Origin of the sequence: Kitasatospora sp. NPDC056327 (assembly GCF_042261735.1) — a bacterium.
In the GTDB taxonomy this organism is placed as follows: Bacteria; Actinomycetota; Actinomycetes; order Streptomycetales; family Streptomycetaceae; genus Kitasatospora.
Window position 1 is genome coordinate 1 of sequence record NZ_JBHJRC010000023.1, and the last position, 50,325, is coordinate 50,325.

The window sequence follows — 50,325 nt, forward strand, 5'->3', positions numbered from 1 at the left end:
GTGCCGGAGCCCGGCACCGGCCCGTCGGCGGACACCACCGGGACGGCACCGGGGCGCAGCGGGCTGGGTCCGGCGCCGCGGCCGTCCCCCGAGGAGGCCCCGCGGCCGGCCCGGGAGACGGGCCGGAAGGCGGGCCGGGAGACGGGCGGGGAGACGGGCCGGAAGGCGGGCGGACGGGTCGCCGAGCAGGCCCCCGGGGGGCCGGCCGGACCGAACCCCGCCGCGGAGGAGGTCCCGTCGGTCCGGCGGCAGGACCCGCCGGCGGTGCCTCCCCCGCGGCTCTGGCCGCAGCTGGAGGAGCTGGCGGCGTTCGTGGGCTCGGCGCCGCTGCCGCCCTCGGCGAAGGTCCCGGGACTGCTGGAACGGCTGCGCAGCGCCGGGCCGGGGCCCACCACCGAGCCGATCGTCCACCGCCGGCTGCCGCTGGCGGTGGACGGCTACCTGCGGGCGCTGACCTGGCAGCCGTGGGTGGCGGACGGCGTGGATCCGGTGGCCGAGCTGGCCCGGGTGGTGGACGAGATGGCCGCCATGGTGCCGGTGGCCCGCTGACCGTGCGGACGCCCGCCCCGGCCGGCCGCACGGCGGGTCCGGCCCACGGCGGGGCCACCGCACACCCGAAGCAGTCGGCCCCCCCGGGGGGAGTGGGTCGGCCCCGGTGCGTCCGCCGCCGGCGACCCGGTCAGGCCTCCAGCACGTTGGACAGTTCGAGGCGCCGGCGCACGCCCAGTTTGCGGAAGCTGTTGGTCAGGTGGGTCTCCACGGTCCGCACCGCCAGGTGCAGCATCGCGGCGATCTCGGCGTTGGAGTGCCCGGCCGCGGCGAGCCGACAGATCCGCAGTTCGCTGTCGGTGAGCGCCTCCGCGCCGGCGTGGTCGCCGCGGCCGATCCGCGCGCCGGAGGTGCGCAGCGATTCCAGGGCGGCGGCGCGCTGACGGACGGCGCCGAGCCGTTCGGCGCGCCCGGCGGCCTCGCGCAGGGTGCGGCGGGCGGCGCCGCGCCGGCCGCCGTCGCCGAGCAGCCGGCCGTAGGTGATGAGGGCGGGGATGAGTTCGGTGTCGATCTCGGCGGTGCGCAGCAGGTGCACGGCCTCGGAGGCGAGGTCGAGGCCGTGGCGTCCGCCGGTGGCGGCGGCGAGGACGCGCAGGGCGCGGCCGACGGTGCGGGGGGTGCCCCAGACGCGGGCGAGGCGGAGTTCCTCCTCGGCGAGGGCGACGGCGGGGCCGGGTGCGCCGAGCTGGAGGTGGCATTCGGCGGCGGCGGAGCGCCAGGGGGTGACGATGGGGCTGCGGACCTGGCGTTCGGCCTGGCGGCGGCCGCACTCCAGGAGGTCGGCGAGGGCTTCGGCGGGTTCGCCGGAGGCGAGCCGGAGCAGGCCCCGGGCGTAGAGGTACTCGTTCCACTCCCAGGAGCCCTGGGCGCGGTCGGCGGCGACGGCGCGGGCGAGGCCGTGGGCCTGCCAGAGCCGGCCGGTCTCGACGAGGGCGATGACGGCCTGGGCGACGAGGTGGGCGTTCTGCTGGCCGAGGAGTTCGGCGTAGCGGCCGGGGGAGGTGTCGTCGGCGGCGGGGCGGGGGGCGACGGGGGCCCCGCCGGTCCGCAGGGTGCGGCCGGGGACGGTCGCGGGGAGGTTCGGGACGGTGGCGCGGCCGCCCAGGCCGCGCAACCCGGGCAGTCCGGGCGGTCCCCAGGGGGTGGACTGAAGGAGGGCGGGGGGCGGCGGCGGCAGCGGCGGCGGTACGGCGGGGGCGGCGTCGGGGCCGGGGGCGGTGAGGCCGTAGTCGTCGAGCAGGGCCTGGTACTCGCCGCGCATGATCCTGGTCTCGGCGCGCACGCTGAGCAGGCACTGGTAGCCGGGGTCGAGGGGGCCGCCGCGGTAGTTGGCGAAGCCGCGGGCGGTGATCTCGTCGGCCTGGTCGAGGAGGTCGGCCCACTGGGAGAGGGTGGCGAGGGAGACCAGGAGGTAGGAGCGGCAGAGCGGGTCGACGGGGAAGGCGTCGAGTTCGCGGACGCGTTCGGCGACCTCGGTGGCGGAGAGCAGGCCGCTGGTGGCGTCGAACTCGGTGAGCAGGGCGAAGGCGGGGGGCGCGAGGCGCTGGGGGGTGCGGGCGGCGAGGCGCTGGACGCCCTCGACGACCTGCAGCCAGCTGCGGCCGTCGTGGGCGGCGATCTGGGCGGTGGCGGCCTGGACGGCGTGCAGGACGTCCTCCTGGTCGTCGAAGCGGTGCGCGAGCTCGTCCATGAGTTCGAGGGCGGCGGCGGTGTCGCCGCGGGTGGCGAGGACGGCACCGAGGGTGTTGGCGGCGCGGAAGACGCCTTCGTCGGTCTGCTGGAGGTGGACGGCCTCGGCCAGGTGGCGCAGGCCGACGGTGCGTTCGGCGGGGCCGAGGGTGACTTCGAGGCCACCGAGTTCGGTGAGCAGCGGGCCGCGCAGGCGGTCGCTGAGGGGTTCGGCGAGGACGCGGCGCAGCAGGGCGGTGGCGGCGGTGGGGTGGTCTGCCTCGGCGGCCTGGCGGGCGGCGCGGCGCAGGGCGTCGGCGGCCCAGCGGGGCGTGGGGGCGGGGGTGAGGAGGAGGTGGCCGGCCACGAGCTCGTCGGGGGCGCCGGTGCGGTGGAGGTGTTCGGCGGCCGCGAGGTGGACGTCGGCGCGGTGGCCGGGGGCGTGGCCGGTGAGGACGGCGGCGCCGAGGAGGGGGTGGGCGAGGCGGGGCCAGCGGCCGGGGCCCGGGGTTTCGAGGTGGCGGTGGACGGCGAGGTCGGCGAGCCAGCCGGAGAGCCGGCCGGGGTCGGCGCCGGTGAGGTCGGCGAGCAGCGGGACGAGGTCGAGGGGCGGGGTGCCGGGGGCGGGGACGGTGATGCCGGTGTGGTGTTCGCGCATCCGGGCGAGGACGCGGGCGGCGGTGACGGCGTGGTCGCCGGCGCCGTGCAGCCAGGCGTCGACGGCTTCGGCGAAGGCGCTGCCGGGCAGGGCTCCGCAGTCCTCGGGGAGGGCGTCGGGCAGGCCGCCGGGGTGGCGGCAGGGCCCGTCCGGGTCGGGCCGCCGGGCCGGGAGCGCCTCGGCGACAGGGGCGGGAAGCGCGGCGGGGAACCGGTCCGGGCCGGTGCCGGGGCCGGCTCCGCCGGTCGGCGGACCGGAGGCGGCCCTGGTCGCGGCGTCGAAGGCGGCGAGGTCGGCGAGCAGCGCGGTGAGCAGCAGCGGGTTGCCGCCGCTGGCGCGGGCGCAGTCGGCGGCGAGTCCGGCCGGGAGGCCGGGCCCGAGGTGTTCGCGGGCGAGCCGCACGGCGGCGGGGGTGCTGAGGGGGGCGAGCCGCAGGGTGGTGGCGAGGTCCGGCGGCACGGAGCGGGTGAAGCGGTCCGGTGGGGTGTCCAGGGTGGCCTGCCGGCGTTCGGTGGCGATCAGCAGGGCGGGCAGCCGGTCGATGCGGCGGGCGACCTGGCGCAGCCAGCGGCGGGAGGGCTCGTCGGCGAGGTGGACGTCGTCGACGGCGAGCAGCAGCGGGTGGTGGGTGCCGTGCAGGCGGAGCAGGGACCACAGGGTGGCCTCGGCGGCGTCGGGGTCGGTGCCGGCGGGTGTGCCGGGTGCGCCGCCCCAGGGGGTGTGGCCGTGGGGGCCGACGGGCGCGGGGCCGGTGTCGAAGAGCTGGCGGGCGGCCGCGTAGGGGGTGGCGGTCTCCTCGGCGGAGCAGCGGGCGCGCAGCACGGTGGTGCCGTCGGCGGCGGCGCGGCGGGCGGCCTCGGTGAGCAGCGCGGTGCGGCCGGTGCCGGTGGCGCCGGTGAGCAGCAGGACGTGGCCGGTGCCCAGGCGTGCCGCGGCGGCCCGGTCGGCGATCGTTCTCAGCGGCTCTTCGCGTTCCGCGAGGTGGGTGGACGTCCTGGTGCTCATCCCCGGTTTCCCCTCTCTACCCTTCTGCCCGTCCCGGCCTCCCGTCGGTGTCCGAACGGGCAGTATCCGCCGTTGTACCGGGAAATCGGCTTGACGTGCTAACCACGCGTTACCGGCGAGTCCGGTTCTCGCCGCCGAGGTGCGGTCCCGTGCGGGGTGGCGCGATCGCCCGGTCGGGCGCCGCCCCGGCGCCGTACGGGCAGGCCCGCCGACTTCTCGACCACCTGCGGGCCCGAAAGGGTTGCCCCCGTCTTTCGGCGGGGTCTGCCCGGCGGGTCCGATCTCGTGGTGGACCACGATGGCCGGGGGGCTGCCCCGGCGGGAAACATGGAGGCAGTTTCCGGGGCACGGGCAGCGCTCCCGGATCGCCGTCGTAACGGTCGGCCGTCCCGGGTGGGGCGCAAAGCCCTGAGGTTCGGGGTCCACCGGGTGGCCGGGCCGGCTTTCCCAGAGGGGGCCAGATTTGACTGTTCTGCACACCGAGTACGACCGCCGTGGTACGGCGGTACGGGCCTCGGCGTCCGTCGCGCGGACGGTGCCGCCGCAGCGCCCGGTGGCGTCCCGTGCGGTCGCCGTGGCCGGTCAGGCGTCCGGTGCCGTCGCCGGGGTGGCTGCCCACCCCCAGGCGTCGGCCGCCGGGGCGGTCCGCGGTGCCGCGGGTACGGGCCGGGCGGTCTCCGCCGCGGCCCGCACCTCGACGGTGCCGGTGGCCGTCCAGGCCGCCGACCCGCTCTCCCGGGCGGGGGCGGAGGCGCAGCTGCGCCGCTTCCCCGGGGTCGCCGTGGTGGACCCGACGGGGGCCGCCGCGCCGGGCATGGTCACCGTGCTCGTCGCCGAGTGCGCCGACGCCGCCGCGACCGCGGTGCTGCGCCGGCTGGTGCGCGGCGCCGGGCAGCGGGTGGTGCTGGTGGTCGAGCGCCTGCGCGAGACCGAACTGATGGAGGCCGTCGAGTGCGGGGTGGCCGCGATCCTGTGGCGCCGGGAGGCGACGCCGGAGCGGCTGGGACGGGCCGTGCTGGCCGCGGCCCGGGGCGACGGCGACCTGCCGGCCGACCTCCAGGGCCGGCTGATCGCCCAGGTGGGCCGTTTGCAGCGGTCCGTCCAGGGCATGCCGGGCCAGGCTCCGGCGGGTCTTTCGGAGCGTGAGTCGGACGTGCTGCGACTGGTCGCGGAGGGGTGGGACACCGGGGAGATCGCCGCCCGGCTGTCGTACTCCGAGCGAACGGTCAAGAACGTGCTGCACGGTCTGACCACGCGTCTGCAGTTGCGCAACCGGGCGCACGCGGTGGCCCACGCCGTTCGCGAGGGCTACATCTAGAGGACGTCCGGGCAAGGGGTTCGTTCGTGACACGGGCGGGTGGCGACGGGTGCGGTCGCCACCCGTCCGTGTCACGAACGGGTCGCCAAGATCTCACCTGCCGGAAAGGTCCGGGGGCTATCCATCGGTACGGCTGCGCGGCACACTTCCACTCGCGTACTTCTACGCGCGTCACCATGCCCGTGCGCGCCGTCCCGCCGACGATCTCCGGCGCGGTGACGGCCGTTCCGCAGTCCCCACCCGGGAGAGTCGTCCATGTCCCTGAACCGCCGTGACTTCGTCACCCGGTCCGCCGTCACCGCCGCCGGTGCCGCCCTCGCGAGCGGCGCCCTCGCCGCCACCCCCGCCGCGGCGGCCGGACCGGACGAGGCCCGCGCGAAGGGCCGGAGCAAGCGCCAGGCCTTCACCGTGATGGGCACCACCGACCTGCACGGCCGGGTGCTCAACTGGGACTACTTCACCGACGCCGTCTACGCCGACAAGGCGCACAACGAGGTCGGCCTGGCCAAGATCTCCACCCTCGCCAAGCAGGTCCGCGAGGAGAAGGGCTGGGACCGCTGCCTGCTCATCGACGCCGGTGACACCATCCAGGGCACCCAGCTGACGTACTACTACGCCCGGGTCGAGCCGATCGCCACCGAGGCCGACACCGCGCCCGAGCACCCGATGGCGCTCGCCATGAACACCATGGAGTACACCGCCGCCGCGCTCGGCAACCACGAGTTCAACTACGGCATCGACACCCTGCGCGCCTACGAGGAGCAGCTCGACTTCCCGCTGCTGGGCGCCAACGCGCTGAACGCCCGCAACGAGAAGCCGGCCTTCCCGCCGTACGTGATCCGCAAGCTGAAGCTGGGCAACGGCCCGGCCCTCAAGGTCGGCATCGTCGGCCTGACCAACCCCGGCATCGCGATCTGGGACAAGGCCGTCGTCGCCGGGAGGATGACCTTCCCGGGCATCGTCGAGACGGCGCGGATCTGGGTGCCGAAGGTGCGGGCCGCCGGCGCGGACGTCGTCGTGGTCGCCTGCCACTCCGGCACGGACGAGGCCACCTCCTACGGCGACCAGGTCCCGTGGCCGGAGAACGCCTCGGTCGCGCTGGCCGAGCAGGTCCCCGGCATCGACGCCGTCCTGGTGGGCCACGCGCACAAGGAGATCGCGCAGCGCCTGGTCGTCAACAAGGAGACCGGGAAGACGGTCGTGCTCTCCGAGCCGCTGTGCTGGGGCCAGCGCCTGACCTGCTTCGACTTCGAGGCCGAGTTCGACAAGGGCGCGTGGAAGGTCGTCTCGCTCTACTCCCGGGTGCTGAACTCCAACACCGTCCCGGAGGACCCGGAGATCGTCGGCCTGATGACCGAGCAGCACAGGAAGGTCGTCAGCTACGTCAACCAGGTCATCGGCACCGCGAAGATCGAGCTGTCGATCGCCGAGGCGCCGTTCCGCGACACCCCGATCATCGACCTCATCGGCCGGGTCCAGGCCGACGTGGTCCGCGCCGCGCTGGCCGGCGGCGAGTACGCCCAACTGCCGGTGCTCGCGCAGGCCGCGCCGTTCAACCGCACCGCCCGGATCCCGGCGGGCGAGGTCAAGCTGCGCGACGCGGCCGGCCTGTACATCTACGAGAACACCATGGAGGCCCGGATCCTGACCGGTGCCCAGCTCAAGGACTACCTGGAGTTCTCGGCGAAGTACTACGCACGGCTGGAGCCGGACGCGCCGGTCGACAAGGCCACCCTGACCAACGCGCAGAACACCCCGGACTACAACTACGACGCGCTGTACGGCGTCTCGTACGACATCGACATCGCCCAGCCGGTCGGCTCGCGGATCGTCGGCCTCTCCTTCGAGGGCCGGCCGATCGACCCGGCCGCCCGGTTCGTCCTCGCGGTCAACAACTACCGGGCCAACGGCGGCGGCAACTTCCCGCACGTCGCCGCGGCCCAGAAGGTGTGGGCCAACTCGGACGAGATCCGCAACGCGATGATCTCCTGGGTGAAGGAGAAGGGCGTCATCGACCCGGCCGACTTCCACACCGAGTCGTGGCGCCTGGTCCGGGCGGGCCGCCCGGTCTTCTGACCCGCCGCCCCCACCCGCACCGTGCGCGGGAACGGCCCCGGGGCCCGCGCCCCGGGGCCGTTCGCCTTCCCACCACCGCGCCGGCCGCCGTAGCCTGACGGCATGGCACCCCGCCGCCGGACCGCCCGCGACCGGGACCGGTCCGACCGCGCACCCCTCGACGGGCTGTCGCGCCCGGTGGCGTCCTGGGCCCTGGACGGCCGCCCGCCGCGCGGGGTGCCGGCCGGGTTCGCGGAACCCTGCGCCCGCACCGGGCGGGACCTGCTGCGGGCGGCGGCCACCGGGTCACTGCCACCGGGCCTGCGCTGGCACCTCTCGGTCGACACCGCCGCCGGCCTCCTGCTCGGGCTCGCCTCGGACGCCGGCGGGTTCGCCCGGGACGCGGACCCCGCGCTGCCCGCCGAGCGGCTCACCGCCCGGGTGGCCGGAACCGTGCAGGACCACCTGGCCGGCTACGAGTTCGTGCAGTGGCCGGCCTGTCCGGGGCACACCCACCTGCTGACGCCCGTCCTCTCCGCGGCCGGACAGGCCCGCTGGCGCTGCCGGGCCGACGGGCGCGAGCCGGCCCGGATCGGCGACCTGACCGGCGGCTGAGGCCGGGGTCACCCCAGCCGGACCAGCTCCCCCATCGCCGCGCGCTCCAGGCCCGCCAGCTCGCGCAGCAGGGTGCCCGCCCCGGCCAGCGGTGCCGGGTCCGCCGCCTCCCCCGCCGCCGCGACCAGCCGGGCCACCTCGGTCCAGCCGGCCGCCGCCTCGGCGTAGCGGTCGTGGGCGGTCCGGACGCGGGCGTCGTCCAGCAGCCCGGCGCACTCGGCGAGGAAGTCCCGGTACAGGTTGCGGAACAGCGCGCCGCCGGTGCCGGCCAGCTCCATCATCAGCGCGGCCTGTGGCAGCCGGACGGCCGGGTCGTCGGCCCGGGTCAGCCAGCCCGGCACCAGGCCGGCCGCCCGGTCGATGCCGCGGTGCCCGAGGTTGGCGATCGGCGGGTTCAGGAACGCCGCCGCGCACTCGGCCAGCGCCGGGGCGAGCAGCTCCCGGAGCTCCGGGAGCCGGCCGGCCCGGGTGAGCGTGAAGGAGCGGTTGCGGGCGTTCATCGGGCCGCGTTCGGAGCGCGCCGCCGCGAGCGAGACCAGGCTCGTGGTGACCTCCCCGCCCTGCTGCGCGGTGTCCACCAGGCGGGCGTCGTGCGCGTCGTAGCCGCGCATCGCGACCACGTGCCCGCCGAAGTGCACCTTCGAGGAGAAGTACTCCAGGTGGTAGCTGTCCAGCTGGAGGCCGACGGGGCGCCCGGCGTCGAGTTCGGCCGCCACGTTCTCCCAGGCCCGGCGGGCGGAGCCGGTCTCCCGGACGGTGAGCTCCAGCCCGAGCCGGGCGGCCAGGGTGCGGGTCAGCTCGAACGGCTTGACCCGGCCGCCGAGGAAGGGGAAGTCCATCCCCTTGCCGTCCCAGTAGACGAACGACAGCCCCGCCCCCAGCCCGAAGACCATCGGCTCGGACAGCTCGACGCCCTCGTGGCGCAGCAGCACCCCCAGCGCCGTCGTCTCGCAGTGCCGCCCGCCGGCCCGCTGCCCGCTCATGCCCCGTCCTCCGCCTTCTTCTCGACCCGGACGACCAGTCTGGTCACCCATTCCTCCGCCGGGGCCTCCCCCGGCCCCACCAGGTACGCCTCCCGCGCCGGGGCCAGCAGCACCAGCCCGCGTTCGTGCACGGCCGCCAGCAACGCGTGGTACGCGAGCGGCAGTTGGGTGTACGGCCCGTGGTGCACCGTCTCCAGCACCGGCCCGCCGGGCAGTACCAGCCGCTCCGGGCCGGGCGCACCGGGCGACGGGGCCGACCCCCGCTCCTCGTCCGTCCCGTCCGGCCCGTCCGTCTCGGCGCCGACCGCGATCGGTATGCCCTCGCCCAGGTCCAGCGGGAACAGCCCCCACAGCGGCGGCCGCCAGGCCACGCCCTCCAGCCCCGCGAGCAGCCGGCCGACGCACGCGCCGAGCCGCTCCGCCACCTCGCCCGGCCCGGCCCGGTCCCGGACGAGCGCGAGTCGCCGCTGCGGCTCCAGGCCCTCGGTGATCTCGTAGCCGGGCGGTCCGCCGCCCTCGGCGAGGCGTTCCAGCAGCTGGAGGCGGTCCCGGTCGCGGTCGATCCGCTCGGTGACCCGGTCGCACTCGGCCCGCAGCAGCCGGGCCCGCTCCGGCCCGGCGGCGGCCAGGGTCGCGGCGATCACGGCGAGCGGCACGTCCAGGTCCCGCAGCAGGGCGACGGTGAGCGCGTCGCGGGCCTGGGCCGCGGTGTAGTAGCGGTAGCCGGTGCCGGGGTCGACCCGGGCCGGCGGCAGCAGGCCGGTGTCGTCGTAGTGCCGGAGCTGTTTGACGCTCAGCCGGCAGAGGCGGGCGAAGCGCCCGATGGTGAGGAAGTCGTCCTGGTCTCGCACGGGGCCCATGGTGGACCCTCCCGTTGTGGGAGGGTCCACCCGGTCCGCGTCCGCGGTGCCCCGCCGGGGGCGGCCGGACCGCTCCCCCACCGGGGCGGACGGCGGGCGAGACGCTGGGACATCCTCACGAGACAGCAGGATATTCAGCCGCGCGTGCGGACTCCCTACCGTTGATCACGTCACCGAGAGTCCCCCTTCCGAGAAGGAGCAGTCCCATGCGTGCAGTCGTCCAGAAGTCCTTCGGCGGCCCCGAGGTCCTGGAGCTCGTCGAGACCGAGCGGCCCGTCCCGCGCGGCGGCGAGGTCCTCGTCCGCGTCCACGCCAGCGGCGTCAACCCGGTGGACGCGGCGGTCCGTTCGGGTGCGTACCCGCTGCTCGGCGAGCCGCCGTTCGGGGTCGGCTGGGACATCTCCGGCGTGGTCGAGGAGGCCGGGCCCGGCGCCCGGTTCAGGGCCGGCGACGAGGTGTTCGGGATGCCCTTCTTCCCGCGCGCCGCCACCGGCTACGCCGAGTACGTCGCGGTGCCGTCCCGGCAGGTGGCCCGCAAGCCCGCCGCGCTGGACCACGTCGGGGCCGCCGCCCTGCCGCTGGCCGCGCTGACCGCCTGGCAGGGCCTGGTGGACGCGGCGCGGCTGACCGAGGGGCAGCGGGTGCTGATCCACCGGGCGGCCGGCGGCGTCGGCCACTTCGCCGTCCAGATCGCCAAGGCCCGCGGCGCGCACGTGATCGCGCTGGCGAGCGGGCCCAAGCACGCCTTCCTGCGCGGGCTGGGCGCCGACGAGGTGCTCGACCACCGGACCGAGGGCTTCCTGAAGGCGGCCGGCGAGGTGGACGTGGTGTTCGACTCCTCCTCGCAGGGCACCGCCTCGCTGGAGGTGCTGCCCGAGGGCGGCGTGCTGGTGTCGATCATGGAGCACTGGAACACCGCGCTGGCCGCCGAGGTCGAGGCCGCGGGGCGGCGCTTCGCGGGCGTCTCGGTCGAACCCGACTACGCCTCGCTGGAGGCGATCGCCGCCCTGGTCGACGAGGGCCGGATCCGCCCGCACGTCGCCCGGACCTTCCCGCTGGCCGAGGCCGCCGCGGCGCACGAGCTGATCGCCGGCGGCCGCACCCAGGGGAAGATCGTCCTGACCGTCGCCGAATAGGCTGGTGACGGACGCACCGACCGGGGGGATCCATGGACATCCTGACCGAGGCACTGAGCTCGATGCGGACGGGGCAGCCCGCCTCCGTCCGCACCGAGGGCCGGGCCCCGTGGGGGCTGCGGCTTCCCCCGGTCGCCGGCGCCGGGTTCCACGTGGTGCTCTACGGCACGTGCTGGCTGGTCCCGCTCGAAGAGGGCGCCGCGCCGATCGCGCTCAGCCCGGGGGACGTGGTCTTCCTGCGGGACGGCCGCGGCCACGCCCTCGCCGACCGGCCGGACACCCCGGCCGTTCCCGAGCGGCCCGACCAGTTCCGGCCGAGCCTGCCGATCGGCACGGTCAGCATCGGCGGCGACGGCCCGCGCACGAGCCTGCTGTGCGGCAACTACCACCTCGACCAGGCACGCCCGCACCCGCTGGTGCGCCAGCTGCCGGAGATCGTCCACCTGCAGACCCGGCACGGCCGGCACCCCGAGCTGAGCGCGGCCGTCCAGCTGCTCGGCGCCGAACTGGAGAACCCGCGGCTCGGCTCGACCGGCATCGTCCCGGCCCTGATCGACTCGCTGCTGCTGTACATCCTGCGGGCCTGGCTGGAGGAGCAGTCGCCCGCCGGCGCGGCCGGCTGGGCGGCGGCGCTCGGCGACGCGGCGGTGGCCCCGGCGCTCACCGCGATCCACGAGGCGCCGTCGACGGCGTGGACGGTGGAGTCCCTGGCCGGCCGGGCCGGCCTCTCCCGGGCGGCCTTCGCCCGCCGCTTCACCAGCCTGGTGGGCGAGCCGCCGATGGCCTATCTGACCCGCTGGCGGATGACCACCGCGGCACGGCTGCTGCGCGAGTCGGAGGCGCCGCTGACCACCGTCGCCGCGAGGACCGGCTACGGCTCGGAGTACGCCTTCGCCAAGGCCTTCAAGCGCGAGTTCGGCCTGGCCCCGGGCGGCTACCGCCGCGAGGCCCGGGCGGCGGCGGCCTGACCGGCCCCGCCGCACCGCCCCGCCGGGACCGCCGGCCAGGGCGACCGGGGAAGCCTTGGGAAGCCGGGGCGACCGGCCCCCCGCGCTACGGCTTGCCGGCGACGGCGGCCCAGATGCCGACCTGGGAGTCGGCGGGCTGCCGGGGAGCGTCGGGCCGCCACAGCGGAGCGGTGACCAGACCCGGGTCGAGGAGGTCGAGGCCCTCGAAGAAGCGCAGCACCTGGGCCCGGGTGCGCATGGTCAGCTGGGCGGAGGCGTTGCGGTAGACCGCGGGGCCGCGGCCCGCGTCGGCGGTCGCGGTGAAGTCGAGGGTGCCGTGGGAGAGCACCAGGCGGCTGCCGGACGGCAGGGCGTCCACCAGGGTGCGCACGATGCCGTACGGGTCGTCCTGCTCGTCGATGAAGTGCAGGACGGCGACCAGCAGCAGGGCGACCGGCTCGCCGGAGTCCAGCGCCCGGCGGACCTCGGGGGTGCGCAGGACCGCCGCCGGGTCGCGCAGGTCGGCCTGGACGACCGAGGTGCTCTCCGGGGTGGTGCCGCTCAGCAGGGCGCGGCCGTGCACCAGCACGATCGGGTCGTTGTCCAGGTAGACGACGCGGGCGTCCGGCCGCACCCGCTGGGCGACCTCGTGGGTGTTCCCGGCGCTGGGGATGCCGGTGCCGATGTCGACGAAGTGCCGGATGCCCTCACCCGCCAGGTGGCGGACCGCACGGCCCAGGAAGGCCCGGTTGGCCAGGGCGCTGATCCGCACCATCGGGCTGATCGACAGCACCCGCTCCGCGGCCTCGCGGTCGGCCGGGAAGTTGTCCTTGCCGCCGATGTAGTAGTCGTACATCCGGGCGGGGTGCGGTATCTCGGGCCGCAGATCGGCGGGCGGCCGGATCTCCTCCCCCTCACCGGTGATGAGCCACTCCCGTCCGATGTCCTGAAAATCGGTCACCCCAGCCACCCCTTCGGTCAGTTCCGATCGAACACAGCCCCCACTCGATCCGACACGCGCAGCATAGGGCAGCCTCACCCGGCAAGTGGAACCCGGCCGTCCTCTCCTGGGCGGAGGGGCGGCCGGGTCGGCACCGGCCGGGCACCACGGGCCCGGCGGACGGTCAGAACGGGAAGCGGCTGCGCCCGTGCTGGATCGAGATCCACTTCACCGTGGTGAACGCGTCCACCGTGGCCTCGCCGTTCAGGCGGCCGACGCCCGAGTTCTTCTCGCCGCCGAAGGGCACCACGGGCTCGTCCGCGATGGTCCCGTCGTTGACGTGGATCATGCCGGTCTCGATCCGCCGGGCGACCCGCACCCCGCGCTCCACGTCGCCGGTGTGCACCGCGCCGCTGAGCCCGAACGGCGTGTCGTTGGCGATCCGCACCGCCTCGTCCTCGCCGTCGAACTCCACCACCAGCACCACCGGGCCGAACAGCTCGCGCTGCAGGATCGGCGCGTCGGCCGGCAGACCGCCGAGCACCACCGGCTCCATCAGGCTGCCGACCGTGGTGCCGCGCAGCAGCGCGGTCGCGCCGCCGGCGATCGCCTGGTCGACCTGCGCGGTGAGCGCGTCGGCCTGGACGGGGTTGATCAGCGGGCCGATGTGGGTGGCCGGGTCCCGCGGGTCCCCGGCCTTGAGGGTGGCGACCTTGGCGACGAACCTGCGGGTGAACTCCTCGGCCACGCTGCGGTCGACCAGCACCCGGTTCGCCGACATGCAGACCTGGCCCTGGTGCACGAAACGGCTGAACACCGCGGCGTCCACCGCGTAGTCGAGGTCGGCGTCCTCCAGCACGATCAGCGCGCTGTTGCCGCCCAGCTCCAGCACGGTCCGCTTGAAGTGCGAGGCCGCGACGGTGGCGACGTGCCGGCCCACCTTGTCGGAGCCGGTGAAGGAGATCACCTTGGGGACGGGGTGCTCGATGAACGCGTCGCCGATCTCGGCGATGTCGGTGACCACCACGTTCAGCAGGCCGGCCGGCAGGCCGGCCTCCTCGAAGATCTTGGCTATCAGGGTGCCGCCGACCACCGGGGTCTCCTGGTGCGGCTTGAGCACCACGCCGTTGCCGAGCGCCAGCGCCGGGGCGACCGCCTTCATCGACAGGAACAGCGGGAAGTTGAACGGGCTGATCACCCCGACGACGCCGACCGGCAGCCGGTAGAGCCGGTTCTCCTTGCCGTCCACCGGCGAGGGCAGCAGCCGCCCCTCCGCGCGCAGCGACAGCTGCATCGCCTCGCGCAGCATGTCCTTGGTGAGCGAGAGCTCGAACCAGGCCTTGACGGCGGTGCCGCCGAGCTCGGCCATGATGTCCCTGGTGATCTCCTGCTCGCGGTCCTCCAGGATCCGCAGCGCGCGCTCGAAGACCAGCCGGCGGGTGTAGGGGTTGGTGGCCGCCCACTCCTTCTGCGCCCGCTCCGCGGCCCGGTAGGCCTGGTCGACCTCGCCGACCGTGGCGACGGTGATGCTGGCGAGCTTGTCCCCGGTGAAGGGGTCGACGTCGACGATGTCCCAGGAGCCGCTGCCCTCGCGCCACTCGCCGTCGATGTACTGCAGCGCCAACTCGGAAAGGTAGGACATCGGATCCCTCTCATGCCTTCGGGAACGGACACGCGTCAGCCGCGGTCGTTCGCGATCAGATCTGATCGGGGCTCATCGTACTTATCCGTCAGAGCTCTTGGCGTACGGAGCGAAGAAGTTCTCGTGTCCGCTCGGGGGTCAGGCTGTCCGCCACCAGTCCGTCCATCGCGCCCGCGTACTCGGCGACCTCCGCCGCCTTGTCGAGGTACAGGGCGGTGGTGAACTGCTCCAGGTAGACGATGTCCGGCAGTTCCTGCTCGTCGAAGGCCAGCACCGAGAACGCCCCGCCCTCCGCGCGCAGCCCGCCGAAGCCCAGCGGCATCACCTGGAGCACCACGTTCGGCAGCTCGGTCAGCTCCAGCAGCCGGTCGATCTGCGCCCGCATGAGGTCGGAGCCGCCCCAGGGCCGGCGCAGCACCGCCTCGTCCAGCACCGCGACCAGCCGCGGCGCCCGGTCGGCGGTCAGCACCTCCTGCCGCTTGAGCCGCACCTCCACCCGCCGCTCGATCTCGGCCGGTTCGGTGACGTGCCCGCCGTGGGTGATCACGGACCGCGCGTAGGCGGCGGTCTGCAGCAGCCCGTGGACGAACTGCACCTCGTAGCTGCGGATCTCGGTGGCGGCCTCCTCCAGGCCCAGGTAGTTCTGGAACCAGCCCGGCAGGACGTCGCCGTAACCGTGCCACCAGGAGGTGGCGTTGGCCGCCCGGACCAGGCCCAGCACCGAGGCCCGCTCCGGCTCCGCGTCCACGCCGTAGAGCGTCAGCAGGTCGGCGACGTCGCGCTCCTTGAAGCCGACCCGGCCGAGTTCCATCCGGCTGATCTTCGACTCGGAGGCGCGGATCGAGTAACCGGCCTCCTCCCGGCTGACCCCGCGGGCCTCCCGGAGCCTTCGCAGTTGCGACCCCAGCAGCAGACGCCGCACCGTGGCACCACCACCCGCCTGAGTCGCACCCATCGCCTCAACCCTCCGCACCTCGCGCAGCCCCCCGGCCGTCGGCCGCAGTCTTCCATCAGGGACCGACAAACAACAGTCCTCGGAACGCCCTCGGCGGAGTCGTCCGACCCTCGCCGGGGCCGCCCGGACGACCAACGTCCGGATACGCGCGGTAGCCACCCCGTAGCTCCCCGGAACGCACTCTAGTCCCCCGGCGTCGCCGTGGACATCCCCGGCCCCGGGGCGGCGCCCCGGAGCGAAGCAACTCGGCCAACAACTCGGCCGATCTCCGGGACAGTTGACGCGCCCCTCAGCGCCCCTCCACGCTCCTGCGCGCCCGGGGGGCGCTCTCCCCGGCCGTCCCGGCGGCGCTCTCCCCCGCGCCCTCCCGGCCGCCCGGCCTGCCCGGGCACCGGCCGCCCGGATCCGGAAAACGCGAAAGGCGCCTGCCCCCAAACTGGTCGGGGATGTGGGCAGGCGCCATGGACCGCGGTGGCCCGGCGACGCTGACGGGGTGCGGCTCGGTACGACCCGGCGATGCGGCGCCGGGCTACCTGGACCGGATCAGACCACCAGCGGGCGGTCCGTCGGCCGGATCGGAGCGGGCAGCGGGGTCTTGCCGCCCAGGTACGTGTCGACCGCCGCGGCGGCCGAGCGGCCCTCCGCGATGGCCCAGACGATCAGGGACTGGCCGCGGCCCGCGTCACCGCAGACGTAGACGCCATCGACGTTGGTGGCGAAGCGACCGTCACGGGCCACATTACCGCGTGCGTCGAGGTCCACGCCCAGCTGCTCCACCAGACCGTTGCGCACGTCCGTGCCGGTGAAGCCCATCGCCAGGGTGACCAGCTGCGCCGGGACGACCCGCTCGCTGCCGGGCACCTGCTCGAACCGGCCGTCCTTGAACTCCACCTCGACCAGGTGCAGCTCCTGGACGTTGCCGTCCTCGTCGCCGCTGAAGTGGGTGGTGGAGACGGAGTAGATCCGCTCGCCGCCCTCCTCGTGCGCGGAGGTGACCTTGTAGGTCATCGCCATGGTCGGCCACGGCTGGTTGGCCGGCCGGTCCTCGCCCGGGCGCGGCATGATCTCCAGCTGGGTGACCGAGGCCGCGCCCTGCCGGTGCGCGGTGCCGACGCAGTCCGCGCCGGTGTCGCCGCCGCCGATGACCACGACGTGCTTGCCCTTGGCGCTGATCGGCGACTCCACGAAGTCGCCCTCCTGCACCTTGTTGGCCAGCGGCAGGTACTCCATCGCCTGGTGGACGCCCTTGAGCTCGCGCCCGGGCACCGGCAGGTCGCGGGCGGTGGTGGCACCGGCCGCGACGACCACCGCGTCGAAGCGCTCGCGCAGCTGCTGCCCGGTGATGTCCTCGCCCACGTGCACACCGGTGCGGAACCGGGTGCCCTCCGCGCGCATCTGCTCGATGCGGCGGTTGATGTGGCGCTTCTCCATCTTGAACTCGGGGATGCCGTAGCGCAGCAGGCCGCCGATCCGGTCGGCCCGCTCGTAGACCACCACGGTGTGCCCGGCCCGGGTGAGCTGCTGGGCCGCGGCCAGGCCGGCCGGGCCGGAGCCGACCACGGCGACCGTCTTGCCGGACAGCCGCTCCGGGACCTGCGGGGTGACCCCGCCCCGGTCCCAGGCCTTGTCGATGATGGTGACCTCGACGTTCTTGATGGTCACCGCGTCCTGGTTGATGCCCAGCACGCAGGCCGACTCGCAGGGCGCCGGGCACAGCCGCCCGGTGAACTCCGGGAAGTTGTTGGTGGCGTGCAGCCGCTCGATCGCGCCGGTCCAGTCGTCCCGGTAGGCGAGGTCGTTCCACTCGGGGATGAGGTTCCCGAGCGGGCAGCCGTTGTGGCAGAACGGGATGCCGCAGTCCATGCAACGGCCGGCCTGCTTGGTGATGATCGGCAGCAGGCTGCGCTCGACGTAGACCTCGTTCCAGTCCCGCAGACGGACGTCCACGGGACGGCGCTCCGCCAGCTGCTTGGGCGTGGTCAGGAAGCCCTTGGGGTCAGCCATGTGCCGCCTCCATCATCTTGCGAGTGGTCTCGGCCTCGGAGAGGCCATCACGCTCGGCGGCGTCCTTGGCGGCGAGCACTGCCTTGTAGTCGGTCGGCATGATCGTGGAGAAGCGGGAGACCCCGCTGCCCCAGTCCGCCAGGAGCTCGGCGGCGACGGTGGAACCGGTCTCCTCGTAGTGCTGCTGCACGGTCTCCCGCAGCCACTCGCGGTCGGCCGCGCTCGGGGCCTCGATGCCCACCATGCCGCTGTTGACGTTCGCCGGGCGCAGGTCCAGCACGTAGGCGACACCGCCGGACATGCCGGCCGCGAGGTTGCGGCCGGTCTCGCCGAGGATGACGACCCGGCCGCCGGTCATGTACTCCAGGCCGTGGTCGCCCACGCCCTCGACGACCAGGGTGGCCCCGGAGTTGCGGACGGCGAACCGCTCGCCGGCCTTGCCCCGCAGGTGGACCCGGCCGCCGGTCGCGCCGTAGCCGATGGTGTTGCCGGCGATGACGTGGTTCTGCGCGTCGTTGCCGATCGCGGCCGCGTCACGGGCCGGGCGGACCACGATCACGCCGCCGGACAGGCCCTTGCCGACGTAGTCGTTGGCATCGCCCTCCAGGCGCAGCGTCACGCCGCGCGGGACGAAGGCGCCGAAGGACTGGCCGGCCGAGCCGGTGAAGGTGACGTCGATGGTCCCCTCCGGCAGGCCCTCGCCGCGGTACCGCTTGGTCACGTGGTGGCCGAGCATGGTGCCGACGGTCCGGTTGACGTTGCGGATCGGCAGCTGGATGCGGACGGCGTCGCCGTTCTCCAGGGCGTCCTGGGCCAGGTCGATCAGCTGGTTGTCCAGCGCCTTGTCCAGCGCGTGGTCCTGCGTGGTGGTGCGGTGCAGGGCCGCGCCCTCGGGCAGCTCGGGCACGTGGAACAGCGGGGCGAGGTCGAGCCCGGCGGCCTTCCAGTGGCCGACCGCGGCCTCGGCGTCGATGTGCTCGGCGTGGCCGACGGCCTCCTCGATCGAGCGGAAGCCCAGCGAGGCCAGGATCTCCCGGACCTCCTCGGCGATGAACTCGAAGAAGTTGACGACGAACTCCGGCTTGCCGGAGAAGCGCTCGCGCAACACCGGGTTCTGGGTGGCGACGCCGACCGGGCAGGTGTCCAGGTGGCAGACGCGCATCATGATGCAGCCGGAGACCACCAGCGGGGCGGTCGCGAAGCCGAACTCCTCGGCACCCAGCAGGGCGGCGATGACGACGTCGCGGCCGGTCTTGAGCTGGCCGTCGGTCTGCACCACGATCCGGTCGCGCAGGCCGTTGAGCAGCAGGGTCTGCTGGGTCTCGGCGAGGCCGAGCTCCCAGGGGCCGCCCGCGTGCTTGAGCGAGGTGAGCGGCGAGGCGCCGGTGCCGCCGTCGTGACCGGAGACCAGCACGACGTCCGCGTGCGCCTTGGAGACGCCGGCCGCGACCGTCCCGACGCCGACCTCGGAGACCAGCTTCACGTGGATGCGGGCCTCGGGGTTGGCGTTCTTGAGGTCGTGGATCAGCTGCGCCAGGTCCTCGATGGAGTAGATGTCGTGGTGCGGCGGCGGCGAGATCAGACCGACGCCCGGGGTGGAGTGCCGGGTCTTGGCGACCCACGGGTAGACCTTGTGGCCGGGCAGCTGGCCGCCCTCGCCGGGCTTGGCGCCCTGGGCCATCTTGATCTGGATGTCGTCGGCGTTGACCAGGTACTCGGAGGTGACGCCGAAGCGGCCGGAGGCGACCTGCTTGATCGCCGAGCGGCGCTCCGGGTCGTACAGACGGTCCGGGTCCTCGCCGCCCTCACCGGTGTTGGACTTGCCGCCGAGGCGGTTCATCGCGATCGCCAGGGTCTCGTGCGCCTCGCGGGAGATCGAGCCGTAGGACATGGCGCCGGTGGAGAAGCGCTTGACGATCTCGGAGACCGGCTCGACCTCCTCGACCGGCACCGGGGTGCGGCCCAGCGCGTCGAGCCGGAACAGGCCGCGCAGCGTCATCAGCCGCTCGGACTGCTCGTTCACCCGGTCCGTGTACTGCTTGAAGATGTCGTACCGGCGGTTGCGGGTGGAGTGCTGCAGCCGGAAGACGGTGTCCGGGTCGAACAGGTGCGGCTCGCCCTCGCGGCGCCACTGGTACTCGCCGCCGATCTCCAGCGCGCGGTGCGCGGCGGGGATGCCGGAGGCCGGGTAGGCCTTGGCGTGCCGGGCGGCGGTCTCCCGGGCGATCTCGTCCAGGCCGATGCCGCCGAGCTTGGTGGTGGTGCCGGCGAAGTAGGTGTCCACCAGCGCCTGGGAGAGGCCGATCGCCTCGAAGACCTGCGCGCCGCGGTAGGAGGCGACGGTGGAGATGCCCATCTTGGACATCACCTTCAGGACGCCCTTGCCGAGCGCCTTGATCAGGTTCTTGATGGCCTTCTCGGCCTCCACGCCCTCGATGAAGACGCCCTGGGCGACGAGGTCCTCGACCGACTCCATGGCCAGGTACGGGTTGACCGCGCCGGCACCGAAGCCGATCAGAAGCGCGACGTGGTGCACCTCGCGGACGTCACCGGCCTCGACCACCAGCGACACCCGGGTGCGCTGCTTGGTGCGGATGAGGTGGTGGTGGACGGCCGAGGTGAGCAGCAGCGAGGGGATCGGGGCGTGCTCGGCGTCCGAGTGCCGGTCCGAGAGCACGACGATCCGGGCACCGTCGGCGATCGCCGCGTCGGCCTCGGCCGCGATCGCCGCGAGCCGGGCCGCCAGGCCCTCGCCGCCGGCGGCGACCTTGTAGAGGCCGGACAGCGTGACGGCCTTGAGGCCGGGCTGGTCGCCGTCCGCGTTGATGTGGACCAGCTTGGCCAGCTCGTCGTTGTCGATCACCGGGAAGGTGATGCCGACCGAGCGGCAGGCCGCGGCCTCGGCGGCCAGCAGGTTGCCCTCGGGGCCGAGGTTGGACAGCAGGGAGGTGACCAGTTCCTCGCGGATGGCGTCCAGCGGCGGGTTGGTGACCTGCGCGAAGAGCTGCACGAAGTAGTCGAACAGCAGGCGCGGCTTCTCGCTCAGCGCGGCGATCGGCGAGTCGGTGCCCATCGAGCCGAGCGCCTCGCCACCGGTCCTGGCCATCGGCGCCAGGATGACCCGCAGCTCCTCCTCGGTGTAGCCGAAGGTCTGCTGGCGACGGGTGACCGAGGCGTGGGTGTGCGCGATGTGCTCGCGCTCGGGGAGCTTGGCGAGCTGGATCTGGCCGGCCTCGACCCACTCCTCGTAGGGGTGCTCGGCGGCCAGCGCCGACTTGATCTCCTCGTCCTCGACGATGCGGTGCTCGGCGGTGTCGACGAGGAACATCCGGCCGGGCTGCAGCCGGCCCTTCCGGACCACCCGGGTCTGCTCGATGTCGAGCACGCCGACCTCGGAGGAGAGGACGACCAGGCCGTCCTCGGTGATCCAGTAGCGGGCGGGGCGCAGGCCGTTGCGGTCCAGCACGGCACCGATCCGGGTGCCGTCGGTGAAGGTGACGCAGGCCGGGCCGTCCCAGGGCTCCATCAGGTTGGAGTGGTACCGGTAGAACGCGCGGCGGGCCGGATCCATGGTGGCGTGGTTCTCCCACGCCTCCGGGATCATCATCAGCACCGAGTGCGGCAGCGAGCGGCCGCCGAGGTGGAGCAGCTCCAGGACCTCGTCGAAGGAGGCCGAGTCGGAGTGGTCCGGGGTGCAGATCGGGAAGATCCGCTCCAGCCCCTGCCCCTTGCCGTTGGCGGGGATGAGGTCGGTGGCGAGCTGGGACTCCCGGGCGGTCATCCAGTTCCGGTTGCCCTTGACCGTGTTGATCTCGCCGTTGTGCGCGACGAACCGGTACGGGTGGGCGAGCGGCCAGCTCGGGAAGGTGTTGGTGGAGAACCGCGAGTGCACCAGGCCGAGCGCGGAGGCGTAGAGCCGGTCCGACAGGTCGGGGAAGAAGGGCTCCAGCTGGCCGGTGGTCAGCATGCCCTTGTAGACGATGGTGCGGGCGGACAGCGACGGGAAGTAGACGCCGGCCTCGCGCTCGGAGCGCTTGCGGACCACGAAGGCGATCCGGTCCAGGGCGATGCCCTCGGCGCCGTCCTTGGCCAGGAAGACCTGGCGGAACCGCGGCATGACCCCGCGGGCGGTGGCGCCCAGCAGGTCCGGGGTGACCGGGACGTCGCGCCACCCGAGGACGGTCAGGCCCTCCTCGGCCGCGATGGCCTCGATCCGGGCGACGGCGGCGGCGTCCGCGTCGTCGGCGTCGGGCAGGAAGGCGATGCCGACCGCGTAGGCACCGGCCGCCGGAAGCTCGAAGGAGACCTTGGCGCGCAGGAAGGCGTCCGGGATCTGGGTGAGGATGCCCGCGCCGTCACCGGAGTCCGGCTCGGCGCCGGTGGCGCCGCGGTGCTCCAGGTTGCGCAGGACGGTCAGCGCCTGCTCGACGACGGTGTGGTCGGCGATGCCGGTCAGCGTGGCGACGAATCCGACGCCACAGGCGTCGTGCTCGTTTCGCGGGTCGTACAGGCCCTGAGCAGCAGGTCGCGCATCCGGAACGAGCGCGTACGGCGGGCGGGCGGCGCCGGCCTGGGGCTCGTTGGCGGAGTGCATGGATGCAGACAGCATCGGCTCTCCCGTCGTCGTCTTTCGAAGCTGGTGCAGTAGGGACGACGTTGGCCCTGATGCGATTTCGTGCAAGTTACATGATGCCGAAGATCCCGGGAACCGGAATATCGCGTCCACATCGCGGACTGAGCCGCAGGTCACGGTGGCGATGAGCGGACGTGCCACACCGCACGTCCCGACGATTGTGCCCGGCCCCCGGGCGCCCGAAACAGGGGCGAAACGCCCCGGTCATGGAATCCGATCATGACCGCCTGGGATTCCATGAGCGACTTCGTCGCCGGGTTGCGAATCCGAGGCCCGAGGGGACCGAATGGTGAGACAGCCCAGGCGGCACCGCCCCGCCATGTGCGGAATGTCACGCGGTCGGATGCATAATCATGCACTCCTCCGGGTCGTCCCCGCCACCCCTTCGGCCCGGCCCCGGCCCCCTCGGGCCGCCCCCGGGCCGCTCCGGACGGCGCCGGTGGACCGGCCGCGGGTCAGCCCACCTGCCCGCCGATCAGCATCCCCAGCAGGTACGTCACCCCGGCCGCCGCCCCGCCCAGCGCCAGCTGCCGCACCCCGCTGAACCACCAGCTGCGCGCCGTCACCCGGGCCACCACGGCCCCGCAGAGGAACAGCCCCGCCGCCGACAGCAGCAGCGCCGGCAGCAGCGAGGCCGCGCCCAGCAGGTAGGGCAGCAGCGGCAGCAGCGCGCCGGCCGCGAAGCAGACGAACGAGGATCCGGCCGCCACCCACGGCGAGGGCAGGTCGTTGGGGTCGACGCCCAGCTCCTCCCGGGCGTGGACCTCCAGCGTCCGGTCCGGGTCCGCGGACAGCTGCCGCGCCACCGCGTGGGCCAGCTCCGGGTCCACCCCCCGCTCGACGTACAGCTGGGCCAGTTCGGCCAGCTCACCGTGCGGGTTGCGGCGCAGCTCCAGACGCTCGACCTCGATCTCGGCCTGCACCAGCTCCCGCTGGGAGGCCACCGAGGTGTACTCGCCCGCCGCCATCGAGCAGGCACCCGCCGCCAGCCCGGCGAGTCCGGTGAGCACCACCGTGCTGTGGGACACCGCGCCGCCGACCACACCGGTCATCAGCGCGAAGTTGGAGACCAGGCCGTCCATCGCGCCGAACACCGCCGGCCGCAGCCAGCCGCCGTTGACGTCCCGGTGGTGCCCGGCGGCGGGTATCCGGGGCTGCTGCCCGGTGTCGGTGTCCAGGGTGGTCGCAGTCACGGCCGTTCCCCTCCGTCCTGTTGGTCCGATCGGCTCAGTGACCGACCGTAGCCCGCTTGAGCTGGTCATTTCCAGCAAAGCAAGGCTGTCCGAACATGGCTCCGGCCGCCCTTCGCACGGGGTGCTCGGGGCGGCCGGGAGCCGGGTCGGTGCTGGTCAGGCGGGGTTCTTGGCGCCCTTCTCCAGCTTGTCGAGCTTCTCGGCGAGCGCGTCCGCGGGCTTGCCCTCGCGCTGCGCCCCCGGCAGGTCGCCGGCCGCGTTCACGGACTCGGACCGCTCCGCCGGGGTGTCGGCGTCCGCCGGCGCGGCCTCCTCGGCGTTCGCCGTCGGGTCGATGCCCGCCGGGTCCTCGCGGCCGGGCCGCTTCCTGCCGACGATCACGAAGTACGCCACGGCGGCGAGGAAGACGACGATCGCCACCCAGTCGTTCAGCCGCAGCCCGCCGATCACGTGGGCGTCGTCGATCCGCAGCCACTCGGTCCAGAACCGGCCCACCGTGTACCCGGCCACGTACAGCGCGAAGACCCGGCCGTGGCCCAGGGTGAACCGCCGGTCCGCCCAGATCACCAGCAGCGCGACGGCCACGCACCAGAGCGACTCGTAGAGGAAGGTCGGGTGGTAGATCCCGGTGACCTTCTCGCCGCTGGGCAGCGTCTTGTCGATCTCCAGGCCCCAGGGCAGGGTGGTCTCGCGGCCGTACAGCTCCTGGTTGAACCAGTTGCCCCAGCGGCCGAGCGCCTGCGCGAGCGCGATGCCCGGGGCGATCGCGTCGGCGTAGGCGGGCAGCGGGACACCGCGCCGGCGGGCACCGATCCAGGCGCCGACCGCGCCCAGCGCGATCGCGCCCCAGATGCCGAGGCCGCCCTCCCAGATCTTGAAGGCGTTCCAGGGGTTGCGGCCCTCGCCGAAGTACAGCTGGTGGTCGGTGATCACGTGGTAGAGACGGCCGCCGACCAGGCCGAACGGCACGGCCCAGACCGCGATGTCACCGACGGTGTGCCGACCGCCGCCGCGGGCGACCCAGCGCTTGCTGCCGAGCCAGACGGCGACGACGACACCGAGGATGATGCAGAAGGCGTAGGCGCGCAGCGGGATCGGTCCGAGTTGGAGGACCCCCCGCGACGGGCTGGGAATGTAGGCGATATCCATGGCAGCTCCGACGCTACAGGGTCGACGGCCCGTCCAGGACACCCCGGCGGGTCACAAACGGGAACGGATCGGCGCGGGCCCGGAGCACGGCCCGCCGCCACCCCCTCCGGACGGGGAGGGGACGGCGGCCACCCCGCAGCGTACGCGCCGGACTCAGCCGGCCTTCGGTGAGGGGTTGTTGCTCTCCGAGGCGGTGCTGGTGGGCGCCGGGGACTGGCCGTGGCTGCCCGGGGTGCCGAGTTGCTTGCCCTGGTTGGCGGCGTCCACCCACTTCACCAGGTTCGCCGGGGTGATCTCCTCGTTGTTGTACTTCGGGTAGACCGGCTGCCCGTTGAGCAGCACGGTCGGGGTGGACTTGAAGCTGGACTTGTCGAAGTCCTGCTGCACCGCCGACACCCATCCGCCGTACTTCACGTCGTTGACGCAGGCCTCGAAGGCCGGGGTGACCAGGCCGTCGACCTGCCGGGCGAGGTTGATCAGGACCGCCTTGTCGCCGAACGCGTCGTTGGTCTCGTCCGGCTGGTTGCGGTAGAGCACGTCGTGGTAGTCCCGGAAGTGCCCGGCGTCCTGGGCGCAGGCGAGCGCGTTGGCGCCGTACTTGGAGCCCTTGCCCGGCACGGCCCGGTCGATGAACGAGACGATGTGGTAGTTGGTGTAGATCTTGCCCGCGTCCTCCAGCTGGCTGATGGTGGGCGAGAACTCGCGCTCGAAGATGCCGCAGGCCGGGCAGCGCGGGTCCTCGTAGACGGTGAGCACGGACGGCGCGTTGTCCGAGCCGACCGGGATGATCAGGTTCTTGTCCCCGATCGCGCCGGTCGGTGCGGCGGTGGGGGTCTCCGGTGTGGAGCGCTGGTCCTGCACCACCACGCCGGTGACCACGGCGGCCGCGATCACCGCGAGGGCCACCCCGCCGACGATCAGCTTCTTCTTCCGCCGGCCGCGGGCCTCCTCCTCGGCCCGTTCCGCCAGCATCCGCTCACGGGCGTTGCGCTTGCCTTCTCGGTTCTTGTCGCTCATCAGCCTTTGGACATTCCAGGTTCGTGGGTGGGGGGGTCGGTGCGGCGGCGGACCGGGCGCTCAGCGCGCCAGCAGGCCGTCCACCGAGAACTTCGTGCGGGGACGCAGGACCAGCCAGCCGGCCGCCAGCAGGAACCCGGTGTCGCGCAGGATCTCCTGCAGGTACTCGGTCCGGGAGGCGTCGACCGTCCCGCCGCCGCCGAAGCAGCCGCAGTCGATCGAGATGCCGCGGGCCCAGGCGGAGGCGATGCCGCCGATGAAGGCGAGCAGCAGCACCGCCGAGACCGCCGCGGAGAGCCGCACGGCCAGGCCGACCACCAGCAGCAGCGCGAGCGCCAGCTCCAGGAAGGGCAGGCCGTGACCCACCGGTTTGACCAGGGACTCGGGCAGGATCTCGTACGCGCGCACGGCCTGGGCGGCCTCCGCCGGGTCGGCGATCTTCGCCAGCCCGGCCCAGCCCCAGACCAGCGCCAGGCCCAGCCGGGCGGCCGTACCGATCCACTCCGTCGCCGGTCCGGCCATCCGGACCACCCCCTCGGGAAACACCGTCACGCCCTGTGAACCGTTTCCGGTGACGCCTGGTTTCCCCGCATTCCGGAGTCAATCCGAAAGAGTGAGGGGCATGCCGCCCCGAAGCGCCGTCACCCCTGGGGGTGAGGGACCGGGGCCCGGCGGTGGTCCGCGGGACACGGGCCCTAACAGCCCGGCGCCCGGCCCAGGTCGTACGGCCCGTCCCCGGAGCGGTCCGGCCGCCCCTGCGGCTCCGCGCGGGCGGCCCGCGCCACCGCCTCCGTCCGGGCCGCCTCCGCGCACACGTACGCGTCCCGCTCGGCCTTCTCCACACCGCGCCTGGCCAGCGCGGGACCGACCGCGGACTGGGCCCCGAGCGCGGCGCCGAGCGCCAGCGCGGCGGCCGCCGCCCGCAGCAGCACGGCTCGATGCAGACCGGGCACCGGCCGACTCCCTCCGCTCGCTCCGCCCCCGGGCACGTGGTGCCCGCACTCGTCCCTCCACTCAACGCCGGTCAACCCCCGCTGATGCGTGTGCCCGGCACTGTTCACCCGTTCGGGTCGGCTCCCCGGAGAACGACGGCGGCCCGCCACCCCCGAGGGGTGACGGGCCGCCGCACGGACCTGGCGGAGGCGCCAGGGCGTGTCCTGTGGATCTGCGCGGACCCGGCAGTGATCCACAGGACACGCCCTAGCTCCGGCGCACGCCCTGCGCCAGTTCCCCGGCCAGCTCGCGCACCGCCGCCAGCGCGGCGGACTCGTCGCCGTCCGCGTCCAGGATCCGCTGCACGAACGCCGAGCCGACGATCACGCCGTCGGCGAACCGGGCCACCTGCGCGGCCTGCTCGGGGGTGGACACCCCGAGGCCGACGCAGACCGGCAGCTCGGTGGTGGCCCTGGTCCGGGCGACCAGGTCCTCGGCCAGCTCGCCGACCTGCGCCCGGCTGCCGGTCACGCCCATCACCGCGGCCGCGTACACGAAGCCGCTGCCGGCCGCCGTGACCTCGGCCAGCCGTGCGTCCTTGCTGCTCGGCGCGACCACGAACACGGTGTCCAGACCGTGCTCCCCGGCCGCCTTGCGCCACTCCTCGGACTCCTCCACCGGCAGGTCCGGCAGGATGCAGCCCGCCCCGCCGGCCGCCGCGAGGTCGGCGGCGAACCGCGCGGCCCCGTACCGGTCCACCGGGTTCCAGTACGTCATCACCAGCACCGCCGCGGCGGGGTGCGCCGCGGCGACCTCCTGGACGGTGCGCAGCACGTCCTTGATCCGCACCCCGCCCCGGAGCGCGATGTCGTCGGCGGTCTGGATGGTCGGGCCGTCCAGCACCGGGTCCGAGTGCGGCAGGCCGACCTCGACGATGTCGCAGCCGCCCTCGATCAGCGCGTTGACGGCGCGGACGCCGCCGTCCACCGAGGGGAAGCCGGCCGGCAGGTAGCCGATCAGCGCGGCGCGGTCCTGCGCCGCGGCGGCGGCCAGGATGCCACTGAGCTTCGAAGCCATGGTCAGTTACCCCCGTGGGCGGAGCCGGCGCCCGGCTCGTCGTAGAGGCCGAAGTACTCGGCGGCGGTGTGCATGTCCTTGTCCCCTCGCCCGGAGAGCGAGACCAGGACGGTGGCCCCGGGACCGAGCTCGCGGCCCAGCTCCAGGGCACCGGCCAGCGCGTGGGCGCTCTCGATGGCCGGGATGATGCCCTCGGTGCGGGACAGCAGCCGCAGTGCCTGCATGGCGGCGTCGTCGGTGACCGGGCGGTACTCGGCCCGGCCGGTGTCCTTCAGCCAGGCGTGCTCCGGGCCGACGCCCGGGTAGTCGAGGCCGGCCGAGATCGAGTGCGACTCGATGGTCTGGCCGTCCTCGTCCTGGAGGACGTAGGTGCGCGAGCCGTGCAGCACGCCCGGGTCGCCCTTGGTGAGGGTGGCCGCGTGCCGCGGGGTCTCGGCGCCCTCGCCGGCCGCCTCGCAGCCGATCAGGCGCACCCCGGCGTCCGGGATGAACTCGTGGAAGATGCCCATCGCGTTGGAGCCGCCGCCGACGCAGGCGACGACGGCGTCGGGCAGCCGCCCGGTGCGCTCCAGCACCTGCTCGCGCGCCTCCACGCCGATCACCCGGTGGAAGTCCCGGACCATCATCGGGAAGGGGTGCGGGCCGGCCACGGTGCCGAACAGGTAGTGGGTGGAGTCGACGTTGGCGACCCAGTCGCGGAACGCCTCGTTGATGGCGTCCTTGAGGGTGCGGCTGCCGGAGGTCACGGCGACCACCTCGGCGCCGAGCATCCGCATCCGGGCGACGTTCAGCGCCTGCCGCCGGGTGTCGACCTCGCCCATGTAGATGGTGCAGTCGAAGCCGAACAGGGCGCACGCGGTCGCGGTGGCCACGCCGTGCTGGCCGGCCCCGGTCTCGGCGATGATCCGGGTCTTGCCCATCCGCCGGGTGAGCAGCGCCTGGCCCAGCACGTTGTTGATCTTGTGCGAGCCGGTGTGGTTGAGGTCCTCGCGCTTGAGGAGGATCCGCGCGCCGCCGGCCTCGGCGGAGAACCGCCGCACGTCGGTCAGCGGGCTGGGGCGGCCGGTGTAGTCCTTGAGCAGCGCGTCGAGCTCGGCGGCGAAGGCCGGGTCGGCCTTGGCCTTCTCGTACTCCTCGGCGACCTGCTCCACGGCGGCGACGAGCGCCTCCGGGATGAAGCGGCCGCCGTACGCGCCGAAGTAGCCGCGCGCGTCCGGCACCTCGGCACCGGGCAGGTAGTCCTGGTCGGACCTTTCGGACATGGTGAAGTCCCTCGGGAAGATGACGACGGATGACGGTGACGTCTGCCGGCTGCGGTCAGCCGGGCGTACCGCGCCATCGCCGGCCGGGGACCTGTCCGGGCTCGCAGCCGATGACGTACCGCACCCGCCGCCCCAGCACCCGGCGTGCGGGCGCGCGGCAGCCGCGCGGGCGGCAGCCGGGGGCGAGTCGGGTGGCGATCTTCATGGCGGCGGGATCAGTCCTTGTGCCGGATCGCCGGGTGGGCACCGGCCGCGACCAGGTCGGCCACGGCGGCCCGCGGGTCCTTGCCGGTCACCAGGGACTCGCCGACCAGCACCGCGTCCGCGCCCAGGTTGGCGTAGGAGATCACGTCCAGCGGGCCGCGGACCCCGGACTCGGCGACCTTGACGACGTCGTCCGGGATGGCGTGGACGACGTTGGCGAAGGTGTTCCGGTCCACCTCAAGGGTCTTGAGGTTGCGGGCGTTGACGCCGATGATCCGCGCGCCGGCGTCCACCGCGCGCTTGATCTCCTCCTCGTCGTGCACCTCGACCAGCGGGGTGAGCCCGATCGACCCGGCCCGCTCGATCAGCGACACCAGGGCCGGCTGGTCGAGCGCCGCGACGATCAGCAGCGCCAGGTCCGCGCCGTGCGCGCGGGCCTCCCACAGCTGGTAGGCGGTGACGATGAAGTCCTTGCGGAGCAGCGGGGTGTCGACGGCGGCCCGGACGGCGTCCAGGTCGGCCAGCGACCCGCCGAAACGGCGCTGCTCGGTCAGCACGCTGATCGCGGCGGCACCGCCGGCCGCGTAGTCGGTCGCCAGGGCCGCCGGGTCCGCGATCGTGGCCAGCGCGCCCTTGGAGGGGCTGGAACGCTTGACCTCGCAGATGACCCGGATGCCGTCGCCGCGCAGCGCGGCCACGCCGTCCTTGGCGTCCGGCGCCTTGGCGGCGAGCTCCTTGAGCTCGTCCAGCGAGACCCGGGACTGCCGCTCGGCGAGGTCCTCGCGGACCCCTTCGACGATCGAGTCGAGCACACTCACTCGGGCGCCCCCATCATGTTTGCCAGTACGACCTGGCGAGGAGCCGGACGGTCGGTGGACCTCCGGCCCTTCGATGGTATCGGCACGGGGGAGCGCAGGGCGCATCCACCCGGCGCGCGTCTCACCGGGTGAACCCCCGAGCCGGGCCCGCGAGCTGCGGCTTCACACCTCCGTCACCGGCCGGGGGCGGCCGGGCGACCGGTGAAGACCGGCGGAAAACCGTTCCCGCCGCGTACGGATCAGACCGGCGGCGGCGCCAGGCCCGCGCCGACCGGGAGGTTGCGGACCACCGTGAAGACCAGCACCAGCAACCCCACCAGCACCCAGCGCCGGGCCCCGAGCACGAGCCGCGGGCCCGGCAGGCCGCGCAGCGCCGCCCAGAGCCAGCGCGCCCAGAGCACCGCCAGCACGGCGAACAGCAGCACCGCGACGGCGTTGTCGTGCAGCGCGGCGCTGAGGTCCCCGTGGGTCAGCGCGTGCACGCAGCGCAGACCGCCGCAGCCGGGGCACCACCAGCCGGTGGCCGCCAGGAAGGGACAGTCCGGGTAGTGCCCGGGGGCGTTCGGGTCCACCGCGGCGACGTACCCGGCGGGGGCGGCCACCGCGGCCACGGCGGCCAGCGGCGGCACCAGCCGGCGCGGCGCGGAGGGCCGGGCGGAGGCGGTGGGGGCGGGGGCGGCGTTCACGCCCATGATTGTGCCCGTCCCGGGGCCCGCGCGGGAGAATCGAAACGGCGGCCCGGAGGCCGCCGTTCACGGGAGGTCCCGGAGGATCAGGCGGAGGCGGCGGCCAGCGCGGCCTGCTCCTCGTGGGTGTACACGTTGGTGCTGGGCTGCCGACCCATGCCCGCCATCGACATGGCCTTGCCGACCACGCCGCCGAGCAGGACGACCGCCAGGCCGGCCCAGGTGAGCAGCACCGACGGCAGGATCATCGCGACGCCCGCGATGGCGAAGCCGATGAACGAGATGGTCACGCCGGTCCAGGCGGCGGGGGTGTGGCCGTGTGCTGCTGCTGCCATCGGATGGTGCTCCTTCTCGGGCCCGGCCGGCCTGGGCGGCCCTGCCGGGTTGACGTGTCCCACTGACACGTCCATTGTGCCGGGCCACACACCCGCGTCCCAAAGGGGGTGCCGGGTCTATCGCGTCACAGTGCGCGCCGGCCCGGCCCGGTCGCACCGGTCGCTCAGCCCGCCGTCGGGTCCTCGCCCCGGTCCAGCGCCTTCCACAGGTCGGCCGGGGTCTCCGCGGCGGGCGCCCGCCGCCGGGGCTCCCGGCCGGTCGGTGCCTCGTAGCGGCTGCCCATGGCCGGCCAGCCGCGCCCGTACCGGACGGTCAGCAGTCCGGCCAGCGCCAGCAGCAGCCCGCCCAGCAGTGCCACCCACGGCCAGGCGGTGTGCCCGACCCCGGTGGCGGCCGTGCCGGTCAGCGCGAGCCCGGCGGCCGCCTCGGCGTCCAGTGCGGCGGTGTCCCCGGCGCCCGCCGCGGCGGAGGCCGCGGCGCCCAGCCCGGCCAGCACCGTCAGCACCCCGACCGCGATCCGGCCGGCGCCGCGCACCGCGAACACCGCCACCGCCGCCGCCAGCGCCACCAGCGCCAGCCCGGTGGGCAGTTCGGAGATCCTCCCGCCGGTGACGGAGACCTCCAGGGTGCCCGCCAGCCCGTCCGCCCAGACCCGGCCGGCCGCGGTCAGCACCAGCACCGCGCCCAGCACGGTGAGCAGCAGCATCACCGCGAGCGTGCGCCGTCCGGCCCGCGCGGCGGGCGCGGGAGGGGAGGCGGGGTCTGCGGACACGGTGTCGGTAGGGGCTTCAGCGCTCACCGCTCCAGTGTCCCCCGGCCTCACCCCGCCGCCGCACCCGGGGTGGGCGGCCCGGCCGGGAAGTCGCCCGTCTCCAGCACCAGGGTGCCCTCCTCCAGCGGCAGGAAGAGATCGTTCCCGAACGGCACCCGCTCCGCCTCCCGGTACCCGGCGCCGGGCAGCGGACGGCTGTGCACCGTGCAGACCCGCTCCCCCGGGTCCACCACGACGTACAGCGGCACCCCCGCGTCCGCGTGGGCCCGGTGCCGCCCGGCCGGCTCCGGCCCGGCCTCCAGCACCACCACGGCGTCCCCGGGCCGGTACCGCCCGGCGGCGTCCGTCACCGCGCCGCGGGCGAGCACCACCAGCGCGGCCGTCCGGCCCCCCGGTCCCGCCTCGGTGAGGACCCCGCCGTGACCGCCCGGCTGCCGCAGGAGCTGCTCCCTGGCGACGGCCACGATCCGCCGCTGCACGTCCGGCATCCCGCTGTCCCTTCCGCTGCGGCGGGCCCGCCGGGTGCGCCGGGCCCTACGGCGTACGCAGCGTATTCGCCGTGGCGACCGCCCGCAGGACGGCGGCGGCCTTGTTGCGGCATTCGGTGTCCTCGCCGTGCGGGTCGGAGTCGGCCACCACGCCGGCGCCGGCCTGGACGTACGCGGTGCCGTCCCGCAGCACCGCGGTGCGGATGGCGATCGCGGTGTCGGAGTCCCCGGCGAAGTCCAGGTAGCCGACGCAGCCGCCGTACAGGCCGCGGCGGGTGGGCTCCAGCTCCTCGATGATCCGCATGGCCCGCGGCTTGGGGGCCCCGGACAGGGTGCCCGCCGGGAAGCAGGCGGTCAGCACGTCGAAGGCGGTGCGGCCCTCGGCGACCCGGCCGGTCACCGTGGAGACGATGTGCATGACGTGGCTGTACCGCTCGATCTGCATGAAGTCGACCACCTCGACGCTGCCCGGTTCGCAGACCCGCCCGAGGTCGTTGCGGCCGAGGTCGACCAGCATCAGGTGCTCGGCCCGCTCCTTGGGGTCGGCGAGCAGCTCGGCGGCCAGCCCGGCGTCCTCGTGCGGGGTGGCGCCGCGGTGCCGGGTGCCGGCGATCGGGTGCAGCATCGCCGCGCCGTCGGTGACCTTGACCAGCGCCTCCGGACTGGAGCCGACCACGTCGAAGCCGCCCTCGGCGCCGCCGTCCGGCCCGGGGAAGCGGAACAGGTACATGTACGGGCTGGGGTTGGTCGTGCGCAGCACCCGGTAGACGTCCAGCGCGGACGCCGGGCAGGGCGCCTCGAAGCGCTGCGAGGGCACCACCTGGAACGCCTCGCCGGCCCGGATCCGCTCCTTGATCTCCTCCACGGCCGCCCGGTAGGGCGCCCCGCCGAACGGCGAGCGGACCTCGCCCGGGCCGGTCGGGGTGAAGGTGGCCAGGCCCGGGTCGACCGGCTTGAGCAGGTCGGCCTCCATCGCGTCGAGGCGGGCCACGGCGTCCGCGTGGGCCTCGTCGACACCGCTGGCGAGGTCGTTGTGGTTGACCGCGTTGGCGATCAGCAGCACGGTGCCGTCGGCGTGGTCGAGCACCGCGAGGTCGGTGGCGAGCAGCAGGGTCAGCTCGGGCAGCTTCAGGTCGTCCGGGTTGAGGTCGGGCAGCTTCTCCAGCCGCCGCACGACGTCGTAGCCGAGGTAGCCGACCAGGCCGCCGGTGAGCGGGGGCAGGCCGTCGTCCCGCAGCCGCGGGGTGTGCAGGGCCTGCAGTGCGGCGCGCAGCACCTCCAGCGGGTCGCCGGCGGTGGGGATGCCGACCGGCGGGGTGCCGAGCCAGCGGGCGGAGCCGTCCGGGCCGACGGTCAGGGTGGCGGCGCTGCGGACGCCGACGAAGGAGTAGCGCGACCAGCTGCGCCCCTGCTCGGCGGACTCCAGCAGGAAGGTGCCGGGGCGCTCGTCGGCGAGGCTGCGGTAGAGGCCGATCGGGGTGAGGCCGTCCGCGAGGAGCCTGCGGGTGACCGGGATGACCCGGGTGTCGACGGCGAGCTTGCGGAAGGCTTCGAGATCCATGACGGGCGGCACCTTGTTGACGGAGGGACGGGGGGTGGTCAGCCGAGCGGGAGCACGTCGGCGTCGAAGCAGGTGCGGTCGCCGGTGTGGCAGGCCGCACCGGTCTGGTCGACCTTGACCAGCAGGGTGTCGCCGTCGCAGTCCAGCGCGACCGACCTGACCTCCTGGACGTGGCCCGAGGTGTCGCCCTTCACCCAGTACTCGCGCCGGCTGCGGCTCCAGTAGGTGCAGCGGCCGGTGGTGAGCGTGCGGTGCAGCGCCTCGTCGTCCATCCAGCCCAGCATCAGCACCTCGCCGGTGTCGTACTGCTGCGCGACGGCGGGGAGCAGGCCGTCCGCGGTGCGCCTGAGACGGGCGGCGATGTCGGGGGCCAGGGCGGTGGAACCGGGGGCGGCGGGTGAGGTGGACATGGGGCCCATTGTGTCAGCCCGGTCCGGCCGCCCGGCCGGGCCGACCATCGGATGGGACGAGTTGTGCCAACCGCCTGCCGGACCGGCCCGTTCTGCGCCATTCTCGTGGTCATGACCTCCGAGCAGCACTCCGCCGGACCCGCCGAACCGCCGGGCGGCGACGACCGGCCCCGTCCGGGGGACGCCGCCGGCACCGGGCCGTCCCGGGGCCTGCTGGCCGGCGTGGCGGCCGTGCTGGTGCTGCTGCTCGCCGTGGTGGCGACCGTGCTGCTGTGGCCCGGGGACGACCCGGCCCCGAAGCCGCCGCCGCCCTCCCCCTCCGTCACCCCGACGCCCACGCCCACGCCGACCCCCACCCCGACGCCGACCCCCACCCCGACGCCCACCAGGACCGTGCCGTACGCCTTCTTCGCCGTCGGCACCTGCCTGGACCACCCGCAGCTGAACAAGAAGGTCACCAGGCCGGAGGCCCGCCCCTGCGAGGAGAAGCACGACGGCGAGGCGGTCGCCGACCAGCTGCTGCCGGAGGGGCTGACCGGCGACTACCAGATCGCCAACGCGATGCGGGACGGCTGCAAGGAGGCCCAGGCCGCCGCCGAGGCCCGGCAGGGCGGCGGCGGACCGTACTACAGCTACCCGGTGGGCCCCAGCCACGCCTTCTACCAGCAGGGCTGGCGCGACTACACCTGCATCCTGACGGCCGGCAACCGGCCCGAGGGCACCAAGCTCACCGGCCGGCTGCGCTGAACGGCCCTCCGTGCTCCTACTCTTGACCGCATGTCGAACCACGCCCTCGCCGAGCGCCACCGGCTGGCCGCGCTGCTGGCCGCCGCCGGACCGGACGCACCCACCCTCTGCGCCGGGTGGTCCACCCGGGACCTCGCCGCCCACCTGGTGATCCGCGAACGGCGGCCGGACGCCGCCGCCGGCATCCGGATCGGCCCGTTGGCGGGCTGGACCGACCGGGTGCAGGAGTCCTACGCCGCCCGCCCCTACGAGGAGCTGGTGCGGCTGTTCCGCTCCGGCCCGCCGCTGTTCTCGCCGTTCTCGCTGCCGGGCGCGGACGAGGCGGCCAACACCGTCGAGTACTTCGTGCACGCCGAGGACGTCGCCCGGGCCGGCGACGACCCGCGGCCGCGGTCCGTGCCGGACGGCCGGGCCGAGGCGCTCTGGCGCCGGCTGCCGCTGATCGCCCGTCTGGAGGCGGGCCGCCGCTCCCCGGTGCGGCTGGAGCTGTGCCGGCCGGACGGCCGGAGCACGGCGGCCGGTCCGGCCGGTCCGCCGGTCGTGCGGATCACCGGCGAGCCGGGCGAGCTGGTGCTGTTCGCCTTCGGCCGCGGCGCCCGCACCGAGCTGACGGTGGACGGCCCCCGGGACGCCGTCGAGGCGCTGCGCCACGTCCTGCCGCTGCCGTAGGACCGGCCGGACGCCCCCGCGGCCTCCCCGGCTGCGGATGCCGGCGGTGGGGTGCAGACTCGCAGATGGCCGGGAGGGGCGCTGCCGGGCCCGCCCGGCGGCCCGCCCGGCCGTCCGCCCCGTCCCCCTCCCCCGAAGGGACGCGCCACCATGATCACCACCGAATTCCCGGCCGGCTCCCCCTGCTGGATCGACCTCGGCAGCCCGGACCCGGCGGCCGCCGCGGCCTTCTACGGAACGGTCTTCGGCTGGACCTTCCGGTCGGCCGGCCCGGAGGCCGGCGGCTACGGCTTCCTCCAGCAGGACGGCCGCACGGTCGCCGCCGTCGGCCCGCTCACCGAGGAGGGGGCCGGCTCCGCCTGGACCACGTACTTCCGCACGGCGGACGCCGGGGCCGCCGCCCGGGCCGTCCAGGAGGCCGGCGGCACCGTCCGGGTCCCGGCCTTCGACGTGATGGACGCCGGGCGGACGGCCCAGCTGACCGACCCCCAGGGCGCCCGGTTCGCCGTCTGGCAGCCCGGCGCGGTCACCGGCCTGGACACCGTCTCCGAGGACGGCGCGCTGATCTGGGTCGAGCTGCACACCGGCTCGGTGGACGCGGGCTTCGCCTTCTACGAGCAGGTCTTCGGCTGGCGGTTCGAGGACTTCCCCGCGCCCGGCATGACCTACCGCGTGGTCTCGCCGGCCGGGGGCGGGCTGCAGGCCACCACCTTCGGCGGGATCGCCCCGCTGGCGGACGGCGGACCGGCCTCCTGGACGCCCTACTTCGGCGCCTCCGACGTGGACGCCGTGGTCGCCCGGGCCACCGGCGCCGGCGCCACCGTGCTGATGGGTCCGGAGAGCGTCCCGGACGTCGGCCGGCTGGCCTGGCTGGCCGACCCGTTCGGCGCCCCGTTCGCCCTGATCAAGGGCGAGCCGCCGAAGGAGTCCTGACCCGGCCGGCCCCGGACCGCCCGTCCGCCCCCGCCCCCGCCCGCCGCCCGTCCTTCGGCCCCCGCGCGTCCCCGTCCTTCCGCCGCTCTCCGCCCTGCGCTAGCCTCACGAGCGCGGGGAGGGGTGACGCCGTGCAGCGTGCGGAATCGACCGGGAGCTGGCCCGCGGGCACCCTGCTCGCCGAACTGCGCCGCGACGGCTCACCCGCCGCGCTGGCCGCCGAGCAGGCCGTCCTGCGGCTGGGCACCCGGCGCGCGCACGACCGCGGCGAGACCCTGATCCTCGGCCGCGACCTCGGCGGCTTCGTGCTGCTCCTGCTGTCCGGCTTCACCAAGGCCACCGTCGAGGACACCGGGGGCACGACCGCGCTGCTGGACATCCGCGCCTACGGGGACGTCGTCGGCGAGACCGCCGCGCTCGACGGCCTGCCCCGCTCGGCGACGGTGACCGCCGCCGGGCCGGTCACGGTCCGCCGGATCTCCCAGGCCGACTGGCTGCACTGGCTCGGCACCCACCCGACGGCCGGCATCGCGCTCTGCCGCTGCCTGGTGCACCGCGGCCGGGTCACCACCCGGCGGCTGGTCGGGCTCGCCTCGGAACCGGTGGTCACCCGGCTGGCCGAGCGGCTCGCCGACCTCGCCCGCCGCTACGGCACCCCGGCCCCGGGCGGCGTCGGCATCACCGTCCGCCCCGGGCTCAGCCAGGCCGAACTGGCCGACCTGACCGGCGCGGGGGAACGGCGGGTGCACGCCGCCCTGCACGAGCTGGCCGCCCTCGGCCTGGTCCGGCCCGGCCGGCGCAGCACGGTCGTGCTGTCGCTGCCCGGGCTGCTGGCGGTGGCCGCCGGTGAGCGGCCCGGGCCCGCGGGGCGGACGGTCAGCGGACCGGGTGCCCGGCCTCCTGGAGCGCCTTCTTGACCTCGCCGATCCGCAGGTCGCCGAAGTGGAAGACGCTGGCGGCCAGCACCGCGTCCGCGCCGGCCTCCACCGCCGGGGCGAAGTCGGCGAGCCGGCCGGCTCCGCCGGAGGCGATCACCGGCACCGACACGGTCGCCCGGACGGCCCGGATCAGCTCCAGGTCGTAGCCGTCCTTGGTGCCGTCGGCGTCCATCGAGTTGAGCAGGATCTCGCCCGCGCCCAGCTCGGCGGCGCGCCCGGCCCACTCCACGGCGTCCAGGCCGGTGCCCCGGCGGCCGCCGTGCGTGGTGACCTCGAACCCGGAGGCGGTCTCGGTGCCCTCGGGGCAGCGGCGGGCGTCCACCGAGAGCACCAGCACCTGGCGGCCGAACCTCTGGGCGATCTCCCGGACCAGCTCGGGGCGGGCGATGGCGGCGGTGTTGACGCCGACCTTGTCGGCGCCGGCCCGCAGCAGCCCGTCGACGTCCTCGACGGCGCGGATGCCGCCGCCGACGGTGAGCGGGATGAACACCTGCTCGGCGGTGCGGCGGACCACGTCGTAGGTGGTCCCGCGGTCGCCGGAGGAGGCGGTGATGTCGAGGAAGGTCAGCTCGTCGGCGCCCTCGGCGTCGTAGAGCTTGGCCATCTCGACCGGGTCCCCGGCGTCGCGCAGGTTCTGGAAGTTGACGCCCTTGACCACGCGGCCGGCGTCGACGTCCAGGCAGGGGATGACACGTACTGCGAGGGTCACGGCTGATTGCCTTCCAGAGCTTCCAGAGTCTCGGCGAGCCCGGACCGGTGGGCGTCGATCTCGACCTCGACCATCATCCGGGGGTCGACCAGGCCCTCGACCACCACCATCGTGGCGGCCGGGCGGACCTCGCCGAAGAGGGACTTGTGGGCGCGGCCGACCTCCTCGCAGTCCCGGACGTGGGTCACGTACATCCGGGTGCGGACCACGTCCGCCAGGGTGAGGCCGAACCGCTCCAGGGCCGCGCGCGCCGTCCCGAAGGCGGCCAGCGTCTGCCCGTGGGGGTCGCCCTCGCACTGGACCACGCCGTCGGCGTCGACGGCGGTGGAGCCGGACACGAGGACGAAGTCCCCGGCCGCGACGGCCCGCGCGAATCCGTACTCCTCCTCCCAGGGGGAGGAGCCGGTCAGTCGGTCGGGCCGCCGCGCGGCCGGGGTCTGACTCATCGGGACACAGTCTCCAGGGCCTCTTCGAGGGTGAACTTGCCCTCGTAGAGTGCCTTGCCGACGATCGCGCCCTCGACTCCCTCGCCGGTCAGACCGGCGATCGCCCGCAGGTCGTCCAGCGAGGAGACACCGCCGGAGGCGACCACCGGGCGGTCGGTGGCGGCGCAGACGTCGCGCAGCAGCTGCAGGTTGGGGCCGGTCAGGGTGCCGTCCCGGTTGACGTCGGTGACCACGTAGCGGGCGCAGCCCTCGGCGTCCAGGCGGGCCAGGACGTCGAAGAGCTGGCCGCCGTCGCTGGTCCAGCCGCGGCCGCGCAGGGTGGTGCCGACCACGTCCAGGCCGACCGCGATCCGGTCGCCGTGCTCGGCGATGACCTTCGCGACCCACTCGGGGCTCTCCAGGGCGGCGGTGCCGAGGTTGACCCGGGTGCAGCCGGTGGCCAGCGCGGCGGCCAGCGACGCGTCGTCGCGGATGCCGCCGGACAGCTCGACCCTGATGTCGAGGGTCTCGGTGACCTCGCGCACCAGGTCCCGGTTGGAGCCGGTGCCGAAGGCGGCGTCGAGGTCGACCAGGTGGAGCCACTCGGCGCCGGCGTTCTGCCAGGCCAGGGCGGCGGCGAGCGGCTCGCCGAAGGAGGTCTCGGTGCCGGAGGCGCCCTTGACCAGGCGCACGGCCCGGCCGTCGCGGACGTCGACGGCGGGAAGCAGTTCGAGGCGGCTCATCGTGGAAACTCTTCCGTCGTCAGAGGGTGTCGACCCAGTTGGTCAACAGGGCGGCGCCGGCGTCGCCGGACTTCTCGGGGTGGAACTGGGTGGCCCACAGCGGACCGTTCTCGATGGCCGCGACGAACGGCTGCCCGTGCGTGGCCCAGGTGACCAGCGGCGGGTCGATCCGCGCGCTGTGCGTCTCCAGCTCCCAGTGGCGCACCCCGTAGGAGTGGACGAAGTAGAAGCGGGTGTCCGCGTCCAGGCCGGCGAACATCCGGCTGCCCCCGGGGGCGTCCACCGTGTTCCAGCCCATGTGCGGGACGACCGGCGCCTCCAGCGGCTCCACGGTGCCCGGCCACTCGTCGCAGCCGGGGGTCTCCACCCCGTGCTCGACGCCCTTCTCGAAGAGGATCTGCATGCCGACGCAGATGCCCATGACCGGTCGGCCGCCGGCCAGGCGGCGGCCGATGATCCAGTCCCCGCGGACCGACTTGAGGCCGCGCATGCAGGCCTCGAAGGCGCCGACGCCGGGGACGAGCAGGCCGTCGGCGTCCATCGCGGCCCGGTAGTCGGAGGTGACGGTGACGTTCGCCCCGGTCCGCTCCAGGGCGCGCTGCGCCGAACGGAGGTTGCCCGAGCCGTAGTCGAGCACCACGACGTTCTTGCCCATGTTCAGGTGTCCAGTCTTTCGTTCGCTCGACGGTTACAGGCGCATCAGGCCGGAGCCGAGGCACATCACCGAGCCCAGCGCGAGCACGAGGATGACGCCCTTCGACTGCTTCTGCTTCCAGAACGAGATGACGCCGCCGGCCAGGAACAGCCCGACGAAGATGAGGATCATCGCGGTGTTGCTCACAGTGCACCCTTGGTCGACGGGAGGATGCCGGCCGCGCGCGGGTCGCGCTCGGCGGCGTAGCGCAGGGCCCGGGCCAGCGCCTTGAACTGGCACTCCACGATGTGGTGCGCGTTGCGCCCGTACGGCACGTGGACGTGCAGGGCGACCTGGGCCTGGGCCACGAAGGACTCCAGGATGTGGCGGGTCATGGTGGTGTCGTAGGTGCCGATCATCGGCGCCATGCGCTCCGGCTCGGTGTGCACCAGGTAGGGGCGGCCGGAGAGGTCGACGGTCACCTGGGCGAGCGACTCGTCCAGCGGCACGGTGCAGTTGCCGAACCGGTAGATGCCGACCTTGTCGCCGAGCGCCTGCCGGAAGGCGGCGCCGAGCGCGAGGGCGGTGTCCTCGATCGTGTGGTGGGTGTCGATGTGCAGGTCGCCGTCGGTCTTCACGGTGAGGTCGAAGAGGCCGTGGCGCCCGAGCTGGTCGAGCATGTGGTCGTAGAAGCCGACGCCCGTGGAGATGTCGGTCTTGCCGGTGCCGTCCAGGTCTATCTCGACCAGGACGGAGGTCTCCTTGGTGGTGCGCTCGACGCGTCCGATGCGGGTCATTCGGGGTTACAGCTCCTGACTGGCTGCGCGCGCGGAGCGCGCACGTTCAAGGGCGGGGGTGGGCGACGGGAGGGCCGCGGCGACGGCCTCCAGGAAGGCGTCGTTCTCGGCGGGGGTGCCGGCGGTGACGCGCAGCCACCCCGGGACGCCGTTGTCACGGACCAGGACGCCGCGGTCGAGGACGGCCTGCCAGACGGCGTGGGTGTCGTCGAAGCGGCCGAACTGGACGAAGTTGGCGTCCGAGTCGGTCACCTCCAGACCGAGCCCGCGCAGCGCCCCGACCAGCCGGTCGCGCTCGGCCTTGAGCCGGCCGACGTAGCCGAGCAGGGTGTCGGTGTGCTCCAGGCAGGCCAGCGCGGTCGCCTGGGTGACGGCCGACAGGTGGTACGGCAGGCGCACCAGCTGCACCGCGTCCACCACCGCCGGGTCGGCGGCCAGGTAGCCCAGGCGCAGCCCGGCCGCGCCGAAGGCCTTGGACATGGTGCGGGAGACCACCAGGTTGGGGCGGCCCCCGATCAGCGGCAGCAGCGAGTCGCGGTGCGAGAACTCGACATACGCCTCGTCGACCACCACCAGGCTGGGCCGGGCGGCCTGCGCGGCCTCGTACAGCCGCAGCACGGTGGCGGCGTCGACGGCGGTGCCGGTCGGGTTGTTCGGCGAGCAGACGAACACCACGTGCGGGCGGTGCTCGGCGATCGCCGCGACGGCGGCGTCCAGGTCGATGGTGAAGTCGGCGTTGCGCGGGCCGGAGATCCAGCCGGTGCCGGTGCCGCGGGAGATCAGCGCGTGCATCGAGTAGGAGGGCTCGAAGCCGATCGCGGTGCGGCCGGGGCCGCCGAAGGTCTGCAGCAGCTGCTGGATGACCTCGTTGGAGCCGTTGGCGGCCCAGACGTTCTCCCGGGCGACGGCGTGGCCGGTGGTGCGGGTGAGGTAGGCCGCCAGGCCGTCGCGCAGCTCGACCGCGTCCCGGTCGGGGTAGCGGTTGAGCGAGCGGGCGGCCTCGGCGACCCGCTCGGCGATCCGGGCGACCAGCTCCTCGGGGAGCGGGTACGGGTTCTCGTTGGTGTTCAGCTGGACCGGGACGTCGAGCTGCGGGGCGCCGTAGGGCGACTGGCCGCGCAGCTCGTCCCGGACGGGGAGGTCGTCGATCGTGGTCACGTGCCCGGCACACTCCAGTCGAATCGGGCCTTGATCGCGTCGCCGTGCCCGGGAAGGTCCTCGGCGTCCGCCAGGTTGACGACGTGCGCGGCGATGCCGGCCAGTGCCTCGCGGTCGTACTCGACGACCTGCACGCCGCGCAGGAAGGTCTGCACGGACAGGCCCGAGGAGTGGCAGGCGCAGCCGCCGGTGGGCAGCACGTGGTTGGAGCCGGCGGCGTAGTCGCCGAGCGAGACCGGGGTGAACCGGCCGATGAAGATCGCGCCCGCGTTGCGGACCTTCGCCGCGACCGCGTGCGGGTCCCGGGTCTGGATCTCCAGGTGCTCGGCCGCGTAGGCGTTGACCACGGCCAGGCCCTGCTCGACGTCGTCGACCAGGATGATGCCGGACTGCCGGCCGCCGAGCGCCTCGGCCACCCGCTCGGCGTGCCTGGTGCGGGCGACCTGGACCTTCAGCTCGGCCTCGACCGCGTCGGCGAGCGCGACCGAGTCGGTGACCAGCACCGAGCCCGAGGTCGGGCCGTGCTCGGCCTGGCTGATGAGGTCGGCGGCGACGTCCACCGGGTCGGCGCTGTCGTCGGCGAGGACGGCGATCTCGGTCGGGCCGGCCTCGGAGTCGATGCCGATCCGGCCGGCGAAGTAGCGCTTGGCGGCGGCCACGTAGATGTTGCCGGGGCCGGTCACCACGTTCACCGGCTCGCACTCCTCGGTGCCCAGCGCGAACATGGCGACCGCCTGGGCGCCGCCGACCGCGTACACCTCGGTGACGCCGAGCAGCGCGCAGGCCGCCAGGATGGCCGGGTGCACCCGGCCGCCGAAGGCCTTCTGCGGCGGCGAGGTCACCGCGATGCCGCGCACGCCCGCCTCCTGGGCCGGCACCACGTTCATCACGACGGAGGACGGGTAGACGGCCAGGCCGCCGGGCACGTAGAGGCCGACCCGGTCCACCGGCACCCAGCGCTGGGTCACCGTGCCGCCGGGCACCACCTGGGTGGTGTGGTCCTCGCGGCGCTGGTCGGCGTGGACGGTGCGGGCGCGGCGGATCGACTCCTCCAGCGCGGCGCGCACCTTCGGGTCCAGGCCCTCCAGTGCCTCGGCGATCTGCCCGGCCGGGACCCGGGTGGTCTCCAGCCGCACGCCGTCGAAGCGCTCGGTGATCTCGATCAGCGCCGCGACTCCGCGATGATGCACGTCCTCGGCGATCGGGCGCACCGTTTCGAGGGCGGCCGCGACGTCGAGGTCGGCACGGGGCAGCAGGTCGCGCGGGTCGTCGAGCGAGCCGCGCAGATCGATTCGAGAGATCACGCCACCCAGTGTAAGGAGTGGCCGGAACCGGCGGCCCCGCATTTCAGTCCGTGATACGAAGAGCGAGACGACCGGGGGAACGCAGGGGGGAACCATGACGGACCGGACGGAACGGACGGAACGGGCGCCGGACGACTGGACGGCGGCCGAGCAGGCGCTCTGGCAGGCGTTCCGGCACGGCCGGATCCACGACCTGCGCACCGGCGACCCGGCCGGCGACGACCCGTTCGGCGGGGCCGACTGGGGACCCGAACGGACCGTCCGTGCCCAGGTGATCGCCCGCCTGCTGCTGGACGGGCCCGCCCCCGTCCCCGGCCGGGTCGCCTCGCTGAAGCTGACCGGCGCCCTGGTCAGCGGCCCGCTGCGGCTCGCCGGCGGCACCATCGCGCAGTACGTCGAACTGCACGACTGCCGGTTCGACCAGAAGATCCTGATGTCCGAGGCCGAGGCCGGCACCCTGCGCCTGGTCGGCTGCCTGGTTCCCCGGCTGGAGGCCTCCCGGCTGGTCACCTCCGGGGACCTCCACCTGGCCCGCTGCCGCTTCCCGCAGGGCGTCCGGCTCACCGACGCCAGGATCGGCACCGACCTGCTGCTCAACCAGGCCGTGATCGGCGGTGACCGGTTCGGCCGCTCGCTGTCCGCCGACGGCCTCGCCGTCAGCCAGGACTTCGAGGCCGAGCGGCTGGAGTCGGTCGGCGAGCTCAGCCTGCGCACCGCCCGAATAGGCGGCCGGTTCTCGCTGCGCGGCGCCCTGCTGCGGTCCGTCCCGGACAACCCCAACGCGCTCAACGCCCCCCGGATCACCGTCGGCCACACCCTGTACCTCAGCAGCTCGGCGGACCGCGGCTGGACCGACTCGCAGTCCTACTACGGCTCCGGCTACGGCCAGGTCGTCCCGCCCGGCGCCGCCAGCACCCCGTTCCGCGCGCACGGCCGGGTCCGGCTCTCCGACGGCCGCTTCGAGAACGCCTGCCTGATCTCCGGCGCCGAGTTCCACCTCGGCGAGGGCGACGAACTGGCGCTGCGCCGGATCCAGACCCCCGAGCTCCGGTTCACCTGCCGCACCCCGCCCACCGGCACCGTCTCGCTCTCCCGCGCCCGGATCGGCAACCTCGTCGACTCCCCCGACGCCTGGCCGCAGGGCAAGCACCTCGGCCTCACCGGCTTCACCTACGAGTGCCTGCGCCCGGCCGCGCCGTTCACCGTCCGCCAGCGGATCGCCTGGCTGGAGAGCGCCTCGGTGGAGTTCCAGCCCGAGTCCTACGAGCAGCTCGCCGCCGCGCTGCGCCGCGACGGCGCCGACGACGACGCCCGCGAGGTGCTGTACGCCAAGCAGCGCCGCCGCCGGCAGACCCTGCCGCTGCCCGCCCGGCTCTGGGGCCGGATCCAGGACGCCACCGTCGGCTACGGCTTCCGCCCCGGCCGGGCCGCGCTCTGGCTGCTGCTCGCCTGGGCGCTCGGGAGCCTCTACTTCGCCACCCACCGGCTCCAGCCGCTCAAGTCCGACGAGCGCCCGCACTGGAACCCGGTGCTGTACGCGCTCGGCCAGCTGCTGCCGGTCGTCGACCTCGGCCAGACCGGCTGGAACCCCGGCGGCACCGCCCAGTGGGTCTCCTCGGGCCTGGTCGTCGTCGGCTGGGTGCTCGCCACCACGGTCGCCGCCGGGGCCAGCCGGATGCTCCAGCGCGGCTAGCCGCGGGGGGCTCACCGGCGCCCGCGGGGAGAACCCCTGAGCGCTCGGCGCGCCCGGGGAACTACGCTGTCCGCCGTGACAGAACGGCTGCCGCTCTTCCCGCTGAACACCGTGCTCTACCCGGGCCTGGTGATGCCCCTGAACGTCTTCGAGGAGCGCTACCGCCGTCTCGTCGCCGACCTGCTCGAACAACCCGGGGACCGGCCCCGCCGCTTCGGCGTGCTCGCCGTCAAGGACGGCCGCGACGTCGCCCCGGTCCGCCCGGAGGAAGGCCCGGCCGGTCCGCTGGACGGCCTGGGCACCGCCACCGGCGACCCGCTGGAGGCGCTGTACCACGTCGGCTGCGTCGCCGACGTGACCTCCGTGCAGCCGCAGCCGGACGGCCGGTACGAGCTGCTGGTCACCGGCACCACCCGGTTCCGGCTGCGCTCCGTCGACGTCTCCGGCCCCTACCTCACCGGCGAGACCGAGACCGTCGAGGAGCGCCCCGGCGAGGGCTCCGGCGCCCTCGCCGCCGAGGTCGAGCGGGTCTTCCGCACCTACCAGCGGCGGCTCGCCGGCGCCCGCGAGGCCAGCACCGTCGGCCGCCAGGAGCTGCCCGACGACCCTCAGGTGCTGTCCTACCTGGTCGCCGCGGCCGCCGTCCTGGAGGTCCCGTTCAAGCAGCAGCTGCTGGCCTGCCCGGACAACGCCCAACGGCTGCGCACCGAGCTCGACCTGCTGCGCCGCGAGGCGGCGGTGCTGAGCTGGCTCCCCTCGCTGCCCGCCGTCAACCTCACCCGTCAGTCCTTCAGTCCCAACTGACCGACCCCAGCGATTGCGGAGGCCCCGTGGCCAGGAAGCCGAAGAAGGGCGGCCAGGGCACGCCCGCGACGGTCGCCCTGGAGACCGCCGCCGTGCCGTTCACCGTCCACTCCTACCCGCACGACCCGGCCGCGGAGTCGTACGGCGGCGAGGCCGCCGAGGCGCTGGGCGTCGCGGCGGACCGGGTCTTCAAGACCCTGGTGGCCGACGTCGACGGCGTGCTCACCGTCGGCGTCGTCCCGGTCGCCGGCCGGCTCGACCTCAAGGCGCTGGCCGCCGCGGTCGGCGGCAAGCGCGCCACGATGGCCGACCCGGCCGCCGCCGAGCGCAGCAGCGGCTACGTCCTCGGCGGCATCTCGCCCCTCGGCCAGCGCCGTCCGCTGCGCACCGTCGTCGACACGAGCGCGCTCGGCCACCCGACCGTGTACGTCTCGGCCGGCCGCCGCGGCCTGGAGGTGGAGCTCGCCCCCGCCCACCTCGTCACGCTCACCGGCGCCCGGACCGCCCCCATCACCCGCTGACGGGGGCGCGGCGGGATCCGCCGCGGCGCGGAACCGCGGCGGCCCCGCTCCGGGCGTGCCCCGCTCAGCCCTCCCGGCGCTCCTGGACCGGAGCCCCCGCGTCCAACGGCGCGGGCCCGGGCACCCAGTACGGCGGCGGGTCCTCCTCGCGCTTGCCGAAGGCGGCCGACAGCGCCAGCAGCACCACCATCGCCGCCATCGGCCACGCCAGCACCGCCCCGTACGCCCCGAGGTCGATGTCGGCCTCGAAGTGTCCGCCGTTGCCGACCCGCCGCGCCTCCCCGATCAGGTCCCGGCTCGGCCCGAGCCACCGCCCGAGGCCCCACGCCCCCACCGAGGCCAGCAGCCCGCCGACGGCCAGCCCGGCCGCCACCGCGATCCCGCCGCCGCGCTTGCGGGTGAGCAGGAACGCGCCCAGGGCCGTGAGGATGCCCGTCCCCAGCCCGATCAGCACGAAGACGCTGTCGGCCCCGGCCCGCTGCTCGCCCTCCGGGTCCCCGTAGAGGATCTTGTTGCCGTCCACCACCAGCGGCACCCTGGGGGCCAGCCAGGCCCACAGCACGCCCATGACGACGCCCAGCACCAGACAGACCAGCACCACGACCGCCGCGACCCTCAGCTCGGGCAGCAGCCGCTGCGCCACCGGCTCCGCCGGCCGCCCCTTCGCGGCGACCGGGTCCGGCCCCGACGGCAGCGCGTACGGGTCGGGCACGGACGCGGACCCGGGCACGGGCGCCTCGTACGGGGCGGACGCGGCGTCCGCGGGAACGGCGTCCGAAGGAACGGCGGCATCGGTACGGCCGTCGGCCCGCGCGGGGTCCGGAGGTGTGTTCGGTACGGTCACGTCCCCATCGTTTCACGGTCCCCGCCCCCGCGGACCGGCCACCCACCGACCGGACGGCCGCCCCCGGAAGGCCCGCCCGGGTCCGCGGCGGACCCGCCCGCTACCGCCGGGTCGCCCGCCGGTACGCCCAGGTGGCGACCGCCAGCGACACCACGCCGACCCCCGCGCACACCGCGAGGTCCCCGGCCACCGCCGCCCAGTCCGGCGACGGCCGGAAGGTCCGGGCGAACGCCTCGACGGCGTAGGTGGACGGCAGCAGGTCGCGCAGCAGCAGCACCGGCTGCGGCAGGTTGTCGACGGGCAGCACGCCCAGCAGCAGCGCCGCCGACATGCCCAGCTGCCCGAGCATGGTGGCGATCTCCTGCCGGGGCGCGAGCAGTCCGCAGGCCGCGCCCAGGCCGGCGAGCGCCGCCCCGGCCAGCGGCACCACCGCGAGCAGCACCCACAGCTGGCCGAGCGGCAGCCCGAACATCACCGCGCCGACCCCGGCCGTGACCAGCGTCCCCGGCAGGGTGAACGAGGCGAACGCGGCGGCCGCGCCGAGCACGACCGAGGCGGCCGGCACCGGCAGCGTCGCGTAGTGGTCCAGGCCGCCGCTGGCCCGCAGCCGGCCGAAGTACTGGGCGAGCAGGTTGAGCGCCACGAAGGCGACGACCAGCACGCTGGAGCCGGACACCACGTAGCGCGCGGCCGAGGTCTGCCCGGCGTCGACGACGCCCCGCATCATCACCAGGATGCCGAGCGACTGGAAGGTGGCCACGAACAGCAGCGGGATCCGCGCCACCCGGGCCCGCGCGAGCTGCGCCCGGTAGACCGCGGCGAGGGCGGGCAGCAGCCGGGCCGCGGGAGCGAGCGGGGCGGGCCCGCCGGCCGTCGAAGCGGTCGTCCGCGGCGGTGCCGAGAGCAGCATCACTTGGCCAGTCCTCCATGGCGGCCGCCCAGTTCGAGGTAGGCGTCCTCAAGGCTCGGGGCGGCCAGGGTGAAGTCGTCCAGGGCCGCGAAGGCCGGGCCGGTGGTGACGGCGGCGACCAGTTCGCGGGCCTGCTCGGGGGTGGTGCGCACGGTCCAGCGGCGGCCGGTGCGTTCGGCCCGTTCGGCCAGCGCGGCCACCGCGGGGACGGTCAGCGGCGCCTCGTCCCGCCACACCAGGTCGAGCCGGACGTGGCCGTCGACCAGCGCCTTGAGCCCGCCGGGGGTGTCGCAGGCGATCACCCGCCCGTCGTCCAGCACGGCGACCCGGTCCAGCACGGTCTCCGCCTCGATCACGTTGTGGGTGACCAGCAGCACGGTGGCGGAGCGCTCGGAGCGGCGGCGCTCGACCGCCGACCAGACGGCCCGCCGCGCGACCGGGTCCATACCGGTGGTGGGCTCGTCCAGGACGAGCAGCGGCCGGTCGCCGACCAGGGCGGCGGCGACGCAGGCCAGCCGGCGCTGGCCGCCGGACAGCTTGGCGAGCGGGCGGTGGGCGAGCGGCTCAAGACCGAGTTCGGTGATCACCTCGTCGGCGGCGGCGCGGGCCCCGGCCCGGCTCAGCCCGCGCAGCCGCCCGGTGGTCTCGGCGGCGAGCGCGACGGTCAGCTCGTCGAGGGCGGTCGACTCCTGGCCCAGGTAGCCGAGCAGCCGGGCGGCCCGCCCGGGGTGCCGGACGATGTCGTGACCGAGGATCTCGATGCTGCCGGAGTCCGGCCGCAGCAGACCGGTGAGCTGGCGCACCAGGGTGGACTTGCCCGCGCCGTTGGGGCCGAGCAGACCGAAGATCTCGCCCTGCCGGACGGTCAGCGTGATGCCGTCGTTGGCCCGGACCGCGGCACCGGCCGGCGCGCCGCGCCCGGCGCGGTACGTCCTGACCAGGTCCCGTACGGCGCAGCACGGCGAGGTCTCCTGGGGCGCCCGCCCGGCCGTGTCGCTCACGACCGAAGACTCTACGCGGTGCAACACGCGAACCGGACAACGGGGCCCGTTCCACCCCTCGCGCTGCGCCCGTCCCCGCCGTCCCGTCCGCCGCCTCCCGGCCGGCCCGGCCGGGCCGGGCCGCCGGCGCTCAGTCGTCGACGACCATGTGCCCGCCGGGCACCCGGGCGGCGAGCTCCTTCCAGAAGCCGGCCCGGATGGCGTACCGGTCGTGCTCGTCGATCTGGTCGTCCTTGTGCGCGAGCAGCCCGAACCGGGCGGCGTAGCGCAGCAGCTCGCCGTCGACCCGGTGCGGGATGCGCGGGTAGCCGGGCCAGAGCACGATGAGCCGTTCGGTGTCGCCGAGCCGGGTGGTCCAGCGGCGGGCGAAGACCTGGCCGACCTCGTGGGCGTCGCCGCCGATGGAGGTGATGTCCTCCTCGCGGTCGGCCCAGCGCTGCTCGGCGGTGGTCAGCTGGGCGAGGGTGGGCAGGCCGTCGCCGGCGGTGACGGCGGGCTCGGCGACGGGCCGGTCGATCCAGCCCCGGTCGGAGGACCAGCGCAGCACCGGACCGGTCGCCGGCTGGACGGCGGCGGCCTGCCGGTCGGCGCTGCGTCCGGCGAGGTCCTTGGGCGTGGGGACGACCTTGAGTCCGGCGGCGGCGGGCTGCGGGCGTCCGTTGACGGCCGGCCCCGCGGTGGCGGCCACGGCGGCGGCGACCGCCGCGGCGGCGGGTTCACCGACGGCCGGGCGGCCGGGCACCGGGGCGTCGGGCAGCGGGCCGGGCAGACCGGCCGGGGGCGCGGCGGGCGGCGCGGCGAGGATCTTGGCGATGTCGTGCCGGGCGCCGGGGCCGGGGAAGACGCTGGAGGTGTCGCGCAGCGTGAAGGAGCCCTCGATCCACTCCCGGTCCAGCACCCGCCGCTCGTCGGCCTCGCCGACCAGGTCCTCGGACTGGTTGAAGTCGCCGTCGGCGGCCTGCAGCGCCCACAGGTGCACGACGACGCCGTGCTCCTTGGCGGACATCATGCCGGGCAGCAGGTCGCCGTCGCCGGTGATCAGCACGACGTCGGCGCAGGCCCGGTTACGGGCGAGCTCGGACAGCTCGGCGTGCATCGCGGCGTCGACCCCCTTCTGCACCCAGCGCCCCTCGGCCCGGGTGAGCGCGCCCAGCCGGACGGTGACCCGGGGCAGTACCCGCAGCCGCCGGTGCTCGGGCATCGGGCGGCGCTCGGGCGCGGCGTCGAACCAGTAGATCCGCAGCAGCGGCAGGCCGGTCTCGGCCTCGGCGCGCTCGCGCAGGGCGGCGATCAGCGCGATGTGGTCGACGGTGACCTTGGACCGGGACGGGTCGCCGGCCAGCAGGCTCGCGGCGGCGCCCAGCAGGTATCCGGCGTCCACCAGGACGACACAACGGTCCATCGCGCACCTCTTTCCGCTCGCCCTCGGGGTGGGGCTCCGCCGGGGCCGGCGGTGCCGGGGTGGGCGCGGTGCGCCCGGCGCCGGGCGGCGTGGGTGAGGGGGTGCCCGCAGCCGCCCGATCGTTGGGTCACCTTTTCCCCCGGACCCGCCCGCCGAACCACGGCGTTTTGTCGCGTTCCCGCAACAGGACGAGGCCCCCCGTCCGTTCCCGGACGGGGG

General features: G+C 74.7%; 47 protein-coding genes and 1 pseudogene. 13 read left to right on the top strand and 35 right to left on the bottom strand.

Features of this window, described 5'->3' with window-relative positions:
* A pseudogene (locus ACFCX4_RS05785) lies at nt 1–549 on the top strand (hypothetical protein); the annotation flags it as partial.
* A gap of 130 nt (nt 550–679) precedes the next feature.
* Here ACFCX4_RS05785 and ACFCX4_RS05790 read toward each other — a convergent pair.
* A complete protein-coding gene (locus ACFCX4_RS05790; protein WP_376139197.1) occupies nt 680–3,880 on the bottom strand; it encodes an AAA family ATPase in 3,201 nt (1,066 codons plus the stop codon).
* 700 nt (nt 3,881–4,580) lie between these two features.
* Here ACFCX4_RS05790 and ACFCX4_RS05795 point away from each other — a divergent pair.
* The 3 genes from ACFCX4_RS05795 (at nt 4,581) to ACFCX4_RS05805 (ending at nt 7,868) form a co-directional block, all read left to right on the top strand.
* Nucleotides 4,581–5,198 (top strand): LuxR C-terminal-related transcriptional regulator, encoded by a 618-nt coding sequence (locus tag ACFCX4_RS05795; protein WP_376139255.1) that lies wholly within the window; start codon nt 4,581–4,583, stop codon nt 5,196–5,198.
* A 255-nt stretch (nt 5,199–5,453) separates the two neighbouring features.
* Nucleotides 5,454–7,274 (top strand): bifunctional metallophosphatase/5'-nucleotidase, encoded by a 1,821-nt coding sequence (locus tag ACFCX4_RS05800; RefSeq protein ID WP_376139198.1) that lies wholly within the window; start codon nt 5,454–5,456, stop codon nt 7,272–7,274.
* A gap of 102 nt (nt 7,275–7,376) precedes the next feature.
* Complete coding sequence (locus ACFCX4_RS05805; protein ID WP_376139199.1) at nt 7,377–7,868, top strand: hypothetical protein; 492 nt, start codon at nt 7,377–7,379, stop codon at nt 7,866–7,868.
* Nucleotides 7,869–7,876: 8 nt separating this feature from the next.
* Here ACFCX4_RS05805 and ACFCX4_RS05810 read toward each other — a convergent pair whose 3' ends face one another.
* Entirely contained in the window at nt 7,877–8,851 is a 975-nt protein-coding gene (locus ACFCX4_RS05810) for a BtrH N-terminal domain-containing protein (RefSeq protein WP_376139200.1), read from the bottom strand.
* Nucleotides 8,848–9,702, bottom strand: a complete 855-nt coding sequence (locus ACFCX4_RS05815; protein ID WP_376139201.1) for a MerR family transcriptional regulator — start codon at nt 9,700–9,702, stop codon at nt 8,848–8,850. Before ACFCX4_RS05815 ends, ACFCX4_RS05810 begins: the two co-directional genes overlap by 4 nt.
* A 215-nt stretch (nt 9,703–9,917) precedes the next feature.
* On the opposite strand from ACFCX4_RS05815, the gene ACFCX4_RS05820 reads away from it, so the two are divergent.
* Together ACFCX4_RS05820 and ACFCX4_RS05825 are read left to right on the top strand one after the other, a co-directional pair.
* Entirely contained in the window at nt 9,918–10,847 is a 930-nt protein-coding gene (locus ACFCX4_RS05820; protein WP_376139202.1) for an NADP-dependent oxidoreductase, read from the top strand.
* Nucleotides 10,848–10,879: 32 nt separating this feature from the next.
* Nucleotides 10,880–11,815, top strand: a complete 936-nt coding sequence (locus ACFCX4_RS05825; protein WP_376139204.1) for an AraC family transcriptional regulator — start codon at nt 10,880–10,882, stop codon at nt 11,813–11,815.
* Between the two features lie 85 nt (nt 11,816–11,900).
* On the opposite strand, the gene ACFCX4_RS05830 is transcribed toward ACFCX4_RS05825, so the two are convergent.
* From ACFCX4_RS05830 to hisI, 20 genes are all read right to left on the bottom strand, one after another.
* Nucleotides 11,901–12,755: an SAM-dependent methyltransferase gene (locus tag ACFCX4_RS05830; protein WP_376139205.1), complete on the bottom strand. Its 855-nt coding sequence runs from the start codon at nt 12,753–12,755 to the stop codon at nt 11,901–11,903.
* 163 nt (nt 12,756–12,918) lie between these two features.
* Complete coding sequence (locus tag ACFCX4_RS05835; RefSeq protein WP_376139207.1) at nt 12,919–14,376, bottom strand: aldehyde dehydrogenase family protein; 1,458 nt, start codon at nt 14,374–14,376, stop codon at nt 12,919–12,921.
* An 88-nt stretch (nt 14,377–14,464) separates the two neighbouring features.
* Entirely contained in the window at nt 14,465–15,331 is an 867-nt protein-coding gene (locus ACFCX4_RS05840; RefSeq protein WP_376139209.1) for a helix-turn-helix domain-containing protein, read from the bottom strand.
* Between the two features lie 543 nt (nt 15,332–15,874).
* On the bottom strand, nt 15,875–17,335 hold the full coding sequence (locus ACFCX4_RS05845; RefSeq protein WP_376139210.1) for a glutamate synthase subunit beta: 1,461 nt from the start codon (nt 17,333–17,335) through the stop codon (nt 15,875–15,877).
* Nucleotides 17,328–21,929 (bottom strand): glutamate synthase large subunit, encoded by a 4,602-nt coding sequence (gltB, locus tag ACFCX4_RS05850; RefSeq protein WP_376139257.1) that lies wholly within the window; start codon nt 21,927–21,929, stop codon nt 17,328–17,330. The genes ACFCX4_RS05845 and gltB overlap by 8 nt, the downstream gene beginning before the upstream one ends.
* A gap of 494 nt (nt 21,930–22,423) precedes the next feature.
* A complete protein-coding gene (locus ACFCX4_RS05855) occupies nt 22,424–23,146 on the bottom strand; it encodes a VIT1/CCC1 transporter family protein (RefSeq protein ID WP_376139258.1) in 723 nt (240 codons plus the stop codon).
* Nucleotides 23,147–23,317: 171 nt separating this feature from the next.
* Nucleotides 23,318–24,310: a prolipoprotein diacylglyceryl transferase gene (gene lgt / locus ACFCX4_RS05860; protein WP_376139212.1), complete on the bottom strand. Its 993-nt coding sequence runs from the start codon at nt 24,308–24,310 to the stop codon at nt 23,318–23,320.
* A gap of 153 nt (nt 24,311–24,463) precedes the next feature.
* Nucleotides 24,464–25,327, bottom strand: coding sequence for a DsbA family protein (locus ACFCX4_RS05865; protein WP_376139214.1), 864 nt, complete (start codon nt 25,325–25,327; stop codon nt 24,464–24,466).
* A gap of 60 nt (nt 25,328–25,387) precedes the next feature.
* Nucleotides 25,388–25,879, bottom strand: a complete 492-nt coding sequence (locus ACFCX4_RS05870) for a MauE/DoxX family redox-associated membrane protein (protein WP_376139215.1) — start codon at nt 25,877–25,879, stop codon at nt 25,388–25,390.
* A 143-nt stretch (nt 25,880–26,022) separates the two neighbouring features.
* A complete protein-coding gene (locus tag ACFCX4_RS05875; protein ID WP_376139217.1) occupies nt 26,023–26,280 on the bottom strand; it encodes a hypothetical protein in 258 nt (85 codons plus the stop codon).
* Nucleotides 26,281–26,527: 247 nt separating this feature from the next.
* Complete coding sequence (gene trpA, locus ACFCX4_RS05880) at nt 26,528–27,337, bottom strand: tryptophan synthase subunit alpha (protein ID WP_376139218.1); 810 nt, start codon at nt 27,335–27,337, stop codon at nt 26,528–26,530.
* Between the two features lie 2 nt (nt 27,338–27,339).
* Nucleotides 27,340–28,599 carry a tryptophan synthase subunit beta gene (gene trpB, locus ACFCX4_RS05885; RefSeq protein ID WP_376139220.1) on the bottom strand — a complete coding sequence of 420 codons (1,260 nt, stop codon included), beginning with the start codon at nt 28,597–28,599 and terminating at the stop codon, nt 27,340–27,342.
* 55 nt (nt 28,600–28,654) lie between these two features.
* Nucleotides 28,655–28,804, bottom strand: coding sequence for a tryptophan biosynthesis modulator TrpM (gene trpM / locus ACFCX4_RS05890; protein ID WP_376139221.1), 150 nt, complete (start codon nt 28,802–28,804; stop codon nt 28,655–28,657).
* Between the two features lie 10 nt (nt 28,805–28,814).
* Entirely contained in the window at nt 28,815–29,621 is an 807-nt protein-coding gene (gene trpC / locus ACFCX4_RS05895; protein WP_376139222.1) for an indole-3-glycerol phosphate synthase TrpC, read from the bottom strand.
* A 239-nt stretch (nt 29,622–29,860) separates the two neighbouring features.
* Entirely contained in the window at nt 29,861–30,313 is a 453-nt protein-coding gene (locus ACFCX4_RS05900) for a DUF2752 domain-containing protein (RefSeq protein WP_376139223.1), read from the bottom strand.
* An 80-nt stretch (nt 30,314–30,393) separates the two neighbouring features.
* Nucleotides 30,394–30,642 (bottom strand): HGxxPAAW family protein, encoded by a 249-nt coding sequence (locus tag ACFCX4_RS05905; protein ID WP_376139224.1) that lies wholly within the window; start codon nt 30,640–30,642, stop codon nt 30,394–30,396.
* A gap of 164 nt (nt 30,643–30,806) precedes the next feature.
* The gene (locus tag ACFCX4_RS05910; RefSeq protein WP_376139225.1) at nt 30,807–31,442 is read right to left on the bottom strand and encodes a TIGR02234 family membrane protein; all 636 of its coding nucleotides are present in this window, start codon (nt 31,440–31,442) and stop codon (nt 30,807–30,809) included.
* A gap of 20 nt (nt 31,443–31,462) precedes the next feature.
* Complete coding sequence (locus tag ACFCX4_RS05915) at nt 31,463–31,903, bottom strand: hypothetical protein (protein ID WP_376139227.1); 441 nt, start codon at nt 31,901–31,903, stop codon at nt 31,463–31,465.
* Nucleotides 31,904–31,949: 46 nt separating this feature from the next.
* Nucleotides 31,950–33,464, bottom strand: a complete 1,515-nt coding sequence (locus ACFCX4_RS05920; protein ID WP_376139228.1) for an anthranilate synthase component I — start codon at nt 33,462–33,464, stop codon at nt 31,950–31,952.
* A 38-nt stretch (nt 33,465–33,502) separates the two neighbouring features.
* Nucleotides 33,503–33,874: a phosphoribosyl-AMP cyclohydrolase gene (gene hisI / locus ACFCX4_RS05925; protein WP_376139229.1), complete on the bottom strand. Its 372-nt coding sequence runs from the start codon at nt 33,872–33,874 to the stop codon at nt 33,503–33,505.
* A gap of 111 nt (nt 33,875–33,985) precedes the next feature.
* Between hisI and ACFCX4_RS05930 the strand changes: the two genes are divergently transcribed.
* The 4 genes from ACFCX4_RS05930 (at nt 33,986) to ACFCX4_RS05945 (ending at nt 37,140) form a co-directional block, all read left to right on the top strand.
* A complete protein-coding gene (locus ACFCX4_RS05930) occupies nt 33,986–34,621 on the top strand; it encodes a hypothetical protein (RefSeq protein WP_376139230.1) in 636 nt (211 codons plus the stop codon).
* 30 nt (nt 34,622–34,651) lie between these two features.
* Complete coding sequence (locus ACFCX4_RS05935) at nt 34,652–35,290, top strand: TIGR03085 family metal-binding protein (RefSeq protein ID WP_376139231.1); 639 nt, start codon at nt 34,652–34,654, stop codon at nt 35,288–35,290.
* A gap of 150 nt (nt 35,291–35,440) precedes the next feature.
* Nucleotides 35,441–36,223: a VOC family protein gene (locus ACFCX4_RS05940; protein WP_376139233.1), complete on the top strand. Its 783-nt coding sequence runs from the start codon at nt 35,441–35,443 to the stop codon at nt 36,221–36,223.
* Nucleotides 36,224–36,354: 131 nt separating this feature from the next.
* A complete protein-coding gene (locus tag ACFCX4_RS05945) occupies nt 36,355–37,140 on the top strand; it encodes a Crp/Fnr family transcriptional regulator (protein ID WP_376139234.1) in 786 nt (261 codons plus the stop codon).
* Here the strand turns inward: ACFCX4_RS05945 and hisF are convergent.
* From hisF to hisD, 8 genes are read right to left on the bottom strand one after another with little or no spacing between them, the layout of a single operon-like run.
* The gene (gene hisF / locus ACFCX4_RS05950) at nt 37,100–37,870 is read right to left on the bottom strand and encodes an imidazole glycerol phosphate synthase subunit HisF (RefSeq protein WP_376139235.1); all 771 of its coding nucleotides are present in this window, start codon (nt 37,868–37,870) and stop codon (nt 37,100–37,102) included. The two genes, ACFCX4_RS05945 and hisF, sit on opposite strands and share 41 nt — an antisense overlap.
* Nucleotides 37,867–38,316 (bottom strand): RidA family protein, encoded by a 450-nt coding sequence (locus tag ACFCX4_RS05955; RefSeq protein ID WP_376139236.1) that lies wholly within the window; start codon nt 38,314–38,316, stop codon nt 37,867–37,869. The genes hisF and ACFCX4_RS05955 overlap by 4 nt, the downstream gene beginning before the upstream one ends.
* Nucleotides 38,313–39,038 (bottom strand): bifunctional 1-(5-phosphoribosyl)-5-((5-phosphoribosylamino)methylideneamino)imidazole-4-carboxamide isomerase/phosphoribosylanthranilate isomerase PriA, encoded by a 726-nt coding sequence (gene priA, locus ACFCX4_RS05960; protein WP_376139237.1) that lies wholly within the window; start codon nt 39,036–39,038, stop codon nt 38,313–38,315. The genes ACFCX4_RS05955 and priA overlap by 4 nt, the downstream gene beginning before the upstream one ends.
* Before the next feature lie 19 nt (nt 39,039–39,057).
* Nucleotides 39,058–39,693, bottom strand: a complete 636-nt coding sequence (gene hisH, locus ACFCX4_RS05965) for an imidazole glycerol phosphate synthase subunit HisH (RefSeq protein ID WP_376139238.1) — start codon at nt 39,691–39,693, stop codon at nt 39,058–39,060.
* A gap of 33 nt (nt 39,694–39,726) precedes the next feature.
* Nucleotides 39,727–39,879, bottom strand: a complete 153-nt coding sequence (locus ACFCX4_RS05970; protein WP_376139239.1) for a hypothetical protein — start codon at nt 39,877–39,879, stop codon at nt 39,727–39,729.
* On the bottom strand, nt 39,876–40,469 hold the full coding sequence (gene hisB, locus ACFCX4_RS05975; RefSeq protein ID WP_376139241.1) for an imidazoleglycerol-phosphate dehydratase HisB: 594 nt from the start codon (nt 40,467–40,469) through the stop codon (nt 39,876–39,878). The genes ACFCX4_RS05970 and hisB overlap by 4 nt, the downstream gene beginning before the upstream one ends.
* Before the next feature lie 6 nt (nt 40,470–40,475).
* On the bottom strand, nt 40,476–41,627 hold the full coding sequence (locus ACFCX4_RS05980; protein ID WP_376139242.1) for a histidinol-phosphate transaminase: 1,152 nt from the start codon (nt 41,625–41,627) through the stop codon (nt 40,476–40,478).
* Nucleotides 41,624–42,931 carry a histidinol dehydrogenase gene (gene hisD, locus ACFCX4_RS05985; RefSeq protein WP_376139244.1) on the bottom strand — a complete coding sequence of 436 codons (1,308 nt, stop codon included), beginning with the start codon at nt 42,929–42,931 and terminating at the stop codon, nt 41,624–41,626. Before hisD ends, ACFCX4_RS05980 begins: the two co-directional genes overlap by 4 nt.
* Before the next feature lie 94 nt (nt 42,932–43,025).
* On the opposite strand from hisD, the gene ACFCX4_RS05990 reads away from it, so the two are divergent.
* The 3 genes from ACFCX4_RS05990 to ybaK all read left to right on the top strand — a co-directional run bounded on the left by ACFCX4_RS05990 (nt 43,026) and on the right by ybaK (nt 45,949).
* Nucleotides 43,026–44,624 (top strand): oxidoreductase, encoded by a 1,599-nt coding sequence (locus ACFCX4_RS05990; RefSeq protein ID WP_376139245.1) that lies wholly within the window; start codon nt 43,026–43,028, stop codon nt 44,622–44,624.
* A gap of 75 nt (nt 44,625–44,699) precedes the next feature.
* Nucleotides 44,700–45,428 (top strand): LON peptidase substrate-binding domain-containing protein, encoded by a 729-nt coding sequence (locus ACFCX4_RS05995; protein WP_376139246.1) that lies wholly within the window; start codon nt 44,700–44,702, stop codon nt 45,426–45,428.
* A gap of 26 nt (nt 45,429–45,454) precedes the next feature.
* Entirely contained in the window at nt 45,455–45,949 is a 495-nt protein-coding gene (ybaK, locus tag ACFCX4_RS06000; RefSeq protein ID WP_376139248.1) for a Cys-tRNA(Pro) deacylase, read from the top strand.
* Between the two features lie 64 nt (nt 45,950–46,013).
* On the opposite strand, the gene ACFCX4_RS06005 is transcribed toward ybaK, so the two are convergent.
* From ACFCX4_RS06005 to ACFCX4_RS06020, 4 genes are all read right to left on the bottom strand, one after another.
* Complete coding sequence (locus ACFCX4_RS06005) at nt 46,014–46,793, bottom strand: hypothetical protein (protein WP_376139249.1); 780 nt, start codon at nt 46,791–46,793, stop codon at nt 46,014–46,016.
* A gap of 100 nt (nt 46,794–46,893) precedes the next feature.
* On the bottom strand, nt 46,894–47,703 hold the full coding sequence (locus tag ACFCX4_RS06010) for an ABC transporter permease (RefSeq protein ID WP_376139251.1): 810 nt from the start codon (nt 47,701–47,703) through the stop codon (nt 46,894–46,896).
* Entirely contained in the window at nt 47,703–48,704 is a 1,002-nt protein-coding gene (locus ACFCX4_RS06015; protein ID WP_376139253.1) for an ABC transporter ATP-binding protein, read from the bottom strand. The genes ACFCX4_RS06010 and ACFCX4_RS06015 overlap by 1 nt, the downstream gene beginning before the upstream one ends.
* 130 nt (nt 48,705–48,834) lie before the next feature.
* Nucleotides 48,835–50,106, bottom strand: a complete 1,272-nt coding sequence (locus ACFCX4_RS06020) for an NYN domain-containing protein (RefSeq protein ID WP_376139254.1) — start codon at nt 50,104–50,106, stop codon at nt 48,835–48,837.
* Nucleotides 50,107–50,325: the final 219 nt, after the last annotated feature.

Bases quoted from the DNA above. Each gene is read 5' to 3' on its own strand.
- ACFCX4_RS05790 (WP_376139197.1), bottom strand. From the start codon at position 3,880: ATGAGCACCAGGACGTCCACCCACCTCGCGGAACGCGAAGAGCCGCTG.
- ACFCX4_RS05800 (WP_376139198.1), top strand. From the start codon at position 5,454: ATGTCCCTGAACCGCCGTGACTTCGTCACCCGGTCCGCCGTCACCGCC.
- ACFCX4_RS05805 (WP_376139199.1), top strand. From the start codon at position 7,377: ATGGCACCCCGCCGCCGGACCGCCCGCGACCGGGACCGGTCCGACCGC.
- ACFCX4_RS05810 (WP_376139200.1), bottom strand. From the start codon at position 8,851: ATGAGCGGGCAGCGGGCCGGCGGGCGGCACTGCGAGACGACGGCGCTG.
- ACFCX4_RS05820 (WP_376139202.1), top strand. From the start codon at position 9,918: ATGCGTGCAGTCGTCCAGAAGTCCTTCGGCGGCCCCGAGGTCCTGGAG.
- ACFCX4_RS05825 (WP_376139204.1), top strand. From the start codon at position 10,880: ATGGACATCCTGACCGAGGCACTGAGCTCGATGCGGACGGGGCAGCCC.
- ACFCX4_RS05835 (WP_376139207.1), bottom strand. From the start codon at position 14,376: ATGTCCTACCTTTCCGAGTTGGCGCTGCAGTACATCGACGGCGAGTGG.
- ACFCX4_RS05840 (WP_376139209.1), bottom strand. From the start codon at position 15,331: ATGGGTGCGACTCAGGCGGGTGGTGGTGCCACGGTGCGGCGTCTGCTG.
- ACFCX4_RS05845 (WP_376139210.1), bottom strand. From the start codon at position 17,335: ATGGCTGACCCCAAGGGCTTCCTGACCACGCCCAAGCAGCTGGCGGAG.
- gltB (WP_376139257.1), bottom strand. From the start codon at position 21,929: ATGCACTCCGCCAACGAGCCCCAGGCCGGCGCCGCCCGCCCGCCGTAC.
- lgt (WP_376139212.1), bottom strand. From the start codon at position 24,310: ATGGATATCGCCTACATTCCCAGCCCGTCGCGGGGGGTCCTCCAACTC.
- ACFCX4_RS05865 (WP_376139214.1), bottom strand. From the start codon at position 25,327: ATGAGCGACAAGAACCGAGAAGGCAAGCGCAACGCCCGTGAGCGGATG.
- trpA (WP_376139218.1), bottom strand. From the start codon at position 27,337: ATGGCTTCGAAGCTCAGTGGCATCCTGGCCGCCGCCGCGGCGCAGGAC.
- trpB (WP_376139220.1), bottom strand. From the start codon at position 28,599: ATGTCCGAAAGGTCCGACCAGGACTACCTGCCCGGTGCCGAGGTGCCG.
- trpM (WP_376139221.1), bottom strand. From the start codon at position 28,804: ATGAAGATCGCCACCCGACTCGCCCCCGGCTGCCGCCCGCGCGGCTGC.
- ACFCX4_RS05900 (WP_376139223.1), bottom strand. From the start codon at position 30,313: ATGGGCGTGAACGCCGCCCCCGCCCCCACCGCCTCCGCCCGGCCCTCC.
- ACFCX4_RS05905 (WP_376139224.1), bottom strand. From the start codon at position 30,642: ATGGCAGCAGCAGCACACGGCCACACCCCCGCCGCCTGGACCGGCGTG.
- ACFCX4_RS05915 (WP_376139227.1), bottom strand. From the start codon at position 31,903: ATGCCGGACGTGCAGCGGCGGATCGTGGCCGTCGCCAGGGAGCAGCTC.
- ACFCX4_RS05920 (WP_376139228.1), bottom strand. From the start codon at position 33,464: ATGGATCTCGAAGCCTTCCGCAAGCTCGCCGTCGACACCCGGGTCATC.
- hisI (WP_376139229.1), bottom strand. From the start codon at position 33,874: ATGTCCACCTCACCCGCCGCCCCCGGTTCCACCGCCCTGGCCCCCGAC.
- ACFCX4_RS05930 (WP_376139230.1), top strand. From the start codon at position 33,986: ATGACCTCCGAGCAGCACTCCGCCGGACCCGCCGAACCGCCGGGCGGC.
- ACFCX4_RS05935 (WP_376139231.1), top strand. From the start codon at position 34,652: ATGTCGAACCACGCCCTCGCCGAGCGCCACCGGCTGGCCGCGCTGCTG.
- ACFCX4_RS05940 (WP_376139233.1), top strand. From the start codon at position 35,441: ATGATCACCACCGAATTCCCGGCCGGCTCCCCCTGCTGGATCGACCTC.
- ACFCX4_RS05955 (WP_376139236.1), bottom strand. From the start codon at position 38,316: ATGAGTCAGACCCCGGCCGCGCGGCGGCCCGACCGACTGACCGGCTCC.
- priA (WP_376139237.1), bottom strand. From the start codon at position 39,038: ATGAGCCGCCTCGAACTGCTTCCCGCCGTCGACGTCCGCGACGGCCGG.
- hisH (WP_376139238.1), bottom strand. From the start codon at position 39,693: ATGGGCAAGAACGTCGTGGTGCTCGACTACGGCTCGGGCAACCTCCGT.
- hisB (WP_376139241.1), bottom strand. From the start codon at position 40,469: ATGACCCGCATCGGACGCGTCGAGCGCACCACCAAGGAGACCTCCGTC.
- ACFCX4_RS05990 (WP_376139245.1), top strand. From the start codon at position 43,026: ATGACGGACCGGACGGAACGGACGGAACGGGCGCCGGACGACTGGACG.
- ACFCX4_RS06010 (WP_376139251.1), bottom strand. From the start codon at position 47,703: ATGCTGCTCTCGGCACCGCCGCGGACGACCGCTTCGACGGCCGGCGGG.
- ACFCX4_RS06020 (WP_376139254.1), bottom strand. From the start codon at position 50,106: ATGGACCGTTGTGTCGTCCTGGTGGACGCCGGATACCTGCTGGGCGCC.